General features: G+C 69.1%; 59 protein-coding genes (1 of these 59 running past the window's edge). 34 read left to right on the forward strand and 25 right to left on the reverse strand.

Annotated features, from left to right (window positions below; translation table 11 throughout):
* The first annotated feature begins 86 nt into the window (after positions 1-86).
* Genes rho through O4G76_RS10910 form a run of 6 tightly spaced genes read left to right on the forward strand, consistent with a single transcriptional unit; the run spans position 87 to position 6,820 of the window.
* Positions 87-1,361 carry a transcription termination factor Rho gene (rho, locus tag O4G76_RS10885; RefSeq protein WP_269397353.1) on the forward strand — a complete coding sequence of 425 codons (1,275 nt, stop codon included), beginning with the start codon at positions 87-89 and terminating at the stop codon, positions 1,359-1,361.
* Between the two features lie 24 nt (positions 1,362-1,385).
* Positions 1,386-2,669, forward strand: coding sequence for a tRNA uridine-5-carboxymethylaminomethyl(34) synthesis GTPase MnmE (gene mnmE, locus O4G76_RS10890; RefSeq protein ID WP_269397354.1), 1,284 nt, complete (start codon positions 1,386-1,388; stop codon positions 2,667-2,669).
* A 3-nt stretch (positions 2,670-2,672) separates the two neighbouring features.
* Positions 2,673-4,538 carry a tRNA uridine-5-carboxymethylaminomethyl(34) synthesis enzyme MnmG gene (gene mnmG, locus O4G76_RS10895; RefSeq protein WP_269397355.1) on the forward strand — a complete coding sequence of 622 codons (1,866 nt, stop codon included), beginning with the start codon at positions 2,673-2,675 and terminating at the stop codon, positions 4,536-4,538.
* Positions 4,535-5,155 (forward strand): 16S rRNA (guanine(527)-N(7))-methyltransferase RsmG, encoded by a 621-nt coding sequence (gene rsmG, locus O4G76_RS10900; RefSeq protein WP_269397356.1) that lies wholly within the window; start codon positions 4,535-4,537, stop codon positions 5,153-5,155. The genes mnmG and rsmG overlap by 4 nt, the downstream gene beginning before the upstream one ends.
* Positions 5,148-5,930, forward strand: coding sequence for a ParA family protein (locus O4G76_RS10905; RefSeq protein WP_269397357.1), 783 nt, complete (start codon positions 5,148-5,150; stop codon positions 5,928-5,930). Before rsmG ends, O4G76_RS10905 begins: the two co-directional genes overlap by 8 nt.
* An 8-nt stretch (positions 5,931-5,938) precedes the next feature.
* Positions 5,939-6,820: a ParB/RepB/Spo0J family partition protein gene (locus tag O4G76_RS10910; protein WP_269397358.1), complete on the forward strand. Its 882-nt coding sequence runs from the start codon at positions 5,939-5,941 to the stop codon at positions 6,818-6,820.
* A gap of 6 nt (positions 6,821-6,826) precedes the next feature.
* Here O4G76_RS10910 and hemW read toward each other — a convergent pair whose 3' ends face one another.
* Genes hemW through rph form a run of 3 tightly spaced genes read right to left on the reverse strand, consistent with a single transcriptional unit; the run spans position 6,827 to position 9,295 of the window.
* A complete protein-coding gene (gene hemW / locus O4G76_RS10915; RefSeq protein WP_269397359.1) occupies positions 6,827-7,990 on the reverse strand; it encodes a radical SAM family heme chaperone HemW in 1,164 nt (387 codons plus the stop codon).
* The gene (locus O4G76_RS10920) at positions 7,980-8,588 is read right to left on the reverse strand and encodes a non-canonical purine NTP pyrophosphatase (protein WP_269397360.1); all 609 of its coding nucleotides are present in this window, start codon (positions 8,586-8,588) and stop codon (positions 7,980-7,982) included. The genes hemW and O4G76_RS10920 overlap by 11 nt, the downstream gene beginning before the upstream one ends.
* On the reverse strand, positions 8,588-9,295 hold the full coding sequence (gene rph / locus O4G76_RS10925; RefSeq protein WP_269397361.1) for a ribonuclease PH: 708 nt from the start codon (positions 9,293-9,295) through the stop codon (positions 8,588-8,590). Before rph ends, O4G76_RS10920 begins: the two co-directional genes overlap by 1 nt.
* A gap of 166 nt (positions 9,296-9,461) precedes the next feature.
* Here rph and hrcA point away from each other — a divergent pair, with 166 nt between their 5' ends.
* Together hrcA and O4G76_RS10935 are read left to right on the forward strand one after the other, a co-directional pair.
* Positions 9,462-10,496, forward strand: coding sequence for a heat-inducible transcriptional repressor HrcA (gene hrcA / locus O4G76_RS10930; RefSeq protein ID WP_370160985.1), 1,035 nt, complete (start codon positions 9,462-9,464; stop codon positions 10,494-10,496).
* Positions 10,497-10,511: 15 nt separating this feature from the next.
* A complete protein-coding gene (locus O4G76_RS10935; RefSeq protein WP_085895172.1) occupies positions 10,512-11,072 on the forward strand; it encodes a nucleotide exchange factor GrpE in 561 nt (186 codons plus the stop codon).
* Between the two features lie 97 nt (positions 11,073-11,169).
* Here O4G76_RS10935 and mutS read toward each other — a convergent pair whose 3' ends face one another.
* Positions 11,170-13,821: a DNA mismatch repair protein MutS gene (gene mutS, locus O4G76_RS10940; RefSeq protein ID WP_269397362.1), complete on the reverse strand. Its 2,652-nt coding sequence runs from the start codon at positions 13,819-13,821 to the stop codon at positions 11,170-11,172.
* A 144-nt stretch (positions 13,822-13,965) separates the two neighbouring features.
* Between mutS and O4G76_RS10945 the strand changes: the two genes are divergently transcribed.
* The 9 genes from O4G76_RS10945 to O4G76_RS10985 all read left to right on the forward strand — a co-directional run bounded on the left by O4G76_RS10945 (position 13,966) and on the right by O4G76_RS10985 (position 24,617).
* Positions 13,966-16,227, forward strand: a complete 2,262-nt coding sequence (locus tag O4G76_RS10945) for an NADP-dependent malic enzyme (RefSeq protein ID WP_269397363.1) — start codon at positions 13,966-13,968, stop codon at positions 16,225-16,227.
* The gene (locus O4G76_RS10950; protein ID WP_269397364.1) at positions 16,224-17,096 is read left to right on the forward strand and encodes a ribokinase; all 873 of its coding nucleotides are present in this window, start codon (positions 16,224-16,226) and stop codon (positions 17,094-17,096) included. The genes O4G76_RS10945 and O4G76_RS10950 overlap by 4 nt, the downstream gene beginning before the upstream one ends.
* Before the next feature lie 16 nt (positions 17,097-17,112).
* Positions 17,113-17,883 carry a sulfite exporter TauE/SafE family protein gene (locus tag O4G76_RS10955; RefSeq protein ID WP_269397365.1) on the forward strand — a complete coding sequence of 257 codons (771 nt, stop codon included), beginning with the start codon at positions 17,113-17,115 and terminating at the stop codon, positions 17,881-17,883.
* 74 nt (positions 17,884-17,957) lie between these two features.
* Complete coding sequence (locus O4G76_RS10960; RefSeq protein ID WP_269397366.1) at positions 17,958-18,746, forward strand: hypothetical protein; 789 nt, start codon at positions 17,958-17,960, stop codon at positions 18,744-18,746.
* Positions 18,747-18,833: 87 nt separating this feature from the next.
* Positions 18,834-19,664, forward strand: a complete 831-nt coding sequence (locus O4G76_RS10965) for a flagellar motor protein MotB (protein WP_269397367.1) — start codon at positions 18,834-18,836, stop codon at positions 19,662-19,664.
* A 69-nt stretch (positions 19,665-19,733) separates the two neighbouring features.
* Positions 19,734-21,035 carry a flagellar hook protein FlgE gene (locus tag O4G76_RS10970; protein ID WP_269397368.1) on the forward strand — a complete coding sequence of 434 codons (1,302 nt, stop codon included), beginning with the start codon at positions 19,734-19,736 and terminating at the stop codon, positions 21,033-21,035.
* A 20-nt stretch (positions 21,036-21,055) separates the two neighbouring features.
* Entirely contained in the window at positions 21,056-22,510 is a 1,455-nt protein-coding gene (gene flgK / locus O4G76_RS10975; protein ID WP_269397369.1) for a flagellar hook-associated protein FlgK, read from the forward strand.
* A 2-nt stretch (positions 22,511-22,512) separates the two neighbouring features.
* A complete protein-coding gene (locus O4G76_RS10980) occupies positions 22,513-23,520 on the forward strand; it encodes a flagellin (RefSeq protein WP_269397370.1) in 1,008 nt (335 codons plus the stop codon).
* A complete protein-coding gene (locus tag O4G76_RS10985) occupies positions 23,517-24,617 on the forward strand; it encodes a flagellar basal body P-ring protein FlgI (protein WP_269397371.1) in 1,101 nt (366 codons plus the stop codon). The genes O4G76_RS10980 and O4G76_RS10985 overlap by 4 nt, the downstream gene beginning before the upstream one ends.
* An 85-nt stretch (positions 24,618-24,702) precedes the next feature.
* Here the strand turns inward: O4G76_RS10985 and fliP are convergent, their stop codons facing one another.
* The 4 genes from fliP to fliF are packed head-to-tail and all read right to left on the reverse strand — an operon-like array spanning position 24,703 to position 27,833.
* Positions 24,703-25,428: a flagellar type III secretion system pore protein FliP gene (gene fliP / locus O4G76_RS10990; protein WP_269397372.1), complete on the reverse strand. Its 726-nt coding sequence runs from the start codon at positions 25,426-25,428 to the stop codon at positions 24,703-24,705.
* On the reverse strand, positions 25,425-25,712 hold the full coding sequence (locus tag O4G76_RS10995) for a FliM/FliN family flagellar motor switch protein (protein WP_269397373.1): 288 nt from the start codon (positions 25,710-25,712) through the stop codon (positions 25,425-25,427). Before O4G76_RS10995 ends, fliP begins: the two co-directional genes overlap by 4 nt.
* Positions 25,705-26,271: a hypothetical protein gene (locus O4G76_RS11000; RefSeq protein WP_269397374.1), complete on the reverse strand. Its 567-nt coding sequence runs from the start codon at positions 26,269-26,271 to the stop codon at positions 25,705-25,707. Before O4G76_RS11000 ends, O4G76_RS10995 begins: the two co-directional genes overlap by 8 nt.
* Complete coding sequence (gene fliF, locus O4G76_RS11005) at positions 26,268-27,833, reverse strand: flagellar basal-body MS-ring/collar protein FliF (protein WP_269397375.1); 1,566 nt, start codon at positions 27,831-27,833, stop codon at positions 26,268-26,270. Before fliF ends, O4G76_RS11000 begins: the two co-directional genes overlap by 4 nt.
* Positions 27,834-27,956: 123 nt before the next feature.
* On the opposite strand from fliF, the gene fliL reads away from it, so the two are divergent.
* The 10 genes from fliL (at position 27,957) to O4G76_RS11055 (ending at position 37,642) form a co-directional block, all read left to right on the forward strand.
* The gene (fliL, locus tag O4G76_RS11010) at positions 27,957-28,448 is read left to right on the forward strand and encodes a flagellar basal body-associated protein FliL (RefSeq protein WP_269397376.1); all 492 of its coding nucleotides are present in this window, start codon (positions 27,957-27,959) and stop codon (positions 28,446-28,448) included.
* Positions 28,449-28,461: 13 nt separating this feature from the next.
* A complete protein-coding gene (locus O4G76_RS11015; protein ID WP_269397377.1) occupies positions 28,462-28,830 on the forward strand; it encodes a hypothetical protein in 369 nt (122 codons plus the stop codon).
* The gene (locus O4G76_RS11020) at positions 28,827-29,441 is read left to right on the forward strand and encodes a MotE family protein (RefSeq protein WP_269397378.1); all 615 of its coding nucleotides are present in this window, start codon (positions 28,827-28,829) and stop codon (positions 29,439-29,441) included. The genes O4G76_RS11015 and O4G76_RS11020 overlap by 4 nt, the downstream gene beginning before the upstream one ends.
* Positions 29,442-29,542: 101 nt before the next feature.
* Entirely contained in the window at positions 29,543-30,409 is an 867-nt protein-coding gene (motA, locus tag O4G76_RS11025) for a flagellar motor stator protein MotA (protein WP_269397379.1), read from the forward strand.
* Positions 30,406-32,553 carry a hypothetical protein gene (locus tag O4G76_RS11030; protein WP_269397380.1) on the forward strand — a complete coding sequence of 716 codons (2,148 nt, stop codon included), beginning with the start codon at positions 30,406-30,408 and terminating at the stop codon, positions 32,551-32,553. The genes motA and O4G76_RS11030 overlap by 4 nt, the downstream gene beginning before the upstream one ends.
* Before the next feature lie 71 nt (positions 32,554-32,624).
* On the forward strand, positions 32,625-33,332 hold the full coding sequence (locus O4G76_RS11035; protein WP_269397381.1) for a transglycosylase SLT domain-containing protein: 708 nt from the start codon (positions 32,625-32,627) through the stop codon (positions 33,330-33,332).
* Positions 33,333-33,334: 2 nt separating this feature from the next.
* Complete coding sequence (gene flhA, locus O4G76_RS11040; RefSeq protein ID WP_269397382.1) at positions 33,335-35,410, forward strand: flagellar biosynthesis protein FlhA; 2,076 nt, start codon at positions 33,335-33,337, stop codon at positions 35,408-35,410.
* Positions 35,407-36,189, forward strand: a complete 783-nt coding sequence (locus O4G76_RS11045) for a flagellar biosynthetic protein FliR (protein WP_269397383.1) — start codon at positions 35,407-35,409, stop codon at positions 36,187-36,189. Before flhA ends, O4G76_RS11045 begins: the two co-directional genes overlap by 4 nt.
* Positions 36,186-37,268, forward strand: a complete 1,083-nt coding sequence (locus tag O4G76_RS11050; RefSeq protein WP_269397384.1) for a flagellar biosynthesis protein FlhB — start codon at positions 36,186-36,188, stop codon at positions 37,266-37,268. Before O4G76_RS11045 ends, O4G76_RS11050 begins: the two co-directional genes overlap by 4 nt.
* Positions 37,265-37,642 (forward strand): hypothetical protein, encoded by a 378-nt coding sequence (locus O4G76_RS11055; protein WP_269397385.1) that lies wholly within the window; start codon positions 37,265-37,267, stop codon positions 37,640-37,642. Before O4G76_RS11050 ends, O4G76_RS11055 begins: the two co-directional genes overlap by 4 nt.
* On the opposite strand, the gene O4G76_RS11060 is transcribed toward O4G76_RS11055, so the two are convergent.
* The 9 genes from O4G76_RS11060 to O4G76_RS11100 all read right to left on the reverse strand — a co-directional run bounded on the left by O4G76_RS11060 (position 37,639) and on the right by O4G76_RS11100 (position 42,210).
* On the reverse strand, positions 37,639-38,133 hold the full coding sequence (locus O4G76_RS11060; protein ID WP_269397386.1) for a flagellar basal body-associated FliL family protein: 495 nt from the start codon (positions 38,131-38,133) through the stop codon (positions 37,639-37,641). The genes O4G76_RS11055 and O4G76_RS11060 overlap by 4 nt on opposite strands.
* 9 nt (positions 38,134-38,142) lie before the next feature.
* Complete coding sequence (flgH, locus tag O4G76_RS11065; protein ID WP_269397387.1) at positions 38,143-38,871, reverse strand: flagellar basal body L-ring protein FlgH; 729 nt, start codon at positions 38,869-38,871, stop codon at positions 38,143-38,145.
* A gap of 81 nt (positions 38,872-38,952) precedes the next feature.
* Positions 38,953-39,372 (reverse strand): flagellar basal body P-ring formation chaperone FlgA, encoded by a 420-nt coding sequence (gene flgA / locus O4G76_RS11070; RefSeq protein WP_306467269.1) that lies wholly within the window; start codon positions 39,370-39,372, stop codon positions 38,953-38,955.
* Positions 39,369-40,154 carry a flagellar basal-body rod protein FlgG gene (gene flgG, locus O4G76_RS11075; RefSeq protein ID WP_269397388.1) on the reverse strand — a complete coding sequence of 262 codons (786 nt, stop codon included), beginning with the start codon at positions 40,152-40,154 and terminating at the stop codon, positions 39,369-39,371. Before flgG ends, flgA begins: the two co-directional genes overlap by 4 nt.
* A 9-nt stretch (positions 40,155-40,163) precedes the next feature.
* A complete protein-coding gene (locus O4G76_RS11080) occupies positions 40,164-40,877 on the reverse strand; it encodes a flagellar hook-basal body complex protein (protein WP_269397389.1) in 714 nt (237 codons plus the stop codon).
* 1 nt (position 40,878) lies between these two features.
* Entirely contained in the window at positions 40,879-41,145 is a 267-nt protein-coding gene (locus O4G76_RS11085; RefSeq protein ID WP_373568030.1) for a flagellar biosynthetic protein FliQ, read from the reverse strand.
* Complete coding sequence (gene fliE / locus O4G76_RS11090) at positions 41,145-41,426, reverse strand: flagellar hook-basal body complex protein FliE (protein WP_269397390.1); 282 nt, start codon at positions 41,424-41,426, stop codon at positions 41,145-41,147. The genes O4G76_RS11085 and fliE overlap by 1 nt, the downstream gene beginning before the upstream one ends.
* Positions 41,427-41,443: 17 nt before the next feature.
* Positions 41,444-41,836, reverse strand: a complete 393-nt coding sequence (flgC, locus tag O4G76_RS11095; RefSeq protein ID WP_269397391.1) for a flagellar basal body rod protein FlgC — start codon at positions 41,834-41,836, stop codon at positions 41,444-41,446.
* Positions 41,836-42,210, reverse strand: coding sequence for a flagellar basal body protein (locus tag O4G76_RS11100; RefSeq protein ID WP_269397392.1), 375 nt, complete (start codon positions 42,208-42,210; stop codon positions 41,836-41,838). Before O4G76_RS11100 ends, flgC begins: the two co-directional genes overlap by 1 nt.
* Positions 42,211-42,294: 84 nt before the next feature.
* On the opposite strand from O4G76_RS11100, the gene O4G76_RS11105 reads away from it, so the two are divergent.
* On the forward strand, positions 42,295-43,617 hold the full coding sequence (locus tag O4G76_RS11105; protein WP_269397393.1) for a FliI/YscN family ATPase: 1,323 nt from the start codon (positions 42,295-42,297) through the stop codon (positions 43,615-43,617).
* Here the strand turns inward: O4G76_RS11105 and O4G76_RS11110 are convergent.
* The 6 genes from O4G76_RS11110 to O4G76_RS11135 all read right to left on the reverse strand — a co-directional run bounded on the left by O4G76_RS11110 (position 43,614) and on the right by O4G76_RS11135 (position 47,384).
* Positions 43,614-44,399 carry a DUF1217 domain-containing protein gene (locus O4G76_RS11110; RefSeq protein WP_269397394.1) on the reverse strand — a complete coding sequence of 262 codons (786 nt, stop codon included), beginning with the start codon at positions 44,397-44,399 and terminating at the stop codon, positions 43,614-43,616. The two genes, O4G76_RS11105 and O4G76_RS11110, sit on opposite strands and share 4 nt — an antisense overlap.
* On the reverse strand, positions 44,396-44,830 hold the full coding sequence (gene flbT, locus O4G76_RS11115; protein WP_269397395.1) for a flagellar biosynthesis repressor FlbT: 435 nt from the start codon (positions 44,828-44,830) through the stop codon (positions 44,396-44,398). Before flbT ends, O4G76_RS11110 begins: the two co-directional genes overlap by 4 nt.
* Positions 44,830-45,198, reverse strand: coding sequence for a flagellar biosynthesis regulator FlaF (gene flaF / locus O4G76_RS11120; RefSeq protein WP_269397396.1), 369 nt, complete (start codon positions 45,196-45,198; stop codon positions 44,830-44,832). Before flaF ends, flbT begins: the two co-directional genes overlap by 1 nt.
* A 118-nt stretch (positions 45,199-45,316) precedes the next feature.
* Positions 45,317-46,528 carry a flagellin gene (locus tag O4G76_RS11125; protein ID WP_269397397.1) on the reverse strand — a complete coding sequence of 404 codons (1,212 nt, stop codon included), beginning with the start codon at positions 46,526-46,528 and terminating at the stop codon, positions 45,317-45,319.
* Between the two features lie 221 nt (positions 46,529-46,749).
* Positions 46,750-47,094: a flagellar biosynthesis protein FlgN gene (locus O4G76_RS11130; protein WP_269397398.1), complete on the reverse strand. Its 345-nt coding sequence runs from the start codon at positions 47,092-47,094 to the stop codon at positions 46,750-46,752.
* Positions 47,091-47,384 carry a rod-binding protein gene (locus O4G76_RS11135; protein ID WP_269397399.1) on the reverse strand — a complete coding sequence of 98 codons (294 nt, stop codon included), beginning with the start codon at positions 47,382-47,384 and terminating at the stop codon, positions 47,091-47,093. Before O4G76_RS11135 ends, O4G76_RS11130 begins: the two co-directional genes overlap by 4 nt.
* Positions 47,385-48,198: 814 nt before the next feature.
* Here O4G76_RS11135 and O4G76_RS11140 point away from each other — a divergent pair.
* The gene (locus O4G76_RS11140) at positions 48,199-48,720 is read left to right on the forward strand and encodes a flagellar hook-length control protein FliK (RefSeq protein ID WP_269397400.1); all 522 of its coding nucleotides are present in this window, start codon (positions 48,199-48,201) and stop codon (positions 48,718-48,720) included.
* An 11-nt stretch (positions 48,721-48,731) separates the two neighbouring features.
* On the forward strand, positions 48,732-49,394 hold the full coding sequence (locus O4G76_RS11145) for a flagellar hook capping FlgD N-terminal domain-containing protein (protein ID WP_269397401.1): 663 nt from the start codon (positions 48,732-48,734) through the stop codon (positions 49,392-49,394).
* On the opposite strand, the gene ubiB is transcribed toward O4G76_RS11145, so the two are convergent.
* Both ubiB and ubiE read right to left on the reverse strand, forming a co-directional pair.
* Positions 49,391-50,917, reverse strand: a complete 1,527-nt coding sequence (ubiB, locus tag O4G76_RS11150) for a 2-polyprenylphenol 6-hydroxylase (protein WP_269397414.1) — start codon at positions 50,915-50,917, stop codon at positions 49,391-49,393. The genes O4G76_RS11145 and ubiB overlap by 4 nt on opposite strands.
* Positions 50,914-51,711 (reverse strand): bifunctional demethylmenaquinone methyltransferase/2-methoxy-6-polyprenyl-1,4-benzoquinol methylase UbiE, encoded by a 798-nt coding sequence (ubiE, locus tag O4G76_RS11155; RefSeq protein WP_373568031.1) that lies wholly within the window; start codon positions 51,709-51,711, stop codon positions 50,914-50,916. Before ubiE ends, ubiB begins: the two co-directional genes overlap by 4 nt.
* Positions 51,712-51,741: 30 nt before the next feature.
* Between ubiE and mutM the strand changes: the two genes are divergently transcribed.
* The 4 genes from mutM to dnaA form a co-directional block, all read left to right on the forward strand.
* Positions 51,742-52,593: a bifunctional DNA-formamidopyrimidine glycosylase/DNA-(apurinic or apyrimidinic site) lyase gene (gene mutM / locus O4G76_RS11160; RefSeq protein WP_269397403.1), complete on the forward strand. Its 852-nt coding sequence runs from the start codon at positions 51,742-51,744 to the stop codon at positions 52,591-52,593.
* A 54-nt stretch (positions 52,594-52,647) separates the two neighbouring features.
* Positions 52,648-53,424: an enoyl-CoA hydratase-related protein gene (locus O4G76_RS11165; RefSeq protein ID WP_269397404.1), complete on the forward strand. Its 777-nt coding sequence runs from the start codon at positions 52,648-52,650 to the stop codon at positions 53,422-53,424.
* 96 nt (positions 53,425-53,520) lie between these two features.
* Positions 53,521-53,787 (forward strand): 30S ribosomal protein S20, encoded by a 267-nt coding sequence (rpsT, locus tag O4G76_RS11170; protein ID WP_085895157.1) that lies wholly within the window; start codon positions 53,521-53,523, stop codon positions 53,785-53,787.
* A gap of 704 nt (positions 53,788-54,491) precedes the next feature.
* On the forward strand, positions 54,492-54,577 hold the beginning of the coding sequence (gene dnaA / locus O4G76_RS11175) for a chromosomal replication initiator protein DnaA (protein WP_269397405.1). The gene runs 1,282 nt beyond the window's last position; the window shows 86 of its 1,368 coding nt (coding positions 1-86); the start codon lies at positions 54,492-54,494; its stop codon lies off the right edge, out of view.

Raw genomic sequence — 54,577 nt, forward strand, 5'->3', positions numbered from 1 at the left:
CTGCTCCCGCTTGCCCGTCCGGGCAAAGCGATTCCATTTTCACGACCGACAAGAGCGGCCCGCGGGCTGCCACAGGACCGTTTCCCATGTCCCAGGACCGCCTGAACCTCGCCGATCTCAAGGCGCAGAGCCCGAAGGATCTTCTCTCGCTGGCCGAAGAACTGGAGATCGAGAACGCCTCGACCATGCGCAAGGGCGACATGATGTTCGCCATCCTCAAGGAGCGCGCCGAGGAGGACTGGGTCATCGGCGGCGACGGCGTGCTCGAGGTGCTGCAGGACGGCTTCGGCTTCCTGCGCAGTCCCGAGGCCAACTATCTGCCGGGTCCCGACGACATCTACGTCTCGCCCGACATGATCCGCCAGTTCTCCCTGCGCACCGGCGACACGGTCGAGGGCGTGATTCAGGAGCCGAACGAGAACGAGCGTTACTTCGCTCTGGTCAGCGTCGAGAAGATCAACTTCGAGGATCCCGACCGCGCCCGCCACAAGGTGGCCTTCGACAACCTCACGCCGCTCTATCCCGATGAGCGGCTGAAGATGGAAGTCGAGGAAGAGGCCGCGACCAAGGATCGCTCGGCCCGGATCATCGATCTGGTGGCGCCGATCGGCAAGGGCCAGCGTTCGCTCATCGTGGCGCCGCCGCGCACCGGCAAGACGGTGCTCCTGCAGAACATCGCCCACTCGATCGAGAAGAACCATCCCGAGTGCTATCTCATCGTACTGCTGATCGACGAGCGGCCCGAGGAGGTCACCGACATGCAGCGCTCGGTCAAGGGCGAGGTCGTCTCCTCGACCTTCGACGAGCCCGCGACACGGCACGTGGCCGTGTCCGAGATGGTGATCGAGAAGGCCAAGCGTCTCGTCGAGCACAAGCGCGACGTGGTCATCCTGCTGGATTCGATCACCCGTCTCGGCCGCGCCTTCAACACCACGGTTCCGTCATCGGGCAAGGTGCTGACCGGCGGTGTCGACGCCAACGCGCTGCAGCGGCCCAAGCGGTTCTTCGGCGCGGCGCGCAACATCGAGGAGGGCGGCTCGCTCACCATCATCGCGACCGCGCTCATCGACACCGGCAGCCGTATGGACGAGGTGATCTTCGAGGAGTTCAAGGGCACCGGCAACTCCGAGATCGTGCTCGACCGCAAGGTGGCGGACAAGCGCGTCTTCCCGGCGATGGACATTCTCAAATCCGGCACCCGCAAGGAGGATCTTCTGGTCGAGAAGGTCGATCTTCAGAAGACCTATGTGCTGCGCCGCATCCTGAACCCGATGGGAACCACCGACGCGATCGAGTTCCTGATCTCGAAGCTGAAGCAGACCAAGACCAACTCGGACTTCTTCGACTCCATGAACACCTGACGCGGTACGCGCGAGGACTTCTCCATGGACACGATCTATGCCTTGGCCACGGCGCGCGGGCGCGCCGGGGTCGCCGTCGTTCGCATCTCCGGCCCTTCGGCGCGGCGCGCGGCCGAACGGATGGCGGGTGCGCTGCCCGAGCATGGGCGCGGTCTGAGAACGCTGCGAGACGGGGACGGGGACGCGCTCGACGAGGCGCTGGTGCTGACCTTTGCCGAGGGGCGCAGCTTCACCGGGGCCGAGGTGGTCGAACTGCACCTTCATGGCAGCCGCGCGGTGATCAACGCCGTTCTGGCGCGCCTGTCCGAAATGCCGGGGTTACGCTTGGCGGAAGCCGGAGAGTTCACACGGCAGGCACTCGAGAATGGGCGTCTCGACCTGTCGCAGGTCGAAGGCCTGGCCGATCTCATCGACGCGGAGACCGAGGCGCAGCGGCGGCAGGCGATGCGCAGCATGGCCGGCGGTCTCGGCGCGAAGGCTGACCTGTGGAAGCGGGATCTGCTCCGCGCGATGGCGCTTCTCGAGGCGGTGATCGATTTCGCGGAGGAGGATGTGCCTGTCGATGTCACGCCCGAGGTGATCGGGTTGCTCGATCGCTGCGAGACGGCGATGCGCCGGGAGATGGAGGGCGTCGGGGCCGCCGAACGAATTCGCGAGGGATTCGAGGTGGCGATCATCGGGGCGCCCAACATGGGAAAGTCTACGCTTCTCAATTACTTGGCCGGTCGTGACGCGGCGATCATCTCGGATGTGCCGGGAACCACGCGCGACGTGATCGAGGTCCGGATGGAACTCCGTGGTTTGCCGGTCACGCTGCTCGATACGGCCGGGTTGCGCGATTCCGACGATGAGGTCGAAGCCATCGGGATCGCGCGGGCGCGAAGCCGCGCCGCGAGCGCCGATCTGCGGCTGCATCTCGTGGCACCGGAAGTTTATGAGGACGGCATTTCCGGTCCGGACGACATCGTTCGGATCGGACGCGCGGATCTGCAAGCGGATCCGCGGCCGGGGATTTCCGGCAAGACCGGCACCGGTGTTGCCGAGCTGCTGGATGAAATCGCCAGCCGTCTCTCGGAAAGGACACTCGGCGCCGGGGTCGCGATCCGGGAACGGCATCGCCTGGCTCTGCGTGATGGCATCGGACACATCAACCGTTGCCGAGATATCCTGCCGGAAGGAAGCATGAGCCTCGACTTGGCGGCGGAAGAACTCCGGCTTGCCGTCAGGGCGCTTGACAGCCTCGTCGGTCGGGTCGATGTGGAGGATATCCTCGGGGAGATCTTCTCCAGCTTCTGTATCGGGAAATAGGAGTTGTTTCACGTGAAACAGAAATCCTACGACATCGTGGTGGTCGGTGGCGGTCATGCCGGCGTCGAAGCTGCAGCTACCGCAAGCCGTATGGGCGCGAAGACGGCGCTAGTGACGATGAAGATTGCGACGATCGGCGCGATGTCCTGCAATCCCGCGATTGGCGGCTTGGGCAAGGGGCATCTCGTCCGAGAAGTCGATGCTCTCGATGGCCTGATGGGGCGAGTGGCGGATGCGTCGGGCATCCAGTTCCGCCTTTTGAACCGACGCAAGGGCCCCGCCGTCCAAGGCCCGCGGCTTCAGGCGGATCGCGACATCTATCGCAGCCGCATGCAGGCGGAGTTGAACGCGATCGAAAACCTAGATCTCGTCGAAGGCGAGGTCTACGATCTGGTCGAGCGCGGCGGTCGGATCTGCGGCGTCGACCTGGCTGATGGAACGCGGCTGGATGCTCGGAGCGTCATTCTGACTACCGGAACCTTCCTGCGCGGCGTTCTGCATTTCGGCGCGGAAACGCGGCCGGGCGGTCGGGTAGGGGATGAACCCTCGACCCGTCTCGCGGAGCGTATCGACGGTTTCGGATTGCAAATGGGCCGGCTCAAGACCGGCACGCCGGCGCGCTTGGACGGAAAGACGATCGATTGGGCGCGCCTGGAAATGCAGCCGGGCGACGATGATCCGGTGATGCTGTCGTTCCTGAACAAGCGTCCCGAAGCGCGTCAGATTTCCTGTGGTATCACCCATACCAATCCCGAAGCTCACGACGTGATCCGCGCGAACCTCTCGAAGTCGGCAATGCATAGCGGCAATATCAGCGGCACCGGCCCGCGCTATTGTCCTTCGATCGAAGACAAGGTCGTTCGCTTTGCCGAGAAGGAGAGCCACCAGGTTTTCCTCGAACCCGAGGGGCTGAACACCGACACGGTCTATCCGAATGGCATTTCCACCTCGCTGCCCATTGACGTGCAGGAGACCTTCATCCGCGCGATGGTGGGGCTGGAAAACGTCCGTATCGAACAGCCCGGCTACGCCATCGAGTATGATTACATCGATCCCCGAGCGCTCACGCGCGGGCTGGAGCTGAAGGACGTCCCGGGGCTGTATCTTGCGGGGCAGATCAATGGCACGACCGGCTACGAGGAGGCGGCCGCCCAAGGCTGCGCCGCTGGCCTCGCAGCGGCGTCCGAGGCGTTGGATCGTACGCCTCCGGAGTTCAGCCGGACATCCAGCTATATTGGCGTAATGATCGACGACCTCGTCACGCGGGGCGTGACCGAGCCCTATCGCATGTTCACCTCGCGGGCGGAGTTCCGGCTGTCTCTTCGCGCGGACAACGCAGATCAGCGGATGACACCCATGGGGCACGCTGCCGGGTGCGTGGGTGAGGTGCGCTGGGAACGGTTCTCGGCCAAGATGGACCGTCTCGAAACCGGGCGTTTGAAACTTGCGAAGCTGAGTTTCGCGCCGCGGGATCTTGCCGCACAAGGTGCAAATCTCAACCCGGATCGTCCGAGAAAGGACGGTATCGAGGCCCTGAGCATCGCCGATGTCGGCTTCGAAATGCTGCGTGCCATCGAGCCTGAACTCGCCGAAATCGACACTGATACCGCGGTTCAACTGAAGAACGATGCGATCTATAGCGCCTACGCACAGAGGCAGGATCGCGATGCCGACTCGATCCGGCGCGACGAAGCACGCCGTCTTCCTTCGGATCTCGATTACGCCAGCTTGCCCGGTCTCTCGAACGAGTTGCGGCAGAAACTCGAGGCGGCGCGCCCCCGGTCGGTAGGCGAGGCTGGAAAGATCGAGGGCATGACCGCGGCCGGTATGCTTCTGCTTATCAACGCCAGCCGTCGGACGGCCGCATGACCGCTGACAGCGTTTTTTACGACTTGGGTGTTTCACGTGAAACACGAGAACGTTTGATCGCTTACGCCGCACTCGTCCGCAAATGGTCCCCGGCGATCAATCTCGTTTCAAAATCCGACTTGGAACAGCTCGAAACCCGGCACATCGCCGATTCCCTGCAACTCGCTGAGTTCCTTCCTAACGCGCCTGGAACTTGGGCGGATCTCGGATCAGGGGGCGGATTTCCTGGGATCGTGGTCGCCATTTTGGCTGCCGAGCAGGAAAATGGTCTCGACTTGCATCTGGTCGAAAGCGACCAACGGAAAGCGGCATTTCTACGGACCGCTGGACGGGAGCTAGATCTCTCCCTGACCGTCCACTGCACGCGGGTCGAGCAGCTCGCTTCCTTGGGGGCGGCAACAATCAGCGCGCGTGCCTTGGCGCCGCTGACGGATCTACTGACCTATGCGCACCGGCACCTTGCGCCGGGCGGGCGATGCGTGTTCCTGAAGGGACAGACCTACGAAGCCGAGATTGACGAAGCACGTAGGACTTGGCAATTCGACGTCGATGCCCGACAGAGTGTTACCGACCCCGCAGCCCGTATCCTGCTCGTGAGCAACCTGACCCATGCCTGAGACCTGTCGTATCATCGCCCTTGCCAACCAGAAGGGCGGGGTCGGGAAAACCACCACGGCAATCAACCTCGGCGCGGCTTTGGCCAAGGCCGGGCGGCGGGTCCTGCTGGTCGACATGGACCCGCAGGGCAACGCCTCCACAGGCCTCGGCCTTGCCGCCGGCGATCGTCGATCCACTACCTACGACCTGCTACTGGGACAGGATCCCGCGTCGGAGGGGATACATGGGACGCAGGTCTATGGGCTGGATATCATCCCGGCGACGACCGATCTGAGCTCCGCCGATGTCGAGCTGATGGCCTCGGGCGGCCGCAGTCGCATGCTGCAGCGCCGTTTGGCCGAGCTTATCGTCGACAGGGGCGACTACGACTACGTTCTGATCGATTGTCCTCCGGCGCTGAACCTTCTCACCATCAACGCGATGGTTGCCGCCGGCTCGATGATCGTGCCCTTGCAGAGCGAGTTCTTCGCGCTCGAAGGCCTCTCGCAGCTTATGCTGACATTGCGCGAGGTGCGCAGCACCGCCAACGAAGCCCTGCGGATCGAGGGCATCGTCCTGACGATGTATGATCGCCGCAACAATCTGTCCCAGCAAGTCGAGGCCGACGCGCGCGGCACCTTGGGCGATCTCGTGTTCAAGACGGTGATCCCGCGCAATGTGCGGTTGAGCGAAGCGCCGTCCCATGCCATGCCGGTTCTCGATTACGATCCCGCCTGCGCGGGCACCAAGGCCTATCTGGATCTGGCCGCAGAAGTCATTGAACGGGAGGGATGAGAGCGGATATGGCCGAAAAGCAGAAGACGCGCGGTCTCGGGCGGGGGCTTTCCGCCCTCATGGCCGATGTAACCCAGGATCAGACCACCGCAGAACAGGCAAGGCGTCCCGACATGATGGTTCCGATCGAAAAGATCCGTCCCAATCCGGACCAGCCAAGGCGCCATTTCGACGAAACGGCGCTCGAGGAACTCGCATCTTCGATCCGCGAAAAGGGTGTGATCCAGCCGCTGATCGTGCGCCGTGATCCCAATCGCGACGGCTATTTCGAAATCGTCGCCGGTGAACGCCGCTGGCGCGCCTCGCAGATCGCGAAACTGCACGAACTCCCGGTACTGATCCGCGAATACAGCGACACCGAGGTTCTCGAAGTCGCGATCATCGAGAACATCCAGCGCGCCGATCTCAATGCGATCGACGAAGCCGCCGGTTATCGGCAGCTGATGGACCGGTTCGGCCATACGCAAGAGCAACTGGCCAGCGCGCTCGGCAAGAGCCGGAGCCATATCGCGAACCTGATGCGCCTCCTGTCTCTTCCCGCGGATGTCCAGGAAATGCTGACGACCGGCCAGCTGACGGCTGGCCATGCGCGGACCTTGGTCGGCAACGAACATGCCTCCAGCCTCGCGCGCCAGATCCTGCTCAAGGGCATGTCGGTGCGCGACGCTGAATCGCTGGTCCGCAAACCCGGCAAGGCACCGACACCGAAGGCCGCACGCAAGCCGAGCAAGGATGCCGATACCCTTCAGATCGAGAGCGAGCTTTCCGCGACGCTGCAAATGCCAGTGAGCATCGATCACGATAGCCAAGGGGAGGGCGGCCGTATCTCGATGCGCTATCGCGATCTGGAGCAGTTGGACGACATCCTTCGAGTGCTCTCGGGGAACTGAGCGCTCCTAGGTCAGCAATTCCCGCAACACGCCGTTCAGGATCGGTCGGCCCGCCTCTGAGGCGACGAGCCGGTCCTGAACTCGGTTCAAGAGACCCAATTCCGCCAGCGCATCCACGCGCCGGTCGAAATCCTCGGCGAGGAGATCGATCTTCTCCGGAAGCTGCACACCCTCTGCCAACCGCAGCCCCATCATAAGGCGTTCTTCGACGCCTTCGGGGGACGAAAGCCGTACACGATCGATCTCGCCACCACGACCACTTTCCACCTGCGAAAGCCAGGCTCCGGGCGCTTTCGGCGCTTCGGTGGCATAACGGATGCCGTCGAATTCCAACCGGCCATGCGCGCCCGGACCGATGCCGATCCAGTCGCCCGAGCGCCAGTAGACGAGGTTGTGTCGGCTCTCCGCGCCGGGAACCGCGTGGTTCGATATCTCATAGGCCGGAAGGCCCGCTTCGGTGGTCAGCGCTTGGGTGATCTCGTACATCTCCGCCGAACGATCTTCGTCCGGCAGACCGCGAAGCCCGCCCCGTGCCAGCCGGTCTCCAAAAGCCGTGCCTTCCTCGACCGTAAGCTGGTAAAGCGAAAGATGGTCGGCGCAGAGCTCCATGGCCCGCCGCAGTTCGCTTTCCCAAGCCTCGGGGCTTTGATCCTGCCGCGCATAGATCAGGTCAAAGCTGATCCGGTCGAAGGCATTGCGCGCGATGTCGAAGGCCCGAAGCCCCTCATCGACACTGTGCAGGCGTCCCAACCGCCGCAGATCCACGTCGTTCAGCGCCTGCATGCCCATCGAGACGCGGTTGACCCCGGCATGGCGGTATCCGGTGAACCGGTCCGCCTCGATAGAGGTCGGGTTGGCCTCCAGGGTCACTTCGAAATCGTTGCGCAACCGCCAGTGACGCGAAATCCGGTCGAGGATCGCCCCGACGATGCGCGGTTCCATCAGGCTTGGCGTACCGCCACCGAAAAAGACCGAGCCGAGAATCCGGTCGCCGGTCTCCTCGGCCAAGCGGTCGAGTTCCGTAAGATAGGCCGCGGCCCATCGGTCCTGATCAATCCGCTGCGCGACATGGCTGTTGAAGTCGCAATAGGGGCATTTGGCTTGGCAGAAAGGCCAGTGCAGGTAGAGACCGAACCCGCCTCTCTGCCAATTTTCGACCCTATTCTCCAAGACAGGCCCGCAATTTCTCGACGGCCTGGGCCCGGTGGCTCATGGCATTCTTGTCCGAGGCATCCATCTCTGCAAAGGTAATGTCATACCCGTCAGGCATGAATATCGGGTCGTAGCCATGGCCCCGCGCCCCGCGCATCGGCCAGACGACCTGCCCTTCGGCGAAGCCCTCGAAAACCTCTTCATGCCCGTCGGGCCAGCACAGCACCAGCGTGCAGCAGAACCGGGCGCGATGCGGGGCAGGGCGCCCGCTCGCTTCCAACTCGCGATGAACCCGCTCCATGGCGATATCGAAATCGCGGCCATTCCCGGTCTCGGCCCAATCCGCGGTATGAACCCCGGGGCGACCATCGAGGTCGAAGACCTCAAGGCCGCTGTCATCGGCCAATGCCGGAATGCCCGTCGTGGCCACGGCGGCGCGGGCCTTGATCTTGGCATTGCCGACGAAACTGTGCTCGGTCTCTTCGGGTTCGGGCAGGCCGTGATCGGCATTGCCGGTCACGGTCACCCCCAACGGCCCGAGCAGGGCGCGGAATTCCTCCAGCTTGCCGGCATTGTGTGTCGCCACGACCAGCGATTTCTCGGTGAAGCGCCGCATCAGGTGGTCGCCTGCAACTGCGCCCGGGCCAGCTCGGCGCAGCCCGCTTCGGCAAGATCCAGAAGCTGGGTCATCTGCTCGCGCGAAAAGGTCGAGCCCTCGGCCGACATCTGCACCTCGATCAGCTTCGACCCGATCATGACGAAGTTGCCATCGACACCGGCCTCGCTGTCCTCGGGATAGTCGAGATCGAGGACCGGCTGCCCGGCATAGAGCCCGCAGCTCACCGCCGAGACCGGATCGCCGAGTGGGTCGGACTTCACCAGCCCGGCGCTCATCAGCTTTTGCACCGCGAGCTTCATTGCGACCCAACCGCCGGTGATCGAAGCGCAGCGCGTGCCGCCATCGGCCTGGATAACGTCGCAATCGATGGTGATCTGCCGCTCGCCGAGCGCGTGGAAGTCGACCCCGGCGCGCAGGCTGCGGCCGATCAGACGCTGGATCTCCTGGGTGCGGCCCGACTGCTTGTCCTTGGCCTCACGTCGCATCCGGCTGTTCGTGGCACGCGGCAGCATGCCGTATTCGGCGGTGACCCAGCCCTGGCCGGAATTGCGCTTGAACGGCGGCACCCGCTCTTCGACCGTGGCGGTGCAGATCACCTGGGTATCCCCCATGCGGATCAGGCAGGAGCCTTCCGCATGGCGGTTGAAGCCCGTTTCGATCTCGACGGCGCGCAGCGCGTCGGGGGTCCGGCCGGAGGGGCGCATGGTCTCATCCTTTCATATGTCGGGCTTGCGCATACGCCTTGCAGGCCACAAATCCAAGGCCGGCATGGGGCCGCATTGACCTCCTGCCGATGCCGCCCTTAATGTGCCGTGCCCCCAGACAGGACCCAAACCCGCGATGCCAGACAGATCGCCCCGAATCGAGGATATGAACGACCGCTCCCGCGAGGTGTTCCGCCGCGTGGTCGAGGGTTATCTCGAAACCGGCGCCCCGGTCGGATCGCGCACGCTGACCCGGCACATGTCGGAAAAGGTCTCGGCCGCCACCATTCGCAACACGATGCAGGATCTCGAACATCTGGGCCTGCTCGGCAGCCCGCATGTCAGCGCCGGGCGGATTCCCACACAGACGGGCCTGCGGATGTTCGTCGACGGGCTTCTCGAGGTTGGCGATCTCGATGGCGAGGACCGCCGCCGCATCGACCAGTCGATGCAGGAGGCCGATGGCGACGTGACCACGCTGCTCGACCGGGTCGGACACGCGCTGTCGGGGATCACCCATGGCGCATCGCTCGTGCTGACGCCCAAGCACGAGGCGCCGATCAAGCATGTCGAATTCGTTTCGCTTTCGCCGGATCGGGCGCTGGTGGTGCTGGTCTTCGCCGATGGCCATGTCGAGAACCGCATCTTCACCCCGCCGGCCGGTCAGACGCCTTCCTCGATGCGCGAGGCGGCGAATTTCCTCAACGCCATCGCCGGGGGTCACACGCTGCGCGAACTGGCTGGCGTGATCTCGCGCGAGATCGCGGCCCGGCGGCAGGAGATCGACCGGCTCGCCGCCGATCTCGTCGAATCAGGCCTCGCAACATGGGTCAATCCGGGCGAGCAGGGCGAACGCCTGATCGTGAGGGGTCGCGGAAACCTGCTCGGCGGCCCGGGCGAGGAGGCGGATCTGGACCGGATCCGCTCGCTCTTCGACGATCTCGAACGCAAACGTGACATCGCGCAGTTCCTTGACCTTGCCGAAGAAGGTGACGGGGTGCGGATTTTCATCGGCTCCGAGAACAAGCTTTTCTCACTTTCGGGTTCCTCTCTGGTGGTTTCTCCTTATATGAACGCCGACCGTAAGATCATCGGCGCCGTGGGCGTCATCGGGCCGACCCGTCTCAATTACGGGCGGATCGTGCCCATCGTGGACTACACAGCACAGTTGGTCGGGCGCCTCGTCTCCGACCGCTCCTGAAGGGAAAGACGATAGATGGCAGAGCAAGACGAACCGCGCAGCCTCGACGAGCTGGCCGCAGAGGTGGACGAGAACGGCGAGGTGAGCGCCGAGGCCGCCGAGGGCTCGGACGATCTCGAGATCCTCAAGCGCGAGCGCGACGAGATCCGCGACCGTTTCATCCGCGCGCTGGCCGATGCCGAGAACACCCGCAAGCGGGCGGAGCGCGATCGCCGCGAGGCCGAGAACTACGGCGGCTCCAAGCTCGCGCGCGACCTGCTGCCGGTGCATGACAACCTCTCACGCGCCCTCGACGCCATCGCCGAGGACCAGCGCGAGGCGCAAAAGGCGCTGATCGAGGGAATCGAGCTGACGATGCGCGAGCTGCTGAGCGTCTTCAAGAAGCACGGTATCCACCCGATCGACCCGAAGGTGGGCGACAAGTTCGACCCGCAGATGCATCAGGCGATGTTCGAGGCGCCGGTGCCCGGCACCAAGGCGGGTGAGATCATCCAGGTCGCGGCACAGGGCTTCCTGCTGCATGACCGGCTGCTGCGCCCGGCGCAGGTCGGCGTGTCTTCCTTCAAGGAAAGCTGAAATTTCTTCGGAACTTGTCCCGTCGACGCGGGTTGAGTGGGCAAGTTCGATTTGAAACGTGATCGAAGGCGTGGCCCATGGCCGCGCCTTTCTTTTTTCAGCGGTCCCGCGACGCGGGCAGCAGCCCGTGCAACTCGTAGACCAGTTCGAGCGCGGCGCGCGGCGTCAGCTCGTCGGGATGCAGTTCGCGCAGCCGCGCTTCCACCGCCGAGACCGTCGGCGCGGCGGGTTCCGGAGCGGCGCTCACGGCGGCAAAGAGCGGCAGATCGTCGATCAGCGCCTGCCGCCGTCCGCCGCCCTCGCGTTCGCCCTGCTCCAGCGCCTGCAGCACCACCCGCGCCCGATCGACCACCGCCGCCGGAAGCCCCGCGAGCCGCGCCACCTGCACGCCGTAGCTGCGATCGGCACTGCCGCGCCGCACCTCGTGCAGGAAGATCACCTCGCCCTGCCATTCGCGCACCGCGACGGTCGCGGTCGCCACGCCGTCGAGCTTGGCGGCAAGCTGGGTCATCTCGTGGTAATGGGTGGCGAAGATGCCGCGGCAGCGGTTCACGTCGTGCAGATGCTCCAGCACCGCCCAGGCGATCGAGAGCCCGTCATAGGTGGCGGTGCCGCGCCCGATCTCGTCGAGGATGACCAAGGCGCGGTCGTCCGCCTGGTTCAGGATCGCCGCCGTCTCGACCATCTCGACCATGAAGGTGGAGCGGCCGCGCGCCAGATCGTCCGAGGCGCCGACGCGGCTGAAAATCTGGCTGACCAAGCCGATATGCGCCGAGGCCGCGGGCACGTAGCTGCCGATTTGCGCCAGCACCGCGATCAACGCGTTCTGCCGCAGGAAGGTCGATTTGCCCGCCATGTTCGGCCCTGTCAGCAGCCAGAGCGGCGCATCGCCGAGATCGCAGTCATTGCCGACGAAGGTCTCACCAGCGCGGCGCAGCGCCTGCTCGACCACCGGGTGGCGACCGGATTCCACGTGAAACACACGGCTGTCATCGAGCTGCGGTCGGCACCAATCCGCGCCGCGCGCCAGATCGGCGAGACCGGCCGCGAGATCGATCTCGGACAGCGCCCGGGCCAGCTGCCCGAGCGGCGCGGCATGATCGAGAATGGCCGATTTCAGCCTGTCATAGACCCGTTTTTCAAGTTCGAGCGCGTGACCGCCCGCATTCAGGATACGGGTTTCGATCTCGTTCAACTCCACGGTCGTGAACCGCACCTGGTTCGCAGTGGTCTGGCGATGAATGAACCGCTCGGAAAGCGGCGGCGCCAGCATCTTCGCGGCATGGGTGGCGGTGGTCTCGATGAAATAGCCCAGCACGTTGTTGTGCTTGATCTTCAGGCTCTGAACACCGGTTTCGGCGGCATACTCGGCCTGCATCGCGGCAATCACACCGCGCCCCTCGTCGCGCAACCGCCGCGCCGCGTCGAGGTCGGCGTCATATCCGGCCGCGACGAAGCCGCCATCGCGCGCCAGAAGCGGCGGCTCGGCCACCAGCGCCCCGTCGAGCAGGGCATGCAGCGCCTCCTGTCCGCTCAGGCTGCGCATCGCCTCGGCCAGCGGCCCGGGCAGGTCGCGCCCCTCGGCCAAGGCGGCGATCCGGTCTGCGACGTCGAGCGTGGCGCGGATCGCCGCCATGTCGCGCGGACCGCCCCGGTCGAGCGCGAGCCGCGACAGCGCCCGGTCGAGATCATGGGCACCGCGCAGCGCCTCGCGCAGATCGCCGCGCAGCCGGTCCTCCTCGACCAGATGCGCCACCGCCTGTTGCCGCGCCGTGATGGTGTCGAGATTGCAGGAGGGCGAGGCCACCCGCCGCTCCAGCAGCCGGGCACCGCCCGCCGTCACCGTGCGGTCGATCGCGTGCAGGAGAGAGCCTTCGCGTCCGCCCTGCATCGCGTGGGTCAGCTCCAGCGACCGGCGCGTCGCGGCATCGATCCGCATCGCCGACATCCGCGCCTCCTGATGCGGCGGGCGCAGCAGCGGCAGGTTCCCCTTCTGAGTCAGCTCCAGATATTCGACCAGCGCCGCCATCGCCGAGATCTCGGCACGCGAAAACGATCCGAAGGCATCGAGCGAGGCGACCTTCCAAAGGCCCGCCAGCCGCGCCGCGCCGCCGGCGCTGTCGAACGCCCCCCGGTGCAGCGGCGTCACCGCCAGATCGAATCCCGAGGTGACCTCCGACAGGCTCTGTTCGAGGCTTTCGTCGACCAGAAGCTCGCGTGGGGTCAGCCGCGCCAGCTCCGGGCCCAGCGCCAGCCGGTCGCAGCCCAGCACCGAGATCGCGCCGGTCGAGATGTCGACCCAAGCCAGGGCGCAGTCGTCGCGCAGCTCCGAGAATGCGGCGAGGAAGTTGTGCCGCCGCGCGTCCAGAAGGCTCTCCTCGGTCAGCGTGCCGGGGGTGACGAGCCGCACCACGTCGCGCTTCACCACCGATTTCGAGCCGCGCTTCTTTGCTTCGGCCGGGTCTTCGAGCTGCTCGGCGATGGCTACGCGAAACCCCTTGCGGATCAGCGTCAGCAAATAGCTCTCGGCGGCATGGACCGGGACGCCGCACATCGCGATGTCCTCGCCCATATGCTTGCCGCGCTTGGTCAGCGCGATGTCGAGCGCCTCGGCGGCGGCCACCGCGTCGTCGAAGAACATCTCGTAGAAATCGCCCATCCGGTAGAACAGCAGCGCGTCGGCATGCGCCGCCTTGATCTCCAGATACTGCGCCATCATCGGCGTCACGGTGCCGGCCTGCGTGTTCATGCGTCTCTCCCGGGGGTGCAGCGGCGCGACACTAGCTTTTGCGGCCGCCGCGCGAAACCCCGCAGCCGCGCTGACGCTAGGGCGTTGCGCCGCGCCGCAGCATCCCGCTATGCCTGTGCGTCCAAGGGACAGAAGGGACGAGCGATGGCCAAACCCCGTTTCACGCGCGAGGACGCGCTGAACTTCCACGAGGCCCCGAGCCCCGGCAAGTGGGAGGTGACGGCGACCGTCCCGATGACCACCCAGCGCGATCTGAGCCTCGCCTACAGCCCCGGCGTGGCGATCCCCTGCGAGGTGATCGCCGAGCAGCCCGAGACCGCCTATGACTACACCAACAAGGGCAATCTCGTCGCGGTGATCTCGAACGGCACCGCCGTGCTCGGGCTTGGCAATCTCGGCGCCTTGGCATCGAAGCCGGTGATGGAGGGCAAGTCGGTGCTGTTCAAGCGCTTTGCCGACGTGAACTCGATCGACCTCGAACTCGACACCGAGGACCCGGACGCCTTCTGCAACGCGGTGCGTCTGATGGGCCCGTCCTTCGGTGGCATCAACCTCGAGGACATCAAGGCGCCCGAATGCTTCATCATCGAGCAGCGCCTCAAGGAAGAGATGGACATCCCCGTCTTCCATGACGACCAGCACGGCACCGCGGTGATCTGTGCCGCCGGGCTGATCAACGCGCTGCATATCTCGGGCAAGAAGATCGAGGATGTGCGGATCGTGCTGAACGGCGCCGGCGCGGCCGGGATCGCCTGCCTGGAACTGCTCAAGGCGATGGGGGCGCAGCATGACAACTGCATCATGTGCGACACCAAGGGCGTGATCTGGAAGGGCCGCGCCGAGGGGATGAACCAGTGGAAATCGGCCCACGCCGCCAACACCTCGCTCAGGACGCTGGAAGAGGCGATGGACGGGGCCGACGTGTTCCTCGGCGTTTCGGCCAAGGGCGCGGTGACGCAGGCGATGGTCAGGTCGATGGCGCCGAACCCGGTGATCTTCGCCATGGCCAACCCCGACCCCGAGATCACGCCGGAGGAGGCGCACGAGGTGCGCGAGGACGCGATCGTGGCCACGGGGCGCTCGGACTATCCCAACCAGGTCAACAACGTTCTCGGTTTTCCCTACCTGTTCCGGGGCGCGCTCGACATCCATGCCCGTGCCATCAACGACGAGATGAAGATCGCCTGCGCCGAGGCGCTGGCCGAGCTGGCGCGCGAGGAGGTGCCCGACGAGGTGGCGCTGGCCTATGGCCAGAAGCTCAGCTTCGGGCGCGACTACATCATCCCGACGCCCTTCGATCCGAGACTGATCCACCGGATTCCGCCCGCCGTGGCCCGCGCCGGCATGGCCACCGGCGTAGCCCGGCGCAAGATCGAGGACATGGAGCATTACCAGCAGGCGCTGAAGGGCCGGATGGACCCCACGGCGAGCGTGCTGCGCGGGCTCAACGCCCGGGCGCGGGCGGCGCAGGCCACCATGATCTTCGCCGAGGGCGACGACCCGCGGGTGCTGCGCGCCGCCGTGCAGTACCAGCGTTCGGGCTTCGGCAAGGCCCTGGTGGTGGGGCGCAGCGACGACGTGGCCGAGAAGCTCGCCGCCGAGGGCATGGCCGAGGCGGCGGCCGAGCTGGAGGTGGTCAACGCCGCCAACACGCCGCATCTCGATACCTACAAGGCGTTCCTCTACGAGCGGCTGCAGCGCAAGGGCCACGACCAGCACGACATCCATCGCCTCGCCGGGCGGGACCGGCACGTCTTTGCCTCGCTGATGCTGGCGCATGGCCATGGCGACGGCATGATCACCGGCGCCACCCGCAAATCGGCGCATGTGATGGAACTGGTGAACCACGTCTTCGACGCGGGCCCGCATGACGGGGCGGTCGGCGTCTCGGTGGTGATGCATAACGGCCGGATCGTGCTGATCGCCGACACGCTCGTGCATGAATGGCCCGACGAGGAGGATCTCGCCGACATCGCGACGCAGGGCGCGCAGGTGGCACGCGAGCTAGGGCTGGAGCCGCGCGTGGCCTTCGTCAGCTTCTCGACCTTCGGCTATCCGGTTTCCGAGCGCGCGACCAAGATGCATGCCGCCGCAGGCGTTCTCGACGGGCGCAACGTCGATTTCGAATACGAGGGCGAGATGGCCGTCGACGTGGCGCTGAACCCCAAGGGGCAGGAGAACTATCCCTTCTCGCGTCTCACCGGCCCGGCCAACGTGCTGGTGGTCCCGGCGCGCCACTCGGCCTCGATCAGCGTGAAGCTGATGCAGGAGATGGCCGGTGCCACGGTGATCGGCCCGATCCTGTCCGGCGTCGACAAGCCGATCCAGATCTGCTCGACCGTCTCGACCGTCAACGACATCGTCAACATGGCCGTCATGGCTGCCTGCAAGGCACGCCGCGCATGACGATCTGGAATCTCGGCTCGATCAATGCCGATCACGTCTATGCCGTGCCGCATATCCCGACCCCGGGCGAGACACTGGCGGCGACCGCGCTGGATCACGGTCTCGGCGGCAAGGGCGCCAACATGTCGGTCGCGGCGGCGCGGGCCGGGGCGCGGGTGGCGCATCTGGGCGCGGTGGGGGCGGATGGCGGCTGGATGATCGAGCGGCTCGAGGGCTACGGCGTCGATTGCACACACGTGCAGCGCCGCGAGGGATCGAGCGGCCATGCGATCATCGCCGTGGACGCGCAGGCCGAGAACGCGATCACGCTCTGGCCCGGCGCCAATCGCGAGATCGACCTCGACGCCGTGAAACAGGCTCTGGACGGGGCCGTCGCGGGCGATCTGCTGGTGATGCAGAACGAGACCAATGGCCAGGTCGAGGCGGCGGCGCAGGCCCGGGTATTGGGGCTGACCGTGGCCTATGCGGCGGCCCCCTTCGAGGCGGAAGCGGTGCGCGCGGTGATGCCGCATCTCGACCTTCTGGTTCTCAACGAGGTCGAGGCCCGCCAGCTTTCGGAGGCACTGGACGCCCCGGTGGAGACGCTGCCGGTGCCGCATGTCGTGGTGACGCTGGGCGCGGCGGGCTGCGACTGGATCGAGACCGCGACGGGCGCGCGTCACCATGTCGATGCGCCCAAGGTCACGGCGGTCGACACCACCGGCGCCGGCGACACCTTCACCGGCTACTTGCTGGCCGGGCTCTCCGAGGGCCTGACGATGCCGCGGGCGCTCGAACTGGCCGCGCGGGCCGGGGCGCTCAAGGTCGGTCGCCACGGCGCGGCCGATGCGATCCCCTCGCGCGAGGAGGTCGAGGCGGCGCGTTTCTGAGGCCGCCGGGACGAGCATGCAGGATTTCGTCTTCTCGGAGCCTTCGGCCCTGCTCGCGGGCTGCGTCGCGGTGGTGCTCGTCGGGCTATCCAAGGGGGGCCTGGGCGGCGCGCTGGCACTTTTAGGGGTACCGATCATGGCGCTGGCGATCCCGCCGGTGCAGGCGGCGGGTATCCTGCTGCCGATCCTTCTGGTGATGGACGCGATCAGTCTCTGGGCCTGGCGTGGCCAGTACCATATCGGCACGCTCAAGCGGATGCTGCCGGGGGCCGCGATCGGCATCGGCATCGGCTGGCTGACGGCGGCGCTGGTCTCGGACGCGGCGGTGCGGCTGATCGTCGGCGTGGTGGCGCTGGCCTTTTCGGCACGCTGGCTGCTGTCGGGCCATGCGCGCCGCGCCGCGCCCCGGTCCGAAAGCATCATGCGCGCTTCGCTCTGGGCCACGCTCGCGGGCTACACCAGTTTCGTCGCCCATGCGGGCGGTCCGCCGTACCAGGTCTACGCGATGCCGCTCCGGCTCGATCCGCGGCTCTATACCGGTACCAGCGTGATCTTCTTTGCCGTGGTGAACGCCATCAAGGTGATCCCCTACGCCTTTCTGGGGCAGTTCGACGCGGCCAATCTCACCGCGGCGGCCACCCTGCTGCCGCTCGCGGTCGCGGCGACGCTGGCGGGGGCCTTCGTGGTCCGCAGGATGCGGGCCGAGATCTTCTATCCGGTGATGTACGCCATGGTCGTCCTCGTCGGTCTCAAGCTGTGCTGGGACGGGCTCTCGGCTTTGCTCTGATGCGATTGGGGCTTTGACAGCCCCTCGTGGTCGGGCATGGTCCGCCTCCAACAGAGCTTCGAGGTGTTCGTTTCATGCAGTTGTCCGTCCGTTTCGAGAATACCCGCGATACCGGTTCCAACAGCGGCCCGGTCACGGTCGGCTGGTGCCTGAACGAGACCAAGGCCGGCATCATCTATGCCCCGCCGGAACGGGTGCGCTCGGTGGATCTCGACCGCAGCCATGCCAAATCGGCCTCGCGCTGCCCGGCGGTGATCAACCTCGAAAGCCGCCATTTCCTGATCCGCTGCCCCTTCGACATCCATATCGGCTTCGCCCGCGACGATAAGGGCAAGCCGGTGTTGAGGAACCTGAACGGCGCGGCGAGCACGATCCGCGCCAACAAGCTCGGCGACAAGCTGCATCTCGTCGGCGAGGCCGAATGGCGCCACCCCGGCGTGCCGACGCTGCAGCTCTCCTCGCCCTATCTGTTCCTGTGCGACGAGCCGGTGTACATGAGCCAGGTCGCGCCCTTCATGCATTACAGCCGCGAACCTTTGCCCGGCACGATCTTCGGTGGACGCTTTCCGATCAATGTCTGGCCGCGGCCGCTGATGTGGGCCTTCGAATGGCACGAGCCGCAAAAGCCGCTGAAGATCGCGCGCGGCGATCCGCTGTTCTATGCCTGTTTCGAAACCTTGCCGCAGGATCGCGGCGTGGCCATGGTCGAGGCGCAGCGCACGCCGGAACTGCTGGAATATCTCGAGCTGATCTCGGGCGCGGTGAACTACGTGAACCAGACCTTCTCGCTGTTCGAGGCGGCAGAGGCGCGCCGTCCCGAGACCCTGGTGACGCCGGTGGCCCGCAGGCCCCGGCAGGGATAGGCGTCGCGCCCCGGGGGCTACACCCGCGCTTAACCCCGGGGCGCTAGCATTCGGGCCTCGGGCCGCTCCGGCCCGGGGAGAAAGCGCATGTCAGCACAGAACGCGCCGGTCGTCATCAAGCGCAAGAAGGTCGTCGCCGGCGGCGGCCATCACGGCGGCGCCTGGAAGGTGGCCTATGCCGATTTCGTCACCGCGATGATGGCCTTCTTCATGCTGATGTGGCTGCTCAACGCCACCACCGAGCAGCAGCGCAAGGGGCTGGCCGACTACTTCGCCCCGACCATCGCGATCAGCCGCACCTCGGGCGGCGGTGACAAGGTGCTCGCGGGCGATTCCCTGTCCAGCAGCGAACGGCTCAGCGCCTCCGGCGTCGATGGGGGGAGTCCCGCGGCCCTGCCGCCTCTCGCCGACGACCCGCCACGACCGCCGGGCGAGGGTGCCGCCCTCGCCGAGGTGGCGGCGCTGCGCGACATCGAGGAGGTGCTGCTCGGCCGCGGTGGCGAAAGCCTCGTCGCGCGCGAGGCGCTGCGCCACGTGGTGACGCGGCTGACCGAGGAGGGGCTGGTGATCGAGATCTTCGCGCGCCCGGGCGCGCCGATCTTCGCCCCCGGCGAGACCGCGCCGCTGCCGGTCACGACCCTGCTTCTGGGGCTCGTGGCGCAGGCCGCCTCCCTGGTCGAGAACCCGGTCGCCGTGGCGGCGCATCTGGCCGCGCGGCCGGTGGTGCTGGCCGACAACCCGGTCTGGCGCCTGTCCTCGGGCCGGGCCGAGGCGGCGCGCGCGGGGCTGGTCGCGGCCGGGCTCGCGCCCGCGCGGATGCGTCGCGTCACGGGTCTCGGCGACCGCGACCCCTCGGCCGAGGGGCCCGCCGCGCCGCGCAGCGACCGGCTCGAGATCACGCTGCTGCGCCGCCATTAGCGCCGCCTTAAGCCCGGCGCTGTAGGTCGGAAAGGGACAGGCTCCACCCGTTTCACCGGAAAGGTCACCATGACGATCTCCTCCTCTCTCAGCGCCGGCGTCTCCGGTCTCGCGGCCAATGCCCACCGTTTGGCGACGATCTCCGACAACATCGCCAACTCGGCCACGTTCGGCTACCGCCGCGCCACCACCGACTTCCATTCTCTGATGATGGGCAGCGGGCCGGGCCGCTACGTGGCGGGCGGGGTGGCGGCCACGTCGCAGCGGCTGGTCGACGAAAGCGGCGCACTCTCCTCGACCTCGAACTCCACCGATCTCGCGGTGCGCGGCCGCGGCTTCCTGCCGGTCAGCGCCACCGCGATCATCGGCGGCGACGATGCGGATTTCCGGCTCGCCACCACCGGCTCGTTCCGCGCCGACGAGGAGGGCTACCTGCGCACGCCGGACGGGCAGACGCTGCTGGGCTGGCCCGCCGGGCTCGACGGGACGATCGGCACCTTTCCACGCGACACGATCGGCGGGCTGCAGCCGGTGCGCGTGCCCGCCGGGCAGCTCTCGGGCATTCCCACCACCGAGGTGACGCTCGCGGTCAACCTGCCCGCCACCTCGACGCAGGACGGCGCCGAGGGCCTGCCAGAGGAGCTGACGGTCGAGTATTACGACAATCTCGGCACCACGCAGCAGCTCGGCCTGACCTTCACGCCGAGCCTGCCGGCGGCGGGCGGCGCGCCGACGAACGAATGGGTGATGCAGATCACCGACGGCGCCGCAGGCGACACGCTTGTGGGCGAATACACCCTTACCTTCGAGGACAGCCGCGAGGCGGGCGGGGCGCTTCTCTCTGCCACGGCGACGCTGGGCGGCGACTACGATCCCGAAACCGGTGCCTTCGAGATCGAGGTGGCGGGCGGACCGATCTCGGTGAATATCGGCGCGGGAGACGTGTCCGGCGGGCTGTCGCAGCTCGCGGCGCTGTTCTCGCCCCTGACGATCAGCCGCGACGGCGCCGCCACCGGCAACATGACCTCCGTCGAGGTCGATCCCGGCGGCTTCGTCCATGCCTATTACGACAATGGCGCGAGCCGCCGCATCTATCAGGTCCCGCTCGTCGACGTGCCCAATCCCAACGGGCTCGAAACCCATGACGGCCAGTCCTACACCCTGACCCGCGACAGCGGCGACATGCTGCTGTGGAACGCGGGCGACGGCCCCACCGGTGACATCGTCGGCTTCGCGCGCGAGGAATCGACCGTCGACGTCGCCTCCGAACTGACCCAGCTGATCCAGACCCAGCGCGCCTATTCGACCAATGCCAAGGTCATCCAGACCGTCGATGAAATGCTGCAGGAAACCACCAATCTCAAGCGCTGATCCGAAAGGAGGTACCGGTCATGGGCCTGTCCTATTCGCTGTCCAACGCGCTGAGCGGGCTGACCGCCAGCGCCCGCATGGCCGAAACCGTGTCCTCGAACCTCGCCAACGCGATGACCGAGGGCTACGCCCCGCGCGAGACCGTGCTCTCGGCCCGCGCCGTGGGCGGGCGCGGGGCCGGGGTGCGGGTCGAAGCCGTGGTGCGGCAGCTCGATCGGGCGCTGCTCGCCGACCGGCGCCGGGCCGATGCGGGGCTCTCGGCCGACCGCGCCACCTCCACGGCGCTGTCGCGCCTCGAGACGCGGCTCGGCGCGATCGGCGAGGCGGATTCTCTGCCAGGCCGGATCGACGCGCTGAACACGGCGCTGATCTCGGCCTCTGCCGATCCCGGCTCCGATCTCAGGCTCTCCAACGTGCTCACGGCGCTCGACGGGCTCACCGGCGCGCTGAACGACGGCAGCGCCGCGATCTCGGAGATGCGGGCCGAGGCGGATGCCGACATCGCCGCGCAGGTCGCCGCTCTCAATCAGGGCCTGTCCCGCGTGGAACGGCTTAATACCGACATCGCCCGTGCCCGCGGTACTGACAGCGATCCGGCGGCCCTGATCGATCAGCGGCAGGTGGTGATCGACGCCCTGTCCGAAATCGTGCCGCTGCGCGAGATGGCGCGTCCGGCGGGGCAGGTGGCGCTGATCTCGGCGCAGGGGGTGATGCTGATCGACGGCCGCGCCGCCGAGTTCGGCTTTACCCCCACGCCGCTGATCACCCCCGAAATGAGCTTTGCCGGCGGCGCGCTCTCCGGTCTCACGCGGAATGGCGAGCCGGTCGCGCGCAGCGAGGCGGATGGCTTCGGACGGATGGGGGGCGGCGGGCTCGGCGCCGCGTTCGCGCTGCGCGACACGGTCCTCCCCCCGGCGCAGGCGGGGCTCGACGCGCTGGCACGCGACCTGATCGCCCGGTTCGAGACGGCGGCGGCCGATCCCGGTCGCGGCGCCGGGCAGGCCGGGCTTCTGACCGAGGCGGGCGGTACGCTCGACCCCGGGGGCGGGGCAGGGCTTGCCGGACGCATCGCGGTCAACGCGGCCGTCGATCCCGCACGGGGCGGCGCGCTGTGGCGTCTGCGCGGCGGGGTCGGCGCGACGGCGCCGGGCCTTACAGGTAACGCCGCGCAGATCGGTCGCTGGCTCGATGCGCTGGGCGCGCCGCGCCTCTTGAACGGCGAGGGCAGCAGCGCCGGCGCGGCCACCCATGCCGCGCGTTTCACGGCCCGGATCGGCGCCGACAGGCTCGGGGCCGAGGAGGTGCTGGGCTTCGCCCAAGCCCGGCGCGACAGCTTGCACGCGGCCGAACTGGCCGGCGGTGTCGACAGCGACCAGCAGATGCAGCGCCTGCTGCGCATCGAGGAAAGCTATGCGGCCAATGCCCGCGTGATGCAGGTGGTGCAATCCATGATCCACCGCCTGATGGAGATCTGACCATGAGCCTCACCTCGCTCGGCGACGGCAGCCGCCATTTCCTGATGCGCAACCAGGGCGTCGCGCTGCGCCACAGGCTCGACGGCCTGGTCTCGGCGCTGTCCTCGGGTCGCGCCGCCGATCCCGTCGCGGCAATGGGCCGCGATCCGACCCGCCTCGCCACCACGCGCAGTGCCCATGGCGCGACCGAGGCCTATGGCCGCGCCGCCGCCGAAACCGGTCAGCGGCTCGCATTGATGCAGACCGCGCTCGGAGAGTTGGACGGGCTGCGCGAGGCGCTCGCGGGGCAACTTGTCCTGGTGGGCGAAACCAGCAGCGACGGCGTGCTCTCCCATATGGGCCGTTCGGCGGAGCAGGGTTTCGGGGCCGTCGTCTCCGCCCTGAACCGGCGCATGGGCGGCACCGCGCTTTTCGCCGGGCACGACGGCGACGCGACGGCGCTGACCCCGCCCGGAGAGATGCTCGACGCGATCCGCGCGACCTTGCCGCCACAGCCGGGTGCCGAGGCCCTGCGCATCGCGGTGTCGGACTGGTTCGACACGCCGGGGGGCGGGTTCGAAAGCGCCGGCTATCTCGGCGATGCCGAGGGTCATGCGACGCCACGGGTCGGCGCGGGCCAGACGGTGACGCTCGCGGCCCGGGCCGACGATCCGGCGCCGCGTACGGTGATGAAGGCGCTGGCGCTCGCAACGCTGGCGGGCGAGGCCGAAGCGATGGGCGGCGCGGCGCGCGGGGCGCTGATCCGCGAGGCCGGCACCATGCTGCTCTCGGCCGCCTCCGGGATGACCGAAACCCGGGCGGCGCTGGGCGCCGCCGAGGCCACGGTCGAGGCGACATCCACGCGCCACGCCGCCCGTGCCACGGCGCTCGGCCTGATGCAGAACCGGATGACCGCCGCCGATCCCTATGCGACGGCGACGGCGCTGCAGGAGATCCAGACCCAGCTCGAGACCCATTACCTGCTCACGGCGCGGCTCTCGGAGCTGTCGCTGACCCGGTATCTGAGATGAGGGCGCTGCTGATCGCGGCGCTCCTGGGCTGCGGCGCGCTAGCGGCGACGGCGGCGCCGGTGCGGCTCAAGGATCTGGTGGAGTTCGACGGCGTGCGCGAGAACGACCTCGTGGGCTATGGGCTCGTAGTCGGGCTAGCCGGGACAGGTGACGGGCTGCGCAACGCGCCCTTCACCGAAGAGATCATGACCAACATTCTCGAGCGGCTCGGGGTCAACGTGTCGGGCGAGCAGTTCCGGCCCCGCAACGTCGCCGCCGTGATGGTCACGGCGAGCCTGCCTCCGTTTGCGCGCGCGGGCTCGCCGATCGACGTGACAGTGAGCGCGATCGGAGATGCCTCGTCGCTCTTGGGCGGCACGCTGGTGATGACGCCGCTAAACGCGGCCGATGGCGACATCTATGCCGTGGCGCAGGGCACGATCATCGCCGGTGGCGTCACTGCCGAAGGCGAGGCTGCCCGGGTGACGCAGGGCGTGCCCACGGCGGGGGTGATCCCGGCGGGCGCCAAGGTGGAGCGCGAGGTGGCCTTCGACTTCGCCAACTTGTCCGAGCTGCGCCTGGCGCTGCGCAGTCCCGATTTCACCACCGCGGGCCGTATCGAGCGGGCGATCAACGCCGAGTTCGGTCGCGCGGTGGCGCTGATGACCGATGCCGGCACGGTGCGGCTCGATATCGCGGGCATGAACATGCCGACGACCGCCCATGCGCTGGGCCGGATCGAAAACGTGCTGGTGGAGCCCGAGATCCGGGCCCGGGTGGTGGTGGATCAACGCTCCGGCACCATCGTGATGGGAGAGGATGTGCGGATTTCCCGCGTCGCGGTGAGCCAGGGCAACCTGACGCTCTCGGTCGAGGAGGCCCCGATGGTGGTCCAGCCGAACCCGTTCTCCCCCGGCGAGACGGTCGTGGTGCCGCGCAGCGAGGCCGAGATCCGGCAGGAGCCGGGGATTGGACTGGCCGAGGTGGCGGGCGGCACCTCCCTGTCGCAGCTCGTCGCCGGGCTCAACGCGCTGGGCGTGGCGCCGCATGACATGATCGACATTCTCAAGAGCATCCGCGCCGCGGGCGCGCTGCATGCGGAGTTCATCGTCCGCTAGGGCGGAAGTCACTGCGAATGATGCAAAGGCTGGGGAAGGCCGGAAACAGGGTCCTCGATTGATCCGAAGACGGCAGTTCGGACCTCTACTGATAGCTGCGCACCAGGCTTCCCGCGACGAGGCTCCAGCCATCGGCCACCACGAAGAACGCCAGCTTGAAGGGCATCGAGACGATGGCCGGCGGCACCATCATCATGCCCATCGACATCAGCACCGCCGCCACCACCAGGTCGATGATCAGGAACGGCAGGAAGATCAGGAAACCGATCTGGAACGCCCGCTCGATCTCGGACAGCAGGTAAGCGGGGACGAGCAGGGAAAGCGGCGCGTCGCCGGTCCCGCGCGCGGCCTCCGTGGCAGGGCGCAGCGCCGCCAGTTCGGCGAACGTATCCGGCATGGTCCGGTTCGCCATGAAGCCGCGAAACGGGTCTATGGCGCGGGGCAGGGCGGTCTCCAGCGCCACGCCCTCGTTCAGATAGGGGCGCACGCCCTGCTCCCATGCGGCGGAGAAGACCGGGTCCATCACGAACCATGTCAGGAACAGCGCCAGACTGACGATCAGCATGTTGGGCGGCGATTGCTGCAGCCCGATCGCCTGCCGCAGGATCGACAGCACCGTGACGATGAAGGGAAAGCAGGTGACCATGATCGCGAGCCCCGGCGCGAGGCCGAGCAGCGTCACGAGGGCGATGAGTTGGATCGACCGCGCCGCGAGCGAGCGGTCGTCGCCCAGATCAAGCGACAGCTCCTGTGCTGCGACCGGTCCCGCCGCGAGCAACAGCAGGAACGCCGCGGCGAGAAGCGGCCTCACGTCAGGTCGCCGCCGGCGCCCGCCACCTCGGTCAGCCGCACCGCCAGCTGACCCGGCTCACCGCCCTGCACCTCCTCCAGCGTGCCGCGCGCGATCAGGCGACCGCCGACGAACAGCTCCACCGGGTCGTCGAGCTTGCGATCGAGCGGCAGCACCGCGTTCTGGCCCAGCGCCAGCAAGGTGCCGAGGCTTGGCCGGGCGCGACCGACCGAGACGGTGATCTCGACCGGGATCGCGTGCAGCGGATGCGTCGGCGGTCGGACGGAAACGGCGGGCTCATCCATGTCTCAACTTCTCCTTCTTGGGCGCGCACAGGGCCGACAGGGCCTCTCGCGCGGTGTCGAGCATCGCCCCCGTATCGAGATGGGTCTCGAAGGACGGCCCGCGGATCACCGCCTCGCCGGGGCCGAGCCGGGGATCGGGGCAGGGCGTGAGCCAGTCGCAGCCCATCGCGTCGAGCAACGGCCGAACCGTGTCGATCTCCGCCTCGGGGAGGTACAGCTCCAGCGGCGCCGCGAGATCGGCCTGAAGCGCCTCCATCAGGGCCGCGCGCAGCTGGACCGCAGCCACGGTCTCGGCCAGGCCGGGCAGCAGCCGGTCCAGCATCGTCTCGAACAAGGGCTCCAGCCCCGAAAGCAGCCCCAGGCGTGCCTCGGCATGGGCAAAGGCCATGTCCTCGATCCGCGCCACCAGCCGCTCCGACAGCGCGGCCGCCTCCAGCCGCTGCGCCTCCCGCCCGGCTTCGAAGCCCGCGTCATGGCCCGCCTGCCATTCGGGGCCAGGCCCCTCCGGCTCGGTCGGCGTGGCGTCGAAGCTCTCGAACAGAAGCGGCCGGGGGGTCATGGCGAGCGCTCCGTCTCGTCGCTCTCTTCGACCCAGCTCTGCAGGATCTGGATCGTGTCGTCCTGGCGTTCATCGATCAGCCGGCGCAGGCGGTCGAGCGGATCGGGCTCGGTTTCGGTCTCGTCCAACGGGCCGAGACGCGTGGCACCGGGCGGGGCCACGGCCGCGGGCAACAACTCCTGCCCCGGCGCGGCCATCGCCGGCAACAGCGCCTCGGCGGATTCGGGCGCGGCGGCGCGTCCCGAGGCCAGGATCGGGCGCAGCACGAACAGTCCCAGAATCAGCGCCACCGCGGCGAGAACGCCGGTCTGGATCAGCATGCGCGGGTCCAGCGGCGGCCCGGCGGGCAGGTCGAGCGCCGCGGTGCCGGGCGCCGCCGCCGGTTCGAAGGCGAGCGAGCGCAGCGTCAGCACGTCGCCCCGCGCCGGGTCGAGCCCCACCGCCGAGGCGACCAGTGCCTCGAGCGCGGCCAGCTCGTCCTCGGAGCGCGGCACCCGGCTCACCGTGCCGTCCTCGGCTGTCACCTCGGCGTCGTTCACCAGCACCGCGACCGAGAGCCTGCGGATCGCCCCGGGGGCGCGCAGCACCTCGCGGCTGGTCTCCGACACCTCGTAGTTGGTCAGCGCCCGGCTTTCGGAGCCTTCGCTGCTTCGGCCCTCCTCGGCCGCGTCGCCATCGGGAAGGTTCGAGGCGACGGTGACCGCGCCGCCGCCGCCCGAGGCGCTGTCCTTGCGCTCCTCGGTCTCGGTCGAGATGGCGACGCGGCTCTCGGGGTCGATCCGCCGCTCGCTGATCTGCTCCTGCTCGGTGACGGTCTCGACGCTGACCTCGACCACGGCGTTGCCGGGTCCGACCCGGGCCGCGAGCATCCGCTCGGCCCGGGCGCGCAGCGCCTCGGCGCGGCTGTCGGCATCGCGGCTCTCGTCCGAGGACCGCGCGAGCCGCCCGCCCGCCGCGTCGATCACCGCGACGTCCCGCGCCGCCAGGCCGGGCACCGCCGAGGCAACGAGGTGGCGCAGCGCCTCGGCCTGTTCCGCCGCGAGGGTGCCGGAGGCGGTGCCCACCGTGACCGCCGCGCCGGCCTCCGCCGCACGGGCAAACGGGCCGCTGTCGCGGCGCGCGATATGCACCCGGGCGCTGGTGATGCCGGGCACGGCGAGGATCGTGCGCGCCAGTTCGCCCTCCTTGGCGCGCCAGTAGGCGGCATCGAACATCTGGCTGGTGGTGCCGAAGCCCGACAGCCCGTCGAGCAGTTCGTAGCCCGCGCCGCCGGCCGCTGGCAGCCCCTCCGCCGCCAGCGACATGCGCAGCGAATCGCGCTCCGATCGCGGCACCCAGATCGCCGGGCCGCGCACCTCGTGGGGGATGCCGCGCGCTTCGAGCGCGGTCACCACCTCGCCCGCCGCGGCCGGTTCGAGCCCCGCATAAAGGAGCGCCATCGGCCCCGGGCCGGGGCCGCGCGCCAAGGCGATCACCGCCGCGAAGACGGCGAGCCCGGCAAGCGCCGCCACGAGGCGGCGTTTCGTGTCGAGGCGCGACCAGGCGGAGAGGACGTTGGCCAAGGGCAGGGCTCCGATGCGGGGCGGCGGCTGCCGCGTGTCCCCCCTGCTTGCGGGATCAGGATTAACAATCGGTTAGTCGTTGCCGGTCTAACTGGGACAAAGCCGATCCGGAGGACCCCGCCGATGACCGCCGCCGATCTCCCGCCGCAGGAACATGACACGCCGCGCAGGAAGCGCGGGCTGCCGCTGATCCTCGGGCTGGTGCTGGCGCTGATGGGTGGCGGCGGCGGGTTCTTCGCGGTGTCGTCGGGAATGCTGGGCGGCGGCACGGTGGAGGAGCCCGAGAGCGAAGCGCCCGCCATGCCGGAGGCGACGCCCGCGAGCTTCGTTCCGCTGGACCCGCTGGTGATCAACCTGCCGCCCGGTTCGGGGCGCCGCCTGCTGCGCTTTGCGGCGCAGATCGAGGTCGCGCCGGAGCACGCCGCCGAGGTCGAATCGCTGCGTCCGCGCATCGTCGACGTGCTCAACACCTATCTGCGGGCGGTCGAGCTGGCCGATCTCGAGGATCCGGCGGCGCTGACCCGGCTGCGGGCGCAGATGCTGCGGCGGGTGCAGGTGGTGGCGGGGGCGGGGCGCGTGCGCGACCTGCTGGTAATGGAGTTCGTGCTCGATTGAGGGAGGAAGGGCCATGGATTGGGTCTCCGACGTGCTGTTGCTGTCGGGCGCGCTGGGCGCCGCGCTCTATTGCGCGATGCTGTCGCGGCGGTTGCGCCGCTTCACCGATCTGGAGGAGGGGGTGGGCAGCGCCGTGGCACAGCTGGCGCTGCAGGCCGAAGAGCTCGAGCAGGCCTTGGGCCGGGCTGGCGGCGCCGCCAAGGATCAGGCGGCAAGGATCGATTCGGCCAGCGCCCGGGCCGAGGCCGCGGCGCGGCGGCTGGAACTGCTGATGGCCTCGCTGCACGACTTGCCGGAGCCGCCGGGCACCGAGATGCCCGATCGCGCCCCGGCCAAGCCCGTCTTCATCAAGGAGCCCGCAGCGGCGCGGGCGCGCGGATGAGCCGCGCCCCTACGCCCAAGCGCCAGGCCCGGCGCAGGCGGGTCCTGCCGGTGGTGGCGGGGCTGCTGCTCGCCTCGGCGTTGCTGCGGCTTTCGGGCGATGACTGGCGCGCCCGCGCGGTGGGGCTCGCGCGCGATGTCGCGACGCGGGATCAGGCGCTGGAGCCTTCCGGATCGGACGCGCCCGAAAGCTGCGCCGCCGCGACCGATACGGCGGGGCTCCTCGAGGCGTTCCAGTCGCGCGAGGCGCGGATCACCGCCCGCGAGGGCCGGATCGAGGAACGGATGCGGGCGCTGCGGCTCGCCGAGGCCGAGCTGGAGGAGAAGCTCGCCGCGCTGGACGCGGCGCAGGCCCGGCTCGAGGACACGCTCGCGCTCTCCGAGAGCGCGGCCGAAACCGATCTCACGCGGCTCACCGCCGTCTACGAGAACATGCGCCCCGAGGAGGCGGCGCGGCTGTTCGAGCAGATGGCCCCGGATTTCGCCGCCGGATTCGTGGGGCGGATGCGGCCCGAGGCCGCCGCCCCGGTGATGAGCCTGCTCGATCCCGCCACCGCCTATTCGATCTCGGCGATCATGGCCGGGCGCAACGCGCTCGCCCCGACGCAATGAGAGGGGCGCCGAAGACGTCCGCGTCGAGGAAACCTTAACCCCGTTCTGCGATCTCCTGAGCGGCGCCATCTTCCGGCGTCCGCCTTGAAGGAGCCCCGCCCGTGATCGGTCTCGTCGGCATCGTCATCATCTTCGTCATGGTCTTCGGCGGCTACATGCTTGCCGGGGGCAAGCTCGGCATCATCCTGAAGGCGCTGCCCTTCGAGATGATCATGATCGGTGGCGCCGCGATCGGCGCCTTCGTGATCTCGAATGACGGCGCGGCGATCAAGCACACGCTCAAGGATGTCGGTCGCGTCTTCAAGGGACCGAAATGGAAACACGAGGATTACCGCGATCTCCTGTGCCTGCTGTTCGAACTGATCCGGATCGCCCGCGCCAACCCGATCGCGGTCGAGGAACATATCGAGGCGCCGGCCGAATCCTCCGTGTTCGGCAAGTATCCCAAGATCCAGTCCGACGCCGAGGCCGTGGCGCTGATCTGCGACACGATGCGCGCGGCCTCGATGAACTACGACGATCCGCACCAGGTCGAGGAGGTGCTCGACAAGCGGATGGAGGCGAACCGGCACCATGCCGAGCATTCGATCCATGCGCTGCAATCGGTGGCCGACGGGCTGCCGGCGCTGGGCATCGTGGCCGCCGTTCTGGGCGTGATCAAGACCATGGGCTCGATCGATCAGCCGCCCGAGGTGCTGGGCAAGATGATCGGCGGCGCGCTGGTCGGCACCTTTCTCGGCGTGTTCCTCGCCTATGGCTTCGTCGGGCCCTTCGCGGCCAAGCTCAAGACCGTGATCGAGGAGGATCTGCATTTTCACCAGCTGATCCGCGAGGTGCTGATTGCCAACCTGCACCGCCATGCCCCCAATATCTGCATCGAGGTCGGGCGTCAGAACACCCCCGGCCATAACCGGCCCGGCTTCACCGAGCTGGAAGAGGCGCTCAAGGCCACGAAGGACGCCGCGTGAGGCGGGCGGCGCTGCTGGCGGTGCTGGCATGGGCGGCCGGACCCGCCGTGGCGCAGGAGCTTGGCCTGCGCTCTGGCGAACATCCCGACCGCATTCGCATCGTGGCCGAGATCCCGCCCGGCGATGACTGGCGGCTGGGCCGGGAGCCGGGCGGCTATGCGCTGCGGCTCGGCGCCGAGACGGCGCGCTTCGACGCCACCACGGTGTTCGAGAAGATCCAGAGGGACCGGGTGTCCTCGGTCGAGCCGGTGCCGGGCGGCCTGCATCTGCGGCTGGCCTGCGCGCCCTGTCACGCCGACGCGTTCCTGTGGCGCGACCGCCTGGTGATCGACATCATCGACGGCCCGCCGCCGCCGGGCAGCCGGTTCGAACGTCCGATCGAGGCACCGGCGCCCGGGCAGCCCGCCTTGCTGCCCGTGATCTTCGAAACCGCCGCTTCGCCGCCGCCGCTTCGCTTGTCCTTTCCCCGAGTAGTACAGTCGGAGCCGAAGGACCACTTGGGGCGAGGTCCTTCGGCCCAGCTCGATACGACGCGGCGTGCCCTGCTCGAAGGCGTCGCACGGGCCGCGGGTCAGGGTCTGCTGGATGCGTCGGAGAGCCTCGCGCCGGTGGTGAGCGATCTGCCATCGCTCCCCGTGCCGACCGGTGCGCCGGTGCCCGGCCTCTCGGCCCGCAGCGGCTTCGACGTCGCCGACGGCACCGCCGCGCCGTCGCCCTGTCCCGACCCCGACCACTTCGCGCTCGCGGAGGGGACCTTGCCGGATGCCGAATTTGCCGAAACCCACAGGGCATTGCGCGACGCGATGGCGGGGGATTTCGGCCGCGTGCCGCCGGGGGCGCCAGAGGCGCTGGCGCGGTTCTATATCCGTCACGGCTTCGGTCAGGAGGCGCGGGCGGTGCTGGCGATCGACGGAACCGGCTCGCGCGAACGCGTCTGGCTGGCGCTTCTTGCCCGGCTGGTCGACGGGCCGATCGGCGATCCCGGCCCCCTTGCCGAAACACAGGCCTGCCTCGGCCCGACGGCGCTCTGGGGAGCCTTGGCCCGCGGCAGCGTCGAGGCAATGCCGGAGATCGCCCGCACCGCCGCCATTGCGGAGCTTCGCCTGTTGCCGCAGGCGCTTCGCGGCCATCTGGGCGCAAGACTGGCCCGGCTCTTCGTCGCGGCAGGCGACCCGCGCGGCGCCGACGAAATCCTCGGACGGAGCGGGGCGGCGCCCACCGGCGACACGCTCGAGGCGCGCTATGCCGAGGCCGAGATCGCCGGGGCGCTGGAGGGGCCCGAGGCGGAGATCGAGGCGCTGTCCGAGATCGCCGAACAGGATGCGAGGCTGACGCCGGAGGGGCTGTCACGGCTGATCGACATGCTGCTGGAGGAGGGGCACGAGGTGCCGGGGGGGCTGCTGGAGCTGGCGCGGGCGCTGCGGTTCGAGCATCGTGGTCAGCCCGCAGCCTTGGTCCTGGCCCAGAGCGAGACCCGGGCCCTGATCGCCACGGGGCTGCACGAGGCGGCGCTCGATCTCGTCGATGCGATGTCCTTCGACCCTGATCTGGCGCGGCGGCTGCGCGGCGCGGCATTCCTCGCGATGACCCGCAATCTCGACGAGGCGGCCTTTCTCGAACGTGTCTTCGCGCCGCCGCCCGGACCGCTGACGCAGGCCGCCGAGACCGCCATCGCGGCCCGGCTTCTGGATCTGGGCTTTGCCGAGACAGCACTGGCGCGGCTCGCGGCCCTGCCCGGCGATGCCGAGCGCGACGGGCTGCGCCGCCGTGCGCAGATGGCGCTGGACCGGGCCGCATCCGGTTTGGTCGAAGCGGGCGAAGCGGCAGTCATCGCACCCGAGGAGGCGGACGAAGACCCTGAGACGGACACGAAACGCGACGCGGCGAGGCTGGCCCCCGATCCCATGGCCGCTTGGCGCGCGGGCGATTGGGAGGGGCTGGCTCAAAGCGGCGATCCGTTGTTCGAGGCCGCCTCGATCGCCGCGCGCCGTCCCGCCACCCCGCCGGAGCCGGAGCCGGAGCCGGCCCCGGGCGCCGCGCCCAGCCTGTCGCAGGGCCGGGCCCTTGTCGAAGAGGCCCGCGCGGCGCGCGATCTCGCCACCGGCTTGATGTCGCGTTTCACGCTCGATCCCGAACCGGAATGAGGCACGATTAACCGTATTCTCATGCCGATCCGCGAATGATGTCCCCGTAGACGCAGCAGAAGGCGCGCGCGATGCGGCTGGCTCACCTGATCCTCTGTCTCGCCCTCGGGGCCGGTCTTCCCGCGCGCGGCTCGGTCCCCGGGACCGCGCCATGGGTGCTGTGCGATGCCGCCGCGCGGCAGGCGGCGACCGAGACCGGCGTGCCGTTCGAGGTGCTGGCCGCGATCACCCGGACCGAGACGGGGCGCGGGCGCGACGGGGTGCTGCGACCCTGGCCCTGGACCGTGAACATGGAGGGGGCGGGCCGCTGGTTCGATGACCCGGCCGCGGCGCTCGACTATGCCCGCCGCCACCGCGCGCGCGGCGCCGTGAGCTTCGATGTCGGCTGTTTCCAGATCAACTGGCGCTGGCATCGCGCGCATTTCGCCTCGCTCGAAGAGATGTTCGACCCGTTGGCCGGCGCGCGTTATGCCGCGCGTTTCCTGTCGGAATTGCACCGCGAGTTCGGAACATGGCCCGCCGCCGCCGGAGCCTACCACTCGCGCACGCCGAAACACGCGACGCGCTATCGCAAGCATTTCGAGACGCACCTCGCCTCGGTGCGCCGAGCGGGAGATCGCCTGCCGAACGCCGCGCCCGCCCGAAGGACGCGGCCCGGCCCGCCCGTTCCGGCCGCGCCGCCCGCCGCGCTGCGGCGCGTGAACGCCTATCCGCTGTTGCAGACCCCTTCGGCGCAGGCTCGGCGCGCGCCCGGCTCGCTCGTGCCGCTGGGGGGATGAGAATGCCAGCCCTTTCGCCCCGCGCGCTGTTCCAGCCCACGGTCCTGCTGGCCCTGGCACTGATGGCGATCATCGTGATGATGGTCCTGCCGATGCCCTCCATCGTGCTCGATATCGGGCTGGCGGCGAGCTTCGCGCTCGCGATCCTGATGTTCACCACGACCCTGTTCATCGAGCGGCCACTCGATTTCTCGGCCTTTCCGACGGTGCTCCTTGCCTCGCTGATGCTGCGGCTGTCGCTCAACGTCTCCTCGACCAAGCTGATCATCGGTCAGGGCCATACCGGCACCGGCGCCGCGGGCGGGGTGATCGAGGGCTTCGCGATGTTCGTGATGGGCGGCTCGGTGCTCTTGGGCATCGTCGTCTTCGGGGTGCTGCTGATCGTCAACTTCGTGGTGATCAACAAGGGCGCGACCCGGATGGCCGAGGTCGGCGCGCGCTTCGCGCTCGACGCGATGCCGGGCAAGCAGCTCGCCATCGACGCCGACATGTCGGCCGGCGCGATCGACCATGCCGAGGCGCGCGAACGCCGCGCCCGCGAACAGGCCGAAACCACCTTTTTCGGCTCGCTCGACGGCGCGTCCAAGTTCGTGAAGGGCGACGCGGTGGCGGGGCTGCTGATCACCGCGCTCAACCTCGTCATGGGTCTCGTCATGGGCACGCTGGTGCATGGCATGGAGGCGGGCCGCGCCTTCGAGACCTATGCGATCCTCACCGTCGGCGACGGGCTGGTGAGCCAGATCCCCGCCGTCATCATCTCGGTCGCCTCGGCGCTGCTCTTGGCGCGTGGCGGCGCGACCGGCGCCACCGACCTGGCGCTGGTGGCGCAGCTTGGCCGTCATCCGGCGGCGCTGGGCACCGTGGCGCTGCTTCTGGGGCTCTTCGCGCTGGTGCCGGGGCTGCCGGCGCTGCCGTTCCTCTTGGGCGCGGTGGTGCTGGGCGGCTGCGCCTGGCTCGGGCTACAGGCGCAGGCGCGGGCCTGGCCGGACCCCGAAGAGGCGGTCGCGCCGGCGCCCGGGGCCTCGATGGGCGACATGCTCGATCTCGACGACATCCATGTCGAATTCGCGCCCGACCTCGTGGAGATGGTGCTCGACCCGGCGACCGGGCTCGACGCGCGCATCGCCTCGATACGCAGCCACGTGGCCACCCGCTTCGGCCTGCTGCTGCCCGAAATCCGGCTCACCGACGATGCGGGGCTGCCCGAGGGCGGCTACGTGATCCGGGTGCAGGGCGTCGAGCAGGAGCGCGACCTGCTGCGCCCGGGCCAGGTGCTGGCCCTGCTCACGGGCGAGGCCGCAGAGGAGCTGCCGGGCGAAAGCGTGGCCGAGCCGGTCTATGGCGCGCCGGCGCGCTGGATCGCGCCCGAGGCGCAGGAACAGGCCGCGCTGGCGGGCCTCACCACCGTCTGGCCCGCCGAGGTGCTGGCCACGCATCTGCTCGAGGTGATCAAGCGCAACTTCCCGCGGCTGCTGACGCTGCGGGCGCTGCGCCGGCTGCTCGACGAGATGACCAATCTCAGCGACGCGGCCCGGGCGGAGGCCAATCGCCGGCTGCTCGACGAGCTGGTGCCCGACAGGCTGCCCATGGACCTGTTGCTGGCGGTGCTGCGGCTGCTGCTCGAGGAACGGGTTTCGATCCGCAACCTGCCGGTGATCCTCGAAGCCTCGGCCGAGGGGCGGCAACTGCATGCCTCGGCCGAGGCCGTGGCCGAACATGTGCGCCAGCGGCTCGGATTCCAGATCGTGGCCGAGCTCAGGCGCGCCGACGGAACGATCCCGCTGGTGCAGCTATCGCCCGATTGGGAGGAGGCCTTTGCCGCGCACCAGATGGCGCCGGACCGGGGCTCGGACGTGGCGCTGCCGCCCGAGGCCTTCAACCGGCTGGCGCAGGCCATCGCCGACAAGATGGCCCGCGCCGCCGAGCAGGGCGACCACGCGGCGCTGGTCACCACCAGCCGCAGGCGGCGGTTCCTGCGCACGGTGATGGCCGCCAAGGGCATTCCCAACCCGGTGCTCTCCTTCGAGGAAATCGGCGTCGATGCGCGCCCCGCCATCGTCGGGCTGGTGCCGGCATGACCGATCCGGCGCTGAGCCTGCTGCTCGATCAGGGCCGCGACGGGCTCTGGGCGGCGGTGCTGGTGTTCCTGCGGGTCGGGACGCTGGCGACGCTGCTGCCGGTCTTCGGCGAACAGCTGGTGCCGGTGCGGGTGCGGCTCGCGGCGGCGCTGGGCTTTGCCGCCGTGCTGCTGCCGATGCTCGCGCCGCTGATGGCGACGCTGCCCGGCGGCGCGGGCGCGCGGCTGGCGCAGGGCGGGGCCGAGATCGTCGCCGGGCTGGCGCTGGGGCTGATGCTGCGGCTCTTCGTCGTCGCGCTGCAGGTCGCGGGCACGATGGCGGCGCAATCGACCTCGCTGGCGCAGCTCACCGGCGGCACGGCGACGGACCCGGCCCCCGCGATCGGACAGGTGCTGATCCTGGGCGGATTGGCGCTGGCCGCACTGTCGGGGCTGCACCTGCGCGCCGCCGAATACATGCTGCTGAGCTACGAGATCCTGCCGCCGGGCCAGTTTCCCGACCCGGCGGCGCTGGCCGAGGCGGGGTTGGCGCAGGTGGCGCGGATCTTTGGCCTGGGCTTCGTGCTCGCCGCGCCCTTCCTGATCGCGGCGCTGGTCTACAACCTCACGCTCGGCGTCATCAACCGCGCCATGCCGCAGCTGATGGTCGCCTTCATCGGCGCGCCCGCGATCACCGGCGGTGCGCTGCTGCTGCTGTGGCTCAGCGCGCCGCTTCTGTTGCCGATCTGGCGCGCCGCCCTGTGGGGCTTCATGGGGGTGCCCTTCGGTGCCGGGCCATGAGCGGGAACGAGGACGCCGCCGAAAAAAGCCACGAACCCTCGCAGAAGAAGCTCGACGAGGCCCGCAAGCGCGGCGAGGTCCCGCGCTCGACCGACCTGATTACCGCAGCCGGCTATGGCGGGCTGGTGCTGGCCGGGCTCGCCGCCGGCCCGATGATCGCCCAAGCGCTGGGCACGGCGCTGATGGCGCCGCTCGACCGGGCCGCGACCCTGGCCCGCGATGCCTTCGCGGGCGGTGGCGGAGCGGTCGCCGGTAGGCTGATCGGGGCCGTGGCGGGCGCGATCTGGCCGCTGTTCGTCGCCCCGGCGGCGCTGGCGCTGCTCGCGGTTCTGGCCCAGCGCGGGCTGGTCTTTGCCCCCGGGAAGATCCGGCCCAAGCCGGATCGGATTTCGCCGATCAAGGGGCTGGGCAACAAGTTCGGCCGGGCCGGGCTCTTCGAATTCGCCAAGAGCTTTGCCAAGCTGGTGCTCTACTGCGTGATCCTCGCGATCTACCTGCGGCGCCAGATGCCGCGGCTTCTGGGACAGATGCAGCTGTCGCCCGGCCAGATCGCCGCCGAGATGGGACGGCTCTGCCTCGGCCTGATGGGCCTCGTGCTGCTGGTGGCGTTGGCGCTCGGCGCGCTCGACCTGCTGTTCCAGCGCGCCGAGCATCTGCGCCGCAACCGGATGAGCCGCAAGGAGCTCACCGACGAGACTAGGGAGAGCGAGGGCGACCCGCATCTGAAGGGGCAGAGGCGGCAGAAGGGGGTCGAGATCGCGATGAGCCAGATGATCGCCGAGGTGCCGAAGGCCGAGGTGGTGATGGTCAACCCGACCCATTACGCCGTGGCGCTGGCCTGGGACCGGGCCGCCGGCGGCGCGCCGCGCTGCGTGGCCAAGGGGGTCGACGCGATGGCCGCGCGAATCCGCGAGGTGGCGGCCGAGGCGGGCGTGCCGCTGCGATCGGACCCGCCCTCGGCGCGGGCGCTCTACGCCACGGTCGAGATCGGCCAGGAGATCGCGCCCGAGCAGTACCGCGCCGTCGCCGCCGCGATCCGTTTCGCCGAGGCGATGCGCCGCAAGAGACGCGGTCGATGAAACGGGGCGATCCCGAGCTGCTGCTGCGGCTGACCGAGGCCGTCTTCGACGCGAAGCGGGGCCGTCTGGTGACGCTGCGGGCCGAGGAAGAGGCTCTGCACCGGGCGATCCGGGGGCTGGAGCGGCCGCTGCGCGCGCCGGGGCCGGAAATCGATCCCGCCCGGCGCGCCGGGGCCGACCTGCTGTGGCAGGGCTGGGCGGATACCCGGCGCCGCGCCCTGCTGGCCGAGTTGGCCCGTCTCAGGGTCGAGATCGACAAGGCGATCGAGGAGCTGCGCCCTGCCTTCGGACGACGTGAGGCGGCAAGGCGGATGGTCGAGAATGCGCGGCAGGCACGGGCGCGGGCCGCGCCGCGGCGGGTCGAGCGGCCCTAGACGTCCTGCCGCCCGAACTCGGTGATCAGCACGTCGATCACCCGCTCGGCCCCGACCGTGTCGCGCGCCACCTCGAGCAGCCCGGCGCGCAGCTCGCGCATCGGCGCGGCGGCGGTGAAGACGCCTTCGAAACCACCGAGATTGGCATGGTCGAACAGCACCCGCAGGAACCCGTCGCGCAGCCGTGGCTCGCGCGCGAAGACCTCGGTCTGCGCGCCTTCGACCACCTCGATGCTCATCGACATCACCACCATGGCCGAAACCCGGCCCTCCTCGACCACCGGCACGATGAACTGGTTGTTGAGCTTGGCAAAGGCGCTGGGCACGTCCGGCGGCGGCGCGGCGGGGGCGGGCGCGGCCTGCACCGGTTCGGATTCGGCGCAGCTGGTCTCTTCCTCGGCGTCCGGCGCGGGGGCGAGCAGCAGCGCCGCGCCGACGCCGCCGCCGGTGCCGAGACCGCCGAGCAGCAGGGGAAGCAGCAGGGCTTTCATCGTCACTCCTCAGAAGGGCAGCACCGAATCCACGACCTGCTGGCCGTAGCGCGGCTGCTGCGCGTCGCTGATCTGGCCGCGGCCGCCATAGGAAATCCGGGCCGAGGCGATCTTGTCATAGGTGATCTGGTTGAGACGGCTGATATCGGCGGGGTTCACGTAGCCGGTGACGATCAGCTCGCGCAGCTCGAAATTCACCCGCACCTCCTGCTGCCCCTCGATCGCGAGCACGCCATTCGGCAGCACCTGCGTCACCGTGGCCGCGATGCGCAGCTCCAGCTGCTCGTCGCGGCGCACCGAGCCATCGCCCGAAAAGGTCGAGGCGCTGTTGAGCCCGACCCCGGGATCGAGGGTCGCGCCGTCGGGCAGGCGCCGCGCGGCTCGCTGTGGCAGGCCGAACAGGTTCGGTACCGCCATCGATTCCGAGCCGGAGCGGGAGCGGTCCGAGGCATTCGAGATCGCGGCGCTGTCGTCGATCTCGATCACCACGGTGAGGATGTCGCCCTGCTGCATCGCCCGCCTGTCACCGAGGAGCGAGCCGCGATCGCCGGTCCAGAGCGAGGCGGGGGCGAGCTGCGGCGGGTGGCTCGGCAGCTCGGTCATGTAGGGGGCGGGCGGCGCCAGCATGGCGCGCCGTTCGCCGCTCTGTTCGGGCGGCGTGAAGGCGGGCGGCCGCCCGACCGGCGCGCGGTTGCAGGCCGCGGCGGCCAGAAGCAGCAGAAGAGGGGTCAGGCGCATCTCGTCCTCGCGGCGTTCGGCCCGCTTCGGGGCCGTGGGGCGGCCCCGGCTTCGGGGGCCAAGGGACGGCCGTTCGGGCCGTCAGCGTGAGACATGCGCCATCCCGTCCGGCCCGATCCGGGCGGTGACGGTGGCGCGGGAGGCGAGGTTCATCACCCGGATCAGGTCGCCGGGTCCGGCGCGGTCCAGCGCCCGCCCCTCGGTGACGATGCGCAGCCCCGCCGCCTCGTAGATCAGCGGCACGATCGCGTTGCGCCCCACCGTCGCGGGCGGGCCGACATCGCCGGGCCGCACCGGGCGGCCGGCATAGAGCGCGACCCGCGTCTCCAGCCCGATGATCCGCGCCGGGTCGATGACCGCGCCCAGCGCGTCGAGATCGCGCAACAGCAGGTCCTCGGGGCCGATCATGGTGCGCGGCGGCAGGGTGCGCGCCGGCACCACCACCATCTCGGCCGCGGCGGGCCCGGCAAGAAGCGCCAATAGGGCGATGGGGCGGATCATCGGATCTGCACCATGGCGCCGAGCATCTGGTCGGCGGCGGAGATGACCTTGGAGTTCAGCTCGTAGCCGCGCTGCGCCTCGATCAGCTCGGTCACCTCCTTGACCGGGTCGACGCTGCTTTCCTCCAGATAGCCCTGCCGCAAGGTTCCCAGACCGTCCTGGCCGGGCGCGGCGGCGAGCGAGGGGCCGGAGGCGGGGCTTTCGCGGAACAGGTTCGAGCCGATCGCCTCGAGCCCGCGCGGATTCGGGAAACCGGCGAGCGCGAACTGGTCCAGAAGCTCGGGCTCGACCCGGTCGCGGAAATGCGCATAGACCTCGCCCTCGGCGTTGATCGAGACCGATTGCGCATCGGCCGGCACCGTGACGTTGGGCACCACCGGATGCCCGTCCGAGGTCACCACCAGCCCGTCGCCGGTGAGCTTGAGCCCGCCATCGCGGGTATAGGCGGCCGATCCGTCGGGCAGCGTCACCTCGAGATAGCCCTCGCCCTCGATGGCGAGGTCGAGATCGCCCCCCGTCGCCACCGAGACGCCCGGCTGCACGATCATCGACACCGATGTGGGCCGCACGCCGAGCCCGAGCTGGATGCCGGTGGGCAGCACCGTGCCGGTGGCCGAGCTGATCGTGCCGGGACGGGCCATCTGCTGGTAATGCAGATCCGCGAATTCGGCCCGGCGGGCGTTGTAGCCGGTGGTGTTCATGTTGGCGAGGTTGTTGGAAATCACCTCGACCCGCATCTGCTGCGCGCTCATGCCGGCGGCCGCGATCTGGAGCGTTCTCATGTCATGTCCCTACCTGCCCATGGTTTCGATGGTGCCGCGGATGCGTTCGTTCTCGCTGTCGAGAAAGCTCTGGCCGAGCTCGTAGGCGCGCTGCACCTCGATCATCCGGGCGATCTGCGCCACCGGATCGACGTTCGACTCTTCGAGAAAGCCCTGCACCATCCGTCCCTCGACCGGGATCACCCCGGCCTCGGTCCTGAACCGCACCCCATCCTCGCGGATCAGGTCCCGCGGATTTTCGGGCGCGAAGAGCCCGATCTGCCCGACCGGCTGGCCCCCGGCCGAGATCGTGCCGTCGGCGGCGATGGCCACGGGCCCCGCGCCCTGCGGCACGAAGACCGGCGCGCCGCCCGCATCCAGAAGCGGATAACCCTCCGGCGTGACGAGGTCGCCCAGCTCGTTGGGGGTAAAGGCGCCCGCACGGCTCAGCCGGTCGCCAGCGGGCGTGCCGACGAGGAAGAAGCCCGGCCCCTCGATGGCGAGGTCGAAGGCACCGCCGGTGCGCGACAGCGCGCCCTGCGTCGCATCGGTCATCCGCACGCTGGCGCTGGCCATCGACAGCGAAGGCTGGCCATCGCCGGTGGCGGCGACATGCTCGGCAAAGATCATGCCCTCGGCCCGGTAGCCGGTGGTGGCGGTGTTAGCGACGTTGTTGGCCACCATCCGCATCTGCGCCATCAGCCCCGATTGCCGCGTCAGAGTCGCGTAGCCCGCGTTCTCCATCTCAGCCCCCTGCGATCTGCGGCACGATCACCCCGTGGAAGAAGGCGGTGAGCGTGGCGGTCATGAAGCCCATCGTGGCCCAGAACACCGCGACGATCGCCGCGAGCTTGGGCACGAAGGTCAGCGTCGCCTCCTGGATCGAGGTCAGCGCCTGGAACAGGCCGATCACCAGCCCGGCGGTCAGCGCGACGCTCAGGATCGGCAGGCTCGCGGTGACCGCGATCCAGAGCCCCTGGCGCATCGTGTCGAAGAACTGCTCCTGCGGCATCAGACCGGCATCCTCAGGATTTCCTGATAGGCCTCGACCACCTTGTTGCGCAGGGTCGTGACCGTCTCGACCGCCAGTTCGGCCTGAGCGAGGGACTGCACGAGGGCATGCGGGTCGCCGCCGCCTTGCATCGCGGCCATGGCGGCGCCTTCGCCGCGCGCCATGGTCGCGGCGAAATCCCGGGCCGCGGCGGCCAGCGTGGCGCCATCGCCGCCCGGCTCGGGCGTGGTGGCGGATTTCGAGGCGGCGTAATGCCGGGAGACGAGTGGGCCGAGTTCCATGACGGAATACTCCTTGATTACCGGCGCAGAAGGTCGAGCAGCGCCCGCGACATCTGCTTCACCTGGTCGAACATCTTGAGATTCGCCTCGTAGCCGCGTCCCGCCTCGCGCGAATCCGCGATCTCGATCAGCAGGTCGACATTCGAGCCCTCGTAGTGACCGTCGGGATCGGCCATCGGATGCGCGGGGTCGTAGATCCGCTCCAGCGGGCTCTGGTCGAGCCGGACCGGCCCGGCGGCGACGCTGCCGGTGGGGCGCGCGCGCGCCATCTCGGCCTCGAAGCTCACGGTCTTGCGCCGATAGCCCGGTGTGTCGCTGTTGGCGATGTTCTCGGCCACGTGGCGCAGCCGCGCGGCCTGGGCGCGCATGCCGCTCGCCGCCGCGCCGAGGGCGGTGTCGAAATCGCTCATCACCGGCCTCCGAGACTGCTGCGGATCACGCCCATGGCGTGGCGATAGACCGCGAGCGCGCGGCCATGATCCGATCTGGCCGCGGCCGCCGCCATCATCTCGGTCTCCAGGGAAACGGTGTTGCCGTTCGGCGCGGCCGGTCCCGGCCGATCGGCCAGGCGCGGTCCCGTGGCGCCGGTGCCGCCCAGATGGCCGGGGCGCGAGCGGCGCAGCGTGACGCCCGAGCCGGTCTCCGCCGCCACGCCGTCCACCGCCTGCGCGCGAAAACCCGGCGTATCGGCATTGGCGATGTTGGCGGCGATGACGGCGGCGCGCGCGCCGCTTCGGCGGGCCAGCGTCGCGGCGGCGTCGAAGAGGTTGATCGACTGGTACATGCGGGGTTCTCCCTCGGTCGCTTCAACTCCCGATTAAGCCTGATTCCTTAAAAACGGGTTCGCGGCAGCAAGGAGGGCCTCGCCATGGACACCGATCAGGTCGATCTCGTCACCCGGGCGCTGGGCCGTCTTTCGGCGCGCTCCGCGCAAGGGCGCGTCGTGCAGGCCGGGGATGCGGCGCTACTGGTTTCCGGGCTGATCGGCCGGGTCCGGCTCGGCTCGCGGGTCGAGGTGGTCCGCGCCGATGGCATGCGCCTTGCCGCCGAGGTGGTGTATCTGGGCGAGACGCTGGCGCGGCTGCTGCCGGAGAGCGGGGCCGAGGGCGTGGCGGTCGGCGATCCGGTGCGTGTGCGGCCCGATCCGGTCTTTGCGCCGCATGAGGGCTGGATCGGTCGGGTGATCGATCCCGACGGTCGACCGCTCGATGGCCGGCCGCTGCTGCCGGGGCCGGTGCCGCGGGCCCGTCGCGCCGCGCCGCCGCCGCCACAGGCGCGGCGCGGCTTCGGGCTCCGGCTCGACACCGGGCTTGCCGTGTTCAACACGCTGTTGCCGCTGGTGCGGGGCCAGCGCCTCGGCCTCTTCGCCGGCTCCGGTGTCGGCAAATCGACCCTTCTGGCCGAACTGGCGCGCGGGGTGGAGGCCGACATCATCGTGATCGGGCTGGTGGGCGAACGCGGGCGCGAGCTGCGTCATTTCGTGACCGAGGTGCTGGGAGAGGGCATGGCGCGCGCAGTGCTGGTCGCCGCCACCTCGGATCGCGCCGCCTCGATGCGGCGCCGCTGCGCCGAGGCGGCGACGGCGGTGGCCGAGCATTTCCGCGATGCGGGGCGGCAGGTGCTGCTGCTGATCGACAGCGTGACGCGCCATGCCGAGGCGCATCGCGAGATCGCCGCCGCCGCCGGGGAGCCAGCGCGCCTGCGCGGCTTTCCGGCCTCGACCCCCGCGGCAATCGCGCAGCTGTGCGAGCGGGCGGGGCCGGGCGCGGGCGGGCAGGGCGACATCACGGCGGTCTACACGGTGCTGGTCGCCGGTTCCGACATGGAGGAGCCTGTGGCCGACTGGCTGCGCGGCGTACTCGATGGCCATGTCGTGCTCGATCGCGGCATCGCCGAGCGCGGCCGGTTTCCGGCGGTCGATCTTCTGGCCTCGGTCTCGCGGGCCCTGCCGGCCTCGGCCAGCGGCCCCGAGAACGCGGTGCTGGCCGAAGCGCGCCGCCTGCTCGGTGCCTATGCTCGGGCCGAGCCGATGATTCAGGCCGGGCTCTATCAGGCGGGCTCCGATCCGGCCGTGGACCGGGCGCTGGCCTGCCACGCCGAACTCGACGCGTTCTTGGCGCGACGCGACGCCGGTTGCGCCGCGAGCCACGCGGCGCTGCGCCGAATCCTGTCTCCGCTGCCGGGGGCTTAGCCCTGAAGCAGCATCAGCGCGATCTGGCCCGGACCGGCAGCGGCGGCCTGCGCCGCCTGCTCGCGCACCAGAAACAGCCGCACCAGTTTTTCCTGCGCGTCCGGCGCGGCGAAATCCTCGAAGCGCGAGAGGCCGAAGATCCGCTCGGCCCGGTCGCGGAACTGCTCGAGCTGCTGGTCGAGATCGATACTGGCAAAGCTGGAAGGCAGCCCCATCGCCGCCTCGAAAACCGAGCGCAGCGGCGCGTTGCCCATCATCGCGAACCAGCGCGCGTTGTCCGAAGACGCGCCTTCGATCACCTCCGCGATCGCGGCGTCGGCGTTGAGCGCCCGGCGCAGCGCATCGTCCTGCTCGCCCACCGCCGCCTCGAAACTCAGCCGCTCGTAGCGGGTGACGATCTCTTGGGCGAATGCCGGCAGGCCGGTCCGCGGGCCGAGATCGCCAAAGCCGAAGGCGCGCGAAAAGGCGGCGTAGCGCTTGTCGGCGAGCCTGCTCGACAGCGCCTCCCCCGAGGTCGTGCCGTCGGCCAGGACCTTGCGGATGAAGGCGGTCGCGTCGATATCCGCACCCAGCCCGAAAGCCTCGAGCGCGACGGTCAGCAGGCGGCGGTCACCCAAAAGGTCGTCCGGGGTCTGCACCCGCGTGATGTTGTCGCGGAAATGCGCGGTGAGGCTGGCCACGCGCGGGCTTTTGGCGTGGCTTTCGGTCTGCGCCCCGAGGGTGCGCCCGAGAAAGCGCCAGCCGGCATAGCCGGAAAGCGGCAGCACCGGCTGAAAGCTCATGACGCACCGGGGGGCGGATTCGAAGACGGGTCGGGAGACAGGCGGAACATCCGTTCCTCGCGCGGCAGCAGCGCGCGCAGCCTCTTGAGCGCGCGATAGCTTTCGCCGCCGACCGCCGCCTGGCTCGCCGCCGCGAGCAGCGCCCGGCTGTCGGCGTCGCGGAACACCTGACTCAGCTGCTCGATCCCGGACAGGATCTGCGCATGGCCGGCCGGGGCCGGCACGTCGCCCGACAGCACCAACTGCGCGATGTAGCACACGCGGCGGACCGGGGTGTTGGCCTCGCCCGGGCGGATCGCATCGCGCAGTCGCAGGATGTTGGCCTCGGGCGTGAGGATCGAGAACCGCGAACGACGCTCGCCATTCTCGATCACCGCGCCGTTGACGAGCAATCGCTCTCCGGGCCCCAGCTTGAGCACCAGCCCCGACATCAGGCCGCGCCCTCGTCGGGGCGGCGCGACAGCCCCCGCAGCACGGCGGTGTTGATCTCGACCAGTGCCGAGATCCCGGCCTCGCCGCGCAACACGCGGCGGCTGTGGTGATGGGTGAACTCGGCGAGATAGAAGATGCGGGCGCGCAATGCCGGTGGCAGGCCGTTCGCGCCATCGGCCACGTCGGCGGCGAGCCGGGTCCAGAGCCGGCGATTGTCGTGCAGCGCGGCGGCGCATTGCGCGAAGCTGGCGGCGGCCTGCAGCCGTGCGGTGACGTCGCTGATCACCTGGTGTTCGGCGGAGCGCCCGGAGCGCAGGGCGATGTTGCCGGGGCCGTAGGCCCGGCGCGCTTGTTCGACGAGATTCACGAATGGGTCCTTTCAGGACGCTGGACCAGGGGGCCGGGCTTTGCCGGGCCCTGCAGCGGTCGGTTCCGTCAGCAGCAGCTGGGCGGGGCGCTCGATCCGGCCCCCCGCCCGGGGTTCCTCAGCGGAACAGCGACATGATCGATTGCGGCGCCTGGTTGGCGATCGACAGCGACTGCACGCCGAGCTGCTGCTGCACCTGGAGCGCCTGCAACCGGGCCGAGGTTTCCTCCATGTCGGCATCGACGAGGCTGCCGATCCCCGCCTTGAGCGAGTCGGTCAGCTGCGAGATGAAGTCGGCCTGGGTCTCGATCCGGCCCTGCACCGAACCAAAGGCCGAGGCGGCATCGATCGCCGTGTCGATCAGCGTCTCGATGGTGCCCAGCGCCGAGGCGGCGCCGGCCTGGGTCGAGACGTCGATCGCCGCCATGGTGCCCAGCCCGCCGGCCCCGGCGTTCTGGAACTGGCCCGAGATGGCGACCGATTCTGTGCCGGTGTTGGTGATCACCAGCGTGCCGGCATTGGCGATGTTGTAGTCGACCGAGACCTCGGCATCGGTGGCCTCGATCGCCGATTTCAGGTTCACGGCGATGATGTCCTCGACCGAGGTCGAGGCGATGTCGTCGGCGGTGATGGTATAGGACACCTCCTGCTCGCCGATGGTGAGCGAGATCTTGTCGCCCGCCGCATAGGTCGGATCGACGATGACGATGGTGCCGTCGTCATCGGTGCCGCCGGTGCCATCGAGCGAGAAGCCGAAGGCGTCGTCATTATCGGCCGCCAGCCCGTCGGAGCCCGTGAAGGCGGCCTTGGCGCTGTAGCCGCCGATCGCCAGATCCTGACCGGTGACGGTGATGTTCGAGGCGGTGACGTTGCCGCCCGAGTCCCGGTCGAGCGAGGACAATACGTCGGCCGATGCGGTATTGCCGTCGATCAAATTGAGCCCGTTGAACTGGGCGGCGCTGACCACCGAGGTGATCTGGTCCTTGAGCGCGCTGACATCGGCGTTGATCTTCACGCGATCGACGTTGCCCTCCTGCGCGGCGACGATCTTGCCCTTCATCTGGGTCAGGAGGTCGGTCACGGTCTCCGAGGCCTGGCGCGCCACGGCGACGGTGGATTCGCCCAGCGCCAGGCTGTCGGAAATCGCCTTGAAGCCCTTCACGTCGGACTCCATCACCTTGGAGATCGCCCAGACGGCGGAATTGTCCTTGGCCGAGGAGACCGATTTTCCGGTCGAAATCTCGGTCTGGGTCTTGGAAAGGCTCGAATTGATCCCCTTGAGGGTCTGCAGCGCGACCATCGCGCCGTTATTGGTCAGAATGCTGGACATATATGTGGTCCCAAAGCTCGGCGGCCATCGCGCGCCGGGTTTCAATGCAGGCCCGCGCGGGGCGCGGACGTTCGGACGGCCATTCTGACGTCGCGCGGACCGGGTCGTATCCCGCCGCCATCTGTCGCCGGCTGATCCGGTGACGACCTTCTTGTCGCAAGCCGGGCTTAAACGGGTCCTAATGCGCGGGGCCCGAATGCGGGGCATTCGACTCGAACCGTTCAGGCCCCGCGCCGCAGCGCCGGTGCGGCAGCCGTCGTGGCGGGGCGGGGCCGGCCGTCGCGGTCATAGGTGGCAAAGCCGCCCTCGACACGGCTCAGCGCGGCCGCCCGGGCCTCTCCCTCGCGCAGCCCCGCCAGCGCCGCCTCGTAAAGACGGGCGTTGCGAGCCAGATCCGCTTCGATAGCGGCGAGCGCGTCCCGGTTTTGCGATTGCGTCGACAGCGCTTCCACGAGAGCTGTCTTGGTGTCGAGCATCGGGCCCAGATCCGCCAGGCGCCCCGACAGGAGCGCCGCGCGTTCGGTTGCCAGCAGTTCGGCCAGTCGTTCCGTCAGGGGGGGCTTCATCGATCCTGCCCGCCCATGGCGGTGTAGAGTTTCCGGGCCAGCCCGATGCCACCGGCGGCGGTCATGCGCTCGGCCTGGGCCTCGATCAGGAAGGACCGGAACTGCGCTTCGCCCGGGCCTCCGCCAAAGCCCGCATGAGAGGTGCCGGGATCCGACAGGCGCAGGAGTTCCGACAGGAAACCGGCCTCGAGCGCCTGGGCCGCGCGCCAGAGCGGGTCGGGGGCCGCTGGCCTGGTGTCATGCCCGGACGGTCCTGCCGGTGGCGGTGAGAGGGAGGTCTGGGGAATCATGGCAAATCTCTTCTCCACAGGGATCGGCCTCGATCATTCCGCCACCCGGTAAAGATACGGTAAGCCTTTCCGGTCATGCTGCATCCAAGCCGACACGACGAAGGGACGCCGCATGTTCGACCCGCTTCTTGGTCCGGGCAATAGACCCATCTCGCCGCGGGGAGAGATGGCCGCCTCGACGGGCGGGAAGGGTTTCGCGGCGCTGGTTTCCGAGGGAGGACGAGGACGGGACGGAACTCGGGGGGGCGAGGCCGAGGTGAGGCGCGAGGAAACCGAGGAGGTGGAGGAACCGGCGCTCGCGGTTCCGGCAGCCGCTTCGGAGAAGCCTGCCTCTACCGCGAAGAAGGCGAGCCCCTCGGATCGGGAGACCAGCCCAATTCCCCCTGCCGCCGAAGTCGGGCGAGGCGGTTCGGAACCTGCTGAGGCGGAGGCTCCGGATTTCGAAGCGGATGCGATGCCAGGATCGCACGGCCGAAGCGCGGCCGGATCGGAGACATCCGGAACGCGGTCGGTCTCAGCGATGGATGCTGCCCATCGGGAGACGCCCTTGGATGGTGCCGTCCCGACGCGCAGCGCCCATCGTGCTGATTTGGTTCAGGGAGCAGGATTTGCGCCGCACTCAGAAGGGGCAGCCCGAGGCAGCATAGTGACGGAGAGGGCCGGGATACGAAGCAGGACTGCCCCACCGAATCACGCCCCGGTTCCTGCAGTGCGGCTGGGAGATGGAGACAGGACCGACATGGCCGGGGCGGGGGAAGCTACGGTGACGGTCCGAAGAATTTCTGTTTTGGCGGGGGTTTCCTCCCCGAGGGCGGTGGCACCGGCTCCTTCGGCACCCGGCAGCGCCGAAGCGCCGGGTTTGGAGGATTGGGGCGCTCTGGTCCCGGCGGAACGGAGCCAGGCGGCAGTGGAAGAGATGCGGATTGCGACGACGCCGCGTTCGGTGGCGCAGCAAATGGCGCAACAGGCCGCCCGGATCACCGCCATGGCGGGAGGGCGGGTCGATCTAAGGCTCGATCCGGAGGAGCTGGGCCGCGTGGCGATGCAGATCCATACCGAGGGCGATCGGATCACCCTGACCATAGCTGCCGAACGCGGTGACACGACCGAGCTGATCCGGCGGCACCTGCAGGAGCTTGCCGGGGAGCTTCGCGCGCTGGGCTACCGTTCCGTCAGCCTCGGCTTCGAGGACGGACGGGGGGGCGATGGGACGCCGTCGCGAAAAGAAGGCGACCCGGATCACTGGGACCCCTTGCCGCCGGGAGAGGGGCCAGGCGCCGCAATCCCCCACCCTCCAGCGGGAGCGCCCCTCATGGGCCTTGATCTCCGTCTCTAGGAAAGGCCGACATGACCCTGTTGCCAGATGCCACCGCCCAGTTGCCGACGCCCGTTCGGGCCGAGGGCCGCACCGGTCTTACCGGCGCCGCGGATTTCCAGATGTTCCTGAAGATGCTGACGGCGCAGATCCGCAATCAGGATCCGCTCGAACCGATGGAGTCCGCCGACTATGCGGTGCAGCTCGCGACCTTTTCGGGGGTCGAGCAGCAGGTGCGGACGAACGAGCTGCTGGCAGCGCTGGCGGGAAGCCAGGGGCAGGGGGAGCTGTCACAGGTCGCGGCCTGGGTCGGGCGCGAGATACGCGCCCCGGTGCCCGCCACATTCGACGGCGCGCCGCTGGATATCGGCTTCGAGACCCGGCCCGGGGCCGAGGCCGGCCTGCTGGTGGTGAGCGATGCCGCGGGCCGCGAGGTGATGCGCCACGAGGTCCCGCCCGGTCCGCAATCCTTTCGATGGGCCGGTACGGATGCGCGGGGCATGCCGCTGCCGGCCGGTGATTACGGCTTTGCCATCGCCAGCCTGTCCGGGGGGGAAGAGATCGGCCGCGACGTGGTCGAAACCTATGGCCGTGTGCGCGAGGCGCGGCTCGAGGCCGGGGGCGTGATGCTGCTTCTCGATGGCGGGGCGCTGGTACCAGTGGCGCAGGTCACGGCGCTGCGAGAGGCCTTCTAGACCAGCGAGGCGACCCAGCCGGCCGCCGCCGTCAGCGCCGCGCCGACGGCGACCCAGCCAAGCGGGGGCAACTCGCGCCGCCGCTCCTTCGGTTCGGGGTGGCTCTGCCGGACCAGCGCCGCCTCGGCCAGCGCGGGGAGCCGCGGCCCGAAGCGCGACAGCACCTGTATCGTGCGGCCGAGATCGCGGGCCACGGCCTTGGGGCCGATGCTTTCGCGGATGTAGTCCTCGACCACCGGGCGCGAGGCCTCCCAGATGTTGATATGCGGGTCGAGCGTCCGCGCCACGCCCTCGACCACCACCATGGTGCGCTGCAACAGGATCAGCTCGGTGCGGGTCTGCATGCCGAAGCGTTCGGTCACCTCGAACAGGTAGTTGAGCAGCCGCGCCATCGAGATCCGCGAGGCGTCCATGCCGAAGATCGGCTCGCCCACGGCGCGCAGGGCCGAGGCGAAGGCATCGACGTCGCGGTCGGCGGGGACGTAACCCGCCTCGAAATGCACCTCGGCGACGCGCTTGTAGTCCTTGCGGATGAAGCCGAAGATGATCTCGGCATAGACCCGGCGGGTGTATTCGTCGATCCGCCCCATGATCCCGAAATCGAGCGCGATCAGCGTGCCGTCGGGGCCGACCTTGAGGTTGCCCTGATGCATGTCGCCGTGGAAATAGCCGTCGCGCAGCGCATGGGCGAGGAACAGCTGCAGCACCCGGGCGGCGAGGTGCTTGCGGTCGTGACCGGCGGCGTCGATCTCGGCCACCTCGGCCGCGCCGATGCCGTCGACCCAGCCCATCGTCATGACCCGCCGCCCCGAGAGGTGCCAGCGCAGCGCCGGCACGGCGAAGCCCTCGTCCTTGGCGGTGTTGGCGGCGAACTCGGCCGCGGCGGCGGCCTCGAGCCGCAGGTCCAGCTCGCCCAGCACCACGCTCTCGAAATGCGCGATCACCTCCACGGGGCGCAGCCGGCGCGAGGCGGGCGACAACCGCTCGATCATCCGGGCGGCGAAGTAGAACGCTTCGATGTCGCGGCGAAACGCCTTTTCGATGCCGGGGCGCAGCACCTTGACCGCGACGATCTCGCCGGTCTCGGCGAGGCGCGCCCGGTGCACCTGGGCGATCGAGGCGGCGGCGACGGGCTCGGAGAACTCCGAGAAGAGCTGATCGACCGGCTGGCCCAGCTCGATCGCGATCGCCCGCTTGGCCTGTGCGGTGGGGAAGGGGGCGAGCCGGTCCTGCAGCACCCGCAGCTGCACCGCGAGCTCGTCGCCCACCACGTCCGGTCGCGTCGAGAGGATCTGGCCGAACTTGATATAGGCGGGACCGAGCGCGGTGATCGCGCGGGTGGCGGCGGGCATCTCGGGGTCGCCCTCGTAGCCGAGCCAGCGGAACGGCGCGGCGAAGAGCCGGATCGCCAGCCGCAGCGGGCGCGGCGCGTCCATCGCGTCGAGCACCACGGCCATCGCGCCGGTGCGCTCGAAGGTGGCGCCGGTGCGGATCAGCCGGATCAGGTTGTGCGGGCCCCTCAGAGCTTCCACCCCGAATGCAGGCAGGCGATGCCCATGCTCAGGTTACGGTACCTGGCCTGCTCGAAGCCCGCCGCCTCGACCATGCCGAGGAAGGTTTCCTGATCCGGGAAGCGGCGGATCGATTCCACCAGATACTGGTAGCTGTCGCGGTCGTTCGCGATCAGCTCGCCCATCGCCGGAATGATGTTGAAGCTGTAGAGGTCGTAGACCTTCTGCATCATCTCGTTGGGGATCTGGCTGAACTCCAGCACCATCAGGCGGCCGCCCGGGCGCAGCACCCGGAACGCCTCGTCGAGCGCCTTCTGGGGCCGGGTGACGTTCCTGATGCCGAAGCTGATCGTGTAGACGTCGAAGCTGTTGTCGGGGAAGGGCAGCGCCATCGCGTCGCCCACTACCCAGTCGAGACTGTCGCCCAGCCGCTCGGCCTCGGCCCGCTTGCGGCCCTCGACCAGCATGGATTCGGTGAGGTCGCAGACCGTGGCATGGCCATGCCCGGCGCGGCCGAGAAAGCGGAACGACACGTCGCCGGTGCCGCCGGCGACGTCGAGCAGCTTCTGGCCCGGGCGCGGCGCCAGCCAGTCCATCATCGCGTCCTTCCACAGGCGATGGATGCCGACGCTCATCACGTCGTTCATCACGTCGTAACGCGAGGCGACGGAGGTGAAGACCCCGCGCACGCGGCCTGCCTTCTCGTCCTCGGGCACCGTCTGGTAGCCGAAATGCGTGGTCTGATCGTCGCTCAAGGGTCTTGTCCCGTGCCGCCGTGATGCCTTGATAGGGCTCAGTGGCGGCATATAGGCCGCAACGTGCGAAAGAAAGAACCCATGCCCGAATTGCCAGAGGTCGAGACGGTTCGTCGCGGGCTTGCCCCCGCAATGGAGGGGGTGGTGATCGAGACCGCCCATGTGAACCGCCCCGACCTGCGCTGGCCGTTTCCCGAACGCATGGCCGAGCGGCTCGCGGGGCAGCGGGTCGAGCGGCTGCGGCGGCGGTCGAAATACATACTCGCGGACCTGTCGGGCGGCGAGACGCTGATCGTGCATCTGGGCATGTCGGGGCGGATGACGGTGTCGGGCATGAAGCTGGGCCATTTCCATCATCAGCATCCCGCGCCGGAAAAGCACGACCACGTGGTGTTCGACATGGCCAATGGCGCGCGGGTGACCTTCAACGACGCGCGCCGCTTCGGGGCGATGGACCTGGCCGCGACAGAGGCGGTCGAGGCGCATTGGCTCCTGCGCGAGATCGGGCCTGAGCCCTTGGGCAACCGCTTCGACGAGGCCTATCTCGTAAAGCGGCTCAGGGGGCGGATGGTGCCGATCAAGACCGCGCTTCTCGACCAGCGCGTGGTGGCGGGCTTGGGCAACATCTATGTCTGCGAGGTGCTGCACCGCGCCGGCATCGATCCGCGCCGCAAGGCCGGGCGGATCTCGGCGGCGCGAGTCGCCTCGCTGGTGCCATTGATCCGGGTGGTGCTGGAGGAGGCGATCACCTCCGGGGGCTCCTCGCTCAAGGATTACCGGCAGGCCGACGGCGCGATGGGCTATTTCCAGCACGGCTTCAGGGTCTATGACCGCGAGGGCGCGGCCTGCCCGACCGCGGGCTGCGACGGCCGGGTGGACCGGATCGTGCAGTCCGGGCGTTCGACCTTCCTGTGCGCGCGCTGCCAGAGGTGACTTGATCGCCGGGGCGGGGCGGGTCAGGTTTCGCGAAAGCAGCCGGAGACAGCCATGGCCTATACTACCATCCTCGTCGAAACCGAGGACGACATCGCCACCATCACGCTCAACCGCCCGCAGGCGATGAACGCCATCAACTCGGTGCTGCTGCGCGAGCTGGTCGCCGCGCTCGATGAGGCCGACCGCTCCGACAAGGTGCGCTGCATCGTGCTGACCGGCTCGGACAAGGCCTTCGCGGCGGGCGCCGACGTGGCCGAGATGGCCGATCTGTCCTTCGTCGAGATGTATCGCCGCGCGCTCTATGCCGGCGACATGGCGCGGCTGGCGCGGATTCGCAAACCGATCATCGCGGCGGTGGCGGGCTACGCGCTGGGTGGCGGCTGCGAGCTGGCGATGGCCTGCGACATCATCATCGCCGCCGACACCGCCAAGTTCGGGCAGCCGGAGGTCAATCTCGGGATCATGGCGGGGATGGGCGGCAGCCAGCGGCTCACCCGCGCCGTGGGCAAGCCCAAGGCGATGGACATGCACCTGACGGGTCGCTTCATGTCGGCCGAGGAGGCCGAGCGCGCCGGGCTGGTGAGCCGTGTCGTGCCAGCGCGCCAGCTCGAGCAGGAGGCGCGGGCGGCGGCGACGAAGATTGCCGAGAAGAGCCAGGTCTCCGTGCTCGCGATCAAGGACGCGGTGAACCGCAGCCAGGAGCTGCCGCTGACCGAGGGGCTGGCCTATGAGCGGCGGCTGTTCGAGGCGCTGTTCTCGACCGAGGATCAGGCCGAGGGCATGGCCGCCTTCCGCGAGAAGCGCGAACCGCAATACCGTGACCGCTGAGCTGTGGAAAAGGCGGCGCGACAGGTTGACTAGCGGCCGACTCGGGCTTAGAGACGCGGCTTCAGAACAGTTACCCCGCAAGTGGATTCTCGACACATGGCCAACACGCCCCAGTCCAAGAAGCGCGCTCGCCAGAACGAGCGCCGCTTCGCGATCAACAAGATGCGCCGGTCGCGCATCCGTACCTTCCTGCGCAAGGTCGAGGAGGCGATCGCCTCCGGCCAGCAGGACGCCGCCCAGGCCGCCCTGCGCGAAGCTCAGCCCGAGCTGATGCGCGGCGTCACCAAGGGTGTCGTTCACAAGAACACCGCCGCCCGCAAGATGTCGCGCCTGTCGTCGCGCGTGAAGGCGCTCGCCGCCTGATCTTGCCGCAAAGGCAAACGAATACAGAGGGGTGCCCCGAAAGGGGCGCCCCTTTTTCGTTGTCGTTTCGCTGCCGTTGCGAAAGAATCGCGGGGCTTGGCGTCACCTCGCTGTCAAGTTGATCCCTTAGGATATCGGGGCCGTCCGGAACGTGCTGTGGCGGCCTCGCACGGCTCTTGCGCGCGGCCCTTAGGATTCAGGGGACCGGTGAAATCGGCGCGGATTCGATTCAGCGGAGTCCGTCGTCAAGCGCGTTGTTCGGTTGATGACCTCCAAAGCCAGCGGCTAACTTGCCCATGCGATTCACATCGTTCCTGGGGGAACATGGACGAGTCGGCACCACGGTGGTCCGAAGGCCAGCTGCACGGCCGATCAGATCGGGACCGCGAACGGGGTGCCTGCTCTCTGGAGCGTGACGGGTGCACGGCCTCGGCCGTGCCATTGGCCGTCCCGCGCTTGTCTGCATTGCGACCGCCATTCGGCGGGCGTCACATGCCGTCATGTCCCGATCCCGGGCCGAACTGCGATAGCGGGTCGGCGGCCTTGGCCGCCCCCGTTCGGGTCCGGAGGTTAGGTCAGTCCGGTGCGGAACAGCGTCGGCGCATGCGCGCCGGCGACCGCACCGCCTGTGCCCGGATGTGGATGGCAAGGCCGGGCGCGGCGGGCGCGCCCGGGTGACGATGAAGGCAGGTCGGGGACAGGTCATGACGAACGAAATCTGGGCGCAGGTCAGCGAAGAGCTCAAGCAGGCAGTGGGCGCCAACAACCACACCACCTGGATCGCGCCGCT

It is taken from the genome of Limimaricola sp. G21655-S1 (assembly GCF_027213785.1).
Lineage (GTDB): Bacteria > Pseudomonadota > Alphaproteobacteria > Rhodobacterales > Rhodobacteraceae > Limimaricola.

Coding starts and splice junctions, on each gene's coding strand:
- rho (WP_269397353.1), top strand. CDS start 87: ATGTCCCAGGACCGCCTGAACCTCGCCGATCTCAAGGCGCAGAGCCCG.
- mnmE (WP_269397354.1), top strand. CDS start 1,386: ATGGACACGATCTATGCCTTGGCCACGGCGCGCGGGCGCGCCGGGGTC.
- rsmG (WP_269397356.1), top strand. CDS start 4,535: ATGACCGCTGACAGCGTTTTTTACGACTTGGGTGTTTCACGTGAAACA.
- O4G76_RS10905 (WP_269397357.1), top strand. CDS start 5,148: ATGCCTGAGACCTGTCGTATCATCGCCCTTGCCAACCAGAAGGGCGGG.
- O4G76_RS10910 (WP_269397358.1), top strand. CDS start 5,939: ATGGCCGAAAAGCAGAAGACGCGCGGTCTCGGGCGGGGGCTTTCCGCC.
- O4G76_RS10920 (WP_269397360.1), bottom strand. CDS start 8,588: ATGCGGCGCTTCACCGAGAAATCGCTGGTCGTGGCGACACACAATGCC.
- rph (WP_269397361.1), bottom strand. CDS start 9,295: ATGCGCCCCTCCGGCCGGACCCCCGACGCGCTGCGCGCCGTCGAGATC.
- hrcA (WP_370160985.1), top strand. CDS start 9,462: ATGAACGACCGCTCCCGCGAGGTGTTCCGCCGCGTGGTCGAGGGTTAT.
- O4G76_RS10935 (WP_085895172.1), top strand. CDS start 10,512: ATGGCAGAGCAAGACGAACCGCGCAGCCTCGACGAGCTGGCCGCAGAG.
- mutS (WP_269397362.1), bottom strand. CDS start 13,821: ATGAACACGCAGGCCGGCACCGTGACGCCGATGATGGCGCAGTATCTG.
- O4G76_RS10945 (WP_269397363.1), top strand. CDS start 13,966: ATGGCCAAACCCCGTTTCACGCGCGAGGACGCGCTGAACTTCCACGAG.
- O4G76_RS10950 (WP_269397364.1), top strand. CDS start 16,224: ATGACGATCTGGAATCTCGGCTCGATCAATGCCGATCACGTCTATGCC.
- O4G76_RS10955 (WP_269397365.1), top strand. CDS start 17,113: ATGCAGGATTTCGTCTTCTCGGAGCCTTCGGCCCTGCTCGCGGGCTGC.
- O4G76_RS10960 (WP_269397366.1), top strand. CDS start 17,958: ATGCAGTTGTCCGTCCGTTTCGAGAATACCCGCGATACCGGTTCCAAC.
- O4G76_RS10965 (WP_269397367.1), top strand. CDS start 18,834: ATGTCAGCACAGAACGCGCCGGTCGTCATCAAGCGCAAGAAGGTCGTC.
- O4G76_RS10970 (WP_269397368.1), top strand. CDS start 19,734: ATGACGATCTCCTCCTCTCTCAGCGCCGGCGTCTCCGGTCTCGCGGCC.
- flgK (WP_269397369.1), top strand. CDS start 21,056: ATGGGCCTGTCCTATTCGCTGTCCAACGCGCTGAGCGGGCTGACCGCC.
- O4G76_RS10980 (WP_269397370.1), top strand. CDS start 22,513: ATGAGCCTCACCTCGCTCGGCGACGGCAGCCGCCATTTCCTGATGCGC.
- O4G76_RS10985 (WP_269397371.1), top strand. CDS start 23,517: ATGAGGGCGCTGCTGATCGCGGCGCTCCTGGGCTGCGGCGCGCTAGCG.
- O4G76_RS10995 (WP_269397373.1), bottom strand. CDS start 25,712: ATGGATGAGCCCGCCGTTTCCGTCCGACCGCCGACGCATCCGCTGCAC.
- O4G76_RS11000 (WP_269397374.1), bottom strand. CDS start 26,271: ATGACCCCCCGGCCGCTTCTGTTCGAGAGCTTCGACGCCACGCCGACC.
- fliL (WP_269397376.1), top strand. CDS start 27,957: ATGACCGCCGCCGATCTCCCGCCGCAGGAACATGACACGCCGCGCAGG.
- O4G76_RS11015 (WP_269397377.1), top strand. CDS start 28,462: ATGGATTGGGTCTCCGACGTGCTGTTGCTGTCGGGCGCGCTGGGCGCC.
- O4G76_RS11020 (WP_269397378.1), top strand. CDS start 28,827: ATGAGCCGCGCCCCTACGCCCAAGCGCCAGGCCCGGCGCAGGCGGGTC.
- O4G76_RS11035 (WP_269397381.1), top strand. CDS start 32,625: ATGCGGCTGGCTCACCTGATCCTCTGTCTCGCCCTCGGGGCCGGTCTT.
- flhA (WP_269397382.1), top strand. CDS start 33,335: ATGCCAGCCCTTTCGCCCCGCGCGCTGTTCCAGCCCACGGTCCTGCTG.
- O4G76_RS11045 (WP_269397383.1), top strand. CDS start 35,407: ATGACCGATCCGGCGCTGAGCCTGCTGCTCGATCAGGGCCGCGACGGG.
- O4G76_RS11050 (WP_269397384.1), top strand. CDS start 36,186: ATGAGCGGGAACGAGGACGCCGCCGAAAAAAGCCACGAACCCTCGCAG.
- O4G76_RS11055 (WP_269397385.1), top strand. CDS start 37,265: ATGAAACGGGGCGATCCCGAGCTGCTGCTGCGGCTGACCGAGGCCGTC.
- O4G76_RS11060 (WP_269397386.1), bottom strand. CDS start 38,133: ATGAAAGCCCTGCTGCTTCCCCTGCTGCTCGGCGGTCTCGGCACCGGC.
- flgH (WP_269397387.1), bottom strand. CDS start 38,871: ATGCGCCTGACCCCTCTTCTGCTGCTTCTGGCCGCCGCGGCCTGCAAC.
- flgA (WP_306467269.1), bottom strand. CDS start 39,372: ATGATCCGCCCCATCGCCCTATTGGCGCTTCTTGCCGGGCCCGCCGCG.
- flgG (WP_269397388.1), bottom strand. CDS start 40,154: ATGAGAACGCTCCAGATCGCGGCCGCCGGCATGAGCGCGCAGCAGATG.
- O4G76_RS11080 (WP_269397389.1), bottom strand. CDS start 40,877: ATGGAGAACGCGGGCTACGCGACTCTGACGCGGCAATCGGGGCTGATG.
- O4G76_RS11085 (WP_373568030.1), bottom strand. CDS start 41,145: ATGCCGCAGGAGCAGTTCTTCGACACGATGCGCCAGGGGCTCTGGATC.
- fliE (WP_269397390.1), bottom strand. CDS start 41,426: ATGGAACTCGGCCCACTCGTCTCCCGGCATTACGCCGCCTCGAAATCC.
- flgC (WP_269397391.1), bottom strand. CDS start 41,836: ATGAGCGATTTCGACACCGCCCTCGGCGCGGCGGCGAGCGGCATGCGC.
- O4G76_RS11100 (WP_269397392.1), bottom strand. CDS start 42,210: ATGTACCAGTCGATCAACCTCTTCGACGCCGCCGCGACGCTGGCCCGC.
- O4G76_RS11105 (WP_269397393.1), top strand. CDS start 42,295: ATGGACACCGATCAGGTCGATCTCGTCACCCGGGCGCTGGGCCGTCTT.
- O4G76_RS11110 (WP_269397394.1), bottom strand. CDS start 44,399: ATGAGCTTTCAGCCGGTGCTGCCGCTTTCCGGCTATGCCGGCTGGCGC.
- flbT (WP_269397395.1), bottom strand. CDS start 44,830: ATGTCGGGGCTGGTGCTCAAGCTGGGGCCCGGAGAGCGATTGCTCGTC.
- O4G76_RS11125 (WP_269397397.1), bottom strand. CDS start 46,528: ATGTCCAGCATTCTGACCAATAACGGCGCGATGGTCGCGCTGCAGACC.
- O4G76_RS11130 (WP_269397398.1), bottom strand. CDS start 47,094: ATGAAGCCCCCCCTGACGGAACGACTGGCCGAACTGCTGGCAACCGAA.
- O4G76_RS11135 (WP_269397399.1), bottom strand. CDS start 47,384: ATGATTCCCCAGACCTCCCTCTCACCGCCACCGGCAGGACCGTCCGGG.
- O4G76_RS11145 (WP_269397401.1), top strand. CDS start 48,732: ATGACCCTGTTGCCAGATGCCACCGCCCAGTTGCCGACGCCCGTTCGG.
- ubiE (WP_373568031.1), bottom strand. CDS start 51,711: ATGCCGCCACTGAGCCCTATCAAGGCATCACGGCGGCACGGGACAAGA.
- mutM (WP_269397403.1), top strand. CDS start 51,742: ATGCCCGAATTGCCAGAGGTCGAGACGGTTCGTCGCGGGCTTGCCCCC.
- O4G76_RS11165 (WP_269397404.1), top strand. CDS start 52,648: ATGGCCTATACTACCATCCTCGTCGAAACCGAGGACGACATCGCCACC.
- rpsT (WP_085895157.1), top strand. CDS start 53,521: ATGGCCAACACGCCCCAGTCCAAGAAGCGCGCTCGCCAGAACGAGCGC.